Genomic DNA, 47,453 nt, shown 5'->3' on the forward strand with positions numbered 1-47,453 from the left:
TGCCCTATATCGAGGCGGCGAAGGAGCCCGGCGCGAAGGGCAAGGGCAAGGTCATCATGGCGACCGTCAAGGGCGACGTGCATGACATCGGCAAGAACATCGTCGGCGTGGTGCTGCAATGTAACGGTTTCGAGGTGGTCGACCTGGGCGTGATGGTGCCGTGGTCGAAGATCCTCGAATCGGCGAACGAGAACGACGCCGATATGATCGGGCTGTCGGGGTTGATCACGCCTTCGCTCGACGAGATGGTTACCGTCGCCGAGGAGATGAAGCGCGCCAAGATGACGATGCCGCTGCTGATCGGCGGGGCGACGACGTCGAAGGTGCACACCGCGCTGAGGATCGCGCCGGCCTATGACGGGCCGGTGGTGCACGTGCTCGACGCGAGCCGCGCGGTCGGGGTGGCGACGACGCTCGTCAGCGACACGATCCGCGACGATTACGTGCTCAAGGTCGCCGACGAGTATGAGGCGGTGCGCGTCGCGCGCGCGGGGCGGACGCAGAGCGATCTGATCCCGCTTCAGGTCGCACGCGACAATGGCTTTAAGGCGGATATGGCGCTCAAGCCGCCCGCGCCCAACCAGCCGGGCCGGCATGTCTTCGCCGACTGGGACCTGGCCGACCTGCGCGAGGTGATCGACTGGACGCCGTTCTTCCGCGCGTGGGAGCTCGCCGGGGTCTATCCCGGCATCCTCGCGGACAAGGTTGTCGGCGAAAGCGCGACCTCGCTGTTCGCCGACGCCAACGCGATGCTCGACAAGGTCGTCGCGGAAAAATGGCTGACCGCGCGCGCGGTGGTCGGGCTGTGGCCGTGCGCACGCTACGAGGACGATGTCGTCGTCGCGCCCGAGGGCGACTGGACCGCCGACCAGCTGCGCTCCTTCGACTTGCTCAATCTGCCCGACGACGAGAGCCATGTCCGCTTGCCGTTCCTGCGCCAGCAGATCGCCAAGCGCGAGGGCCGCGCCAACATGTGCCTGGCCGACTTCATCGATCCCGCGGGCGACTGGATCGGCGGGTTCGCGGTCAGCATCCACGGCATCGAGCCGCACCTCGCGCGGTTCAAGGCGGCGATCGACGATTATTCGGACATCCTGCTCAAGGCGCTCGCCGACCGCTTCGCCGAAGCGCTCGCCGAGCGGCTCCACCAGCATGTTCGCACCACGCTGTGGGGCTATGCCGAGGGCGAGCAGCTGACCAACGAGGCGCTGATCAAGGAGCAATATCGCGGCATCCGGCCCGCGCCGGGCTATCCCGCGTGCCCCGACCACAGCCTCAAGCCGACCCTGTTCAAGCTGCTCGACGCGCACAAGGCGACCGGGATTTCGCTAACCGAAAGCTATGCCATGCTGCCGACCGCGGCGGTCAGTGGCTTCTATTTCGGGCACCCGCAGGCCGAATATTTCGGCGTCGCGCGTGTCGGGATGGACCAGGCCGAGGACTACGCCGCGCGGCGCGGGGCTGACATGGACACCGTCAAGCGCTGGTTGCGTCCCAACCTCGACTGAGACCGATCAGGAGTCGGTGTAGGCGCCCTTGTACCACGCGCCGCCGGCGTCGCTGCACCATTCGGTCGTCACACCCTTCAAGGTGCAATAGACGCGGATGCAGGACTGACCGCCGACATACCAGCAGGTTGCCGAGACCTTTTCACCTGGCTGGGCAAAGCCGCCGGTTTGCCAGCCGTTGCCGTCATTGACGCGTTCGACGACGTTGTTGCCGTCGGTCAGATAGATACGGAGGTGAATATTGCCGCCCGCGTCGAGATAGCTCGTGGCGGCGGTCTGAGCGATGAAGTCCATGCGTCCCTCCCGGTGCGAATGCTCGAATGCGGGACTCGGATTGGCATAGCGCGACGCAACCCGGAAACCTGTTTTACCACCAATCTGAACAGATCACGACTCGGCGACCTGTGCCCATCTGGGGCATCGGGGCGGCGTCTTCATCGGTTCGGCGATGATCTGCGCGTCGTTTTCCGATGTTAACCGTCATTCCAGCTTATCGGACCGGCCGCGTGCACGGATAGCCGCCGGCAAAGGAGTCTACCCATGCGCCGTGCCCTGATCGCCTAGCTCGCTCTCGCCCCAACGCCGCTCGCCGCACAATCGGCCTCCGCACCCTTCACCGTGCAGGAAACCGGCCAAGGCTACGCCAATCTCGACGACGCGGTGCAGTCGATCCGCATGGGCACCGCGACGATCCTGATCGCGCCGGGCGTGTATAGGCAATGTACCGTTCAGGCGGGCGGAAACATCACGTTCAAGGCGGTTCAGCCGGGCACCGCGATCTTCGACGGCGAGGCGTGCGAGGGCAAGGCGGTGTTCGTGCTGCGCGGGTTGAGTTCGGTGGTGGACGGCATCGTGTTCCGCAACATCCGCGTGCCCGACGGCAACGGCGCGGGCATCCGCACCGAAATGGGCAACCTGACCGTGCGCAATTCGATGTTCCTCGACAGCCAGGAAGGTATCCTCGGCGGCCAGCCGACGGGGCAGAAGATCGTGATCGAGCGCTCGACCTTCGCCGGGCTCGGCACGTGCGACGACGCGACCGATTGCGCGCATTCGATCTACCTCGCCAATCAGGGATCGGTGACGATCACGCGATCGCGCTTCGAGCGCGGGCGCGGCGGGCATTACGTCAAGTTGCGCGTGCCCAACCTCTCGATCACCGACAACAGCTTCGACGACAGCGCGGGGCGCAAGACCAATTACATGATCGACTTGAGCGAGGGCGGCACCGGGCTGATCGCGCGGAACACCTTCGCCGACGGGCCGAACAAGGAGAATTGGACCGGCTTCATCGTCGTCGCGGCGGAGGGGCGGACCTATTCGTCGGCGGGGCTGAAGGTCGTCGGCAACGTCGCGACTCTGCCGCCCAATTTCGGGCACAGCCCGGCGTTCGTTGCCAATGTCGGCAGCGATCGTATCGATATCGGCGCAAATAAACTGGCGCCGGGCATCCGCGCGTTCGAGCAGCGCTGAAGTTATTCAAGCATTTTGGTTTCAATTTGACTTGACGATTTACCGACGGCGGATCAGCCTTTTCCTCGTCATTGCTTTCAGCAAAGGGGGACGCGGTCATGTCACGACTGTCGAACGGTATCGCGTTGGGGGTGGCCGGCACGGCCCTGGCGTTGAGTCTGGCCGTACCGGGCCATGGCCAGACGATTCCGACCGATGCGCAGCCGATCTGCGCGGTATCGGCGCCCGCCTTCGCCGCGATGTTCGAAAGCGGGACGCCGACGCTCAACGGCGTGGTCAAGCCCGCCGACAGCCAGGTCAATCTGTCGCCCAATTGCGGGTTCTTCAACTGGACCGAACAGATGTATCTGTGGCTGACGTCGCCCGCGCCGAGCCGCTATGGCGGCGGCGGGCGGATCATGTTCTCGCCGACCTTCTACACCGTCAGTCCGCCGTTCGTGGAGAACGGGCAGACACGGCGCAAATTCATCCAGAACAATCCGCGGCTGCCGATCAATATGTTCCTGCGCGCAACCGAGCTCGGGCCGCACATGTTGCCGGCGACGATCACCAAGACCGGCCAGCTGGTCGAGGTCGCGCGGCCCGATCCGCGCAAGCCGGTCGCGCCGGTGGTGCGGGCGAGCAATGGCGCTTTGGTCCGGCTGACCGACGCCAAGCGCACGTCGTCGGGCGAAGTGCAATTGTTCTCCGCGGGCAAGCCAATCGTGGCGCGCAAACTGACCCTGCCGATGATCAAGCGGCCGATGGTCAAGATGCCGGCAGGGCCGATGATGGCGGTCGTCCCGCGCGCGGAGGTCGCCAACGCGATCCAGGCGCGCAAGATCGTGATCAATGGTTTGCCGATCCTGATCGACAGCAACAGCAACGTGATCGACGTCGAATCGGGCCAGGCCGGCGGTGGTGGCGTGCTGCTGTCGCAGAACGGCTCGCTGATCTATTACATTACCGCGGTCAACGACGTGTTCGCCTATTCGCGCACGATGCGCGGGGCGGCGGTGATCCCCGACAATACGTCGCTGACCATGCCGCTGACCGCGGCGGATGCAAACGCGATCGTCGCCTTCGCGGCGGCGCACGGCCGCACGATCGTCGATCCCGAAGCGCTGGCGATCGAGACCAAGAGCAGCTGGGTCGAGGCAAGCGCGGTGCCGAATCCGCAGGACTACGTCACCGTCCGCGCGACGATCCCGACCTTCACCAAATCGACCGACCCGGTCACGCATGTCGAAACGTGGACGCCGAGCGGGCAAAAGACCGTGACGCTGGCGATGGCCGCGATCCACGTCGTCGGCAGCACGCTGGGGCATGGCGAGATGGTGTGGGGATCGTTCGAGCATTTCGGCAATTCGCCGAATGCCGCCTATACGTATAATTCGACCTCGGGCCCCAATCCCAAGACCGTCCCGCAATCGACCGCCGGCACCTGGCTGTTCGCGCCGAGCAACTCGGCCGGGCCGTTCAATGCCGAAACGGCATCGTGGAACGACGTGACCGGCGCGATCACCGGCGAGCCCGCGGTGCTGCCGATGGCGGTGATGCGGATGCATCCGTGGGGATCAGTCGGCACCAACGCGTCGATGAACACCCAGGTGATCTCCAGCACCGCCAGCATCATGGGGATGTTGTTGGCCGGCGACGTGCGGCGCAATTATTTCCAGATCGGCACGACCTGGACGATCGGCGGCGCCGCACCCAACGGATCGAACGAGGTGGGCACCAATTTGCTCGCCAATTCGACGCTGGAGACGTTCATGCAGGCCAATGCGTCGGGATCGAACCCCGGCACCAACTGCTTCGATTGCCACCAGACCAACAAGACCACGGTGAGCCATTCGTATAACATGCTGAAGCCGTTGTTTTAGGGCCTAATTCACCCTCTCCTTTGGGGGAGGGCCTTTGGCATCTCGATCACGGGCGGTTCGACAATTGAAAGCGGTTCTCGTCGGGGTCGCTGCCGTCGCACAAATGCAGGTCGCCGAATATCTTGACCGGACCCATTCGCGCGCCGCGTGAGACCAGGTCGGCGCGCGCCGCGGCGACGTCGTCGGCGTGGAACACGATCTTGTGCGGGCCTTCGTACTCAGGGCCGACCGTGACGTGCGTGCCCGCGGCGTGGATCGCGATGTTGCAGCCGCCCGCCGATAGATCGGCCCAGCCGTCATCTTCCTCGACCACCGCCAGCCCGAACATGTCGCGGTAGAAATCGCGCATCGCCGCGAAATTGTGCGTGAAGATGATGACGCGGCGCATCTGGTAGCTCATGGGCATGTGCTCCTGGGCCCGCCGTCGAGATCGAGGCAGCGGCCGTCGACATCGCCCGGCGCCAGCGCGAAGCCGAGCAGCGCGGCGAGGCTGGGCATGATGTCGACGGTCTCGACCGACAGCGGTTGCTCGAAACCCTTCATGCCGCGCCGCCAGAACAGGATCGGCACGCGGCGGTCGTAATCCCAGATGCTGCCATGCGTGGCGACCGCGCCGGTGGCGCTGATCCGCGGCGTGATCGAGGTTATGTAGGGTTTGAGGAATACCAGCAGGTCGCCCGAGCGCTGGGGGTCGAACGACGCGCGCGCGCGCTGGAGCAGGCTCCACGTCTCGGGCGGGCCGGACGGGAGTGGCGCGGCGGCAACGTCGTCGCGGGTGAATACCGCCTCGACCTGCGGATGCGCGCGGTAGCGGCGGGCGGTTTCGGCCAGAGCTCTGGCGCGCTCGCTGGGGGTCAGTGCGGCGTCGATCCAGATGTCGCCGTTGACCCCGCCGTAGAGCAATTGCCCCTTCAGCCCGAGCGACGCCGCGATCGCAGGCCCCAGATTCTTCGGCAACAGCTCGGTGGCGACGCGGTCGGCACTCGGCACGCCGCGTTCGCGCTCGCGCTCGGGGATGTCATTGCCGCCATGATCGGCGGTCAGCGCGACTACGTAATCGACCCCGGTCCGGTCGAGCATCGCGAAGAACTGGCCCAACGTGCGGTCTAGATTGGCCAGCTGGATGCACATTTCCGATCCCTCGGTGCCGTAAGCATGCCCAACATAGTCGGTCGCCGACGCGCCGATCGTCAGCACGTCGGTCGACGGCCCGCGGCCGAGCTTCAAATCACGGACCATATCGGTCGCGAGACCGAAGATCGCGGTGTCGAACGCGGGTGAGGCTTTCCACAGATCCACTTTCTTCGCGAGTCGCGCGAAGCGGCCGTTACCGACGGTGCGCCCATTGGCGAGGATCGGACGGTCGACGCCCGCGCACCAGGCTGGCTCGGCAAACGCCGAGCCAGGTCTGGCGATGGCGGCGGTGACGGCTGCGTTGGCGTGGTTGACCGAGGCGGGCACCGCGCGGTCGGTGTAGGAGATGAACCCCTTGCCGTCGCGCCAGAACCAGAGCTGGTCGATCTTGTGCCCGCCCATCAGGATCGCCGCGCGGTCTTTGCCCGCGACCGACACGGTGCGGACGCGCGAATCGGCCGCTTTCATCCGCTCGCCCAGCGTCGGAACGCGCAGATGCATGTCGGAGGCAATGTAATCGTCGTACGTCCCTTTGCTCTCGTCCTCCATGCAATAGACTTCGCCGGGGCGGACCCCGCGCAAATCGAACCAGTCGTTGGCGATGATCCCGGTTCGCGCGGGGCGGTCGCCGGTCATGATCGTCGAATGGCCGGGGCACGTCTCGGTCGCGGCATGCCCCTGATAGCCCGCGGGGAAGACCGCACCGTTCAGCAGCCGCGCGAACCCGCCGGTGAAGCGGTTGCGATACTGCGCGAACAGATCGGCGGAGAATTGATCGACCGAGATCACCACGATCAGCCTGGGCGCCGGTGGCTTGGCGGCTGCAACCGGGGCGGGCGTGTCGCGCGCGGCGCCGGGGCTGGCGAGCAAAAACAAAGCGGCGGGAAGCAATCGGGCGAGGCGCATGGGAACTCCGTAGGCGCGGGAGCCGCGCGCCGCTATGGCGCTGTCGGGGTCGTGGTGACAAGGTAGAGCGATGCGCGCGTTCGGTTTCATGATTGTGACGATGATGCTCGTGCTCGTCGGCTGGACGGCACCCGCACGCGCGGACGCGCCGGGCGATGCCGGTCCGCATCTGCGGATCGCGCTGGTGGCGGAAAGCGACACGCCCAAAGCGGGGAGCGAGGTCGCCGTGGCGATCGACACCAAACCGCAGCCCGGATGGCACGGATACTGGATCAATCCGGGCGACGCCGGCTTTCCGGCGAAACTCGACTGGATGCTGCCGAGCGGCGTGACTGCGGGCGCGCCGGCCTATCCAGCGCCGCAGCGGCTGTTGATCGCCGGGCTGATGAATTACGTGTTCGAACAACCCTATGCTCCGATCGTGATGCTGAAGATTCCCGCCGGGCTGGCGGCCGGGACTCGGCTGCCGATCAAGCTGCACATGAGCTATCTGGTTTGCACCAGCACGTTGTGCGTGCCCGAAACTGGCGATTTCGCGATCACGCTGACGGTCGGCGACGGGACGATCGATTCGGCGCAGCGCGCGCTGTTCGACGGGTGGCGCCGGGCGTTGCCGCAGGCGCTGGGATCGGATGCGACGTACCAGGTGACGGGCGGCACGCTGCACATCGCGGTGCCGTATCCGGCGTCCGCCAACGGCGAGGGAGCGTATTTCTTCCCGACCACCCCCAATGCCATCGACTATGCCGCACCGCAGAGCGTGGCGCGAGACGGCGACTCCTTGATCGTCACGACCAAGGGCAAAAGCGGCGGACCGATCGACGGCGTGCTCAGCGTCGATGGCCGAGCGCTCGCCGTCCGCGCATTGCCTGGCAAGGTTGCCACGCCGACGGCTTCTCCAAGCGGCGGCTGGCTCGCGATCCTGTTCGCATTCGCCGGTGCGGTGGTCGGCGGGCTGATCCTTAACGTCATGCCGTGCGTGTTCCCGATCCTCAGCCTCAAGGCGCTGAGCCTTGCGAAGGCCGGGGGCGACGAAAGCGGCGCGCGGGCGGAGGTATTGGCCTATACCGGCGGCGCGGTCGCGGTGTGCCTCGCGCTGGGCGGCGCGATCCTGGCGTTACGCGCCGGCGGCAGCGCGGTCGGCTGGGCGTTCCAGTTGCAGGATCCGCGCGTCGTCGTGCTTTTGTTGCTGCTGACGGTCGGGATCGCGCTCAATTTCGCCGGATTGTTCGAATTGCCGGTGCCGCGCTTTGCCCAGAAAAGCGGCGCGGGCGGGGCATTCGCGACCGGCGCGCTGGCCGCGTTCGTCGCGACGCCGTGCACCGGGCCGTTCATGGGCGCGGCTTTGGGCGCGGCGCTGGTGCTGCCATGGCCGGCGGCGCTGGCGGTGTTTGCCGGGCTCGGGCTGGGGCTGGCGCTGCCGTTCCTGCTGCTTGGTTTCGTGCCCGCATTGCGGCGCAGACTGCCCAAGCCGGGGGCGTGGATGGACACGCTGCGGCGCATCCTGTCGATCCCGATGTGGCTGACGGCGGTGGCGCTGGCGTGGGTGTTGGGCCGGCAGGCCGGGGTCAACGGCATGGCGCTGGCGCTGCTTGCCGCGCTTGGTTTCGCGATCGTGCTGTGGGCGATGGGGCGCAAGCAGGCGCGCGGGCTGGGCGCCGGCGCCCCGGCGCTGATCATGCTCGCGGCGATCGCGGCCGCGGGCGTCTGGCTGATGCGCCCCGTGCCGCATGTGGCGGTGAGCGATCAGGCCTTCAGTGAAACGAAGCTCGCCGCATTGCGCGGGGCTGGCCGCCCGGTCTTCGCCTATTTCACCGCCGACTGGTGCGTGACGTGCAAGGTCAACGAGCGCGTGGCGATCGACACCGACGCGGTGCAGGCGGCTTTCCGCAAGAAGCGCGTCGCCGTGCTGGTCGGGGACTGGACCAATGGCGACCCGGTGCTCGGCCGCTTTATCGAGGCGCATAATCGCGCCGGCGTGCCGCTCTATCTCTATTATCCCGCGGGCGGCGGCGAGCCGCGCGTGTTGCCCCAGGTGCTGACCCCGTCGATGCTGGAGGAATTATGATCGCGAAGCTCGTTGCCGCCACCGCTGCGTTCCTGTTGCTCGGCGCCGCCGCGCCGCAGGCAACGAGGTTTCCGGCGCCGCCACGCGCCGCGCTGCCGGTGCCGCCCGTTCCGGCCGCGTGGACGATGCCGCACGCGCCGTTCCGCATCACCGGCAACATCTATTATGTCGGGACCGAGGGACTCTCCGCCTATCTGATCGCGACGCCCAAGGGGCTGATCCTGCTCGACGCGACGATGGAGGCGAACGTCCCCGGGATCGAGGCGAACATCCGGTCGCTGGGGTTCAAGCTCAGCGACGTCAAGATTCTGCTCAACAGTCATGCGCATTTCGACCACGCCGGCGGTCTGGCGATGATGAAGCGCGACACCGGCGCGACGCTCGCGGCGATGCGCGGCGACGTCTGGGCGCTCGAGAATGGCCGGCACGACAGCGACCAGAATTATCGCGCCACCTTCGCGCCGGTGAAGGTCGATCGCGTGCTCAAGAGCGGCGACACCGTATCGCTCGGCGGCGTGACGCTGACCGCGATCGCGACGCCCGGTCACACCAAGGGCTGCACGACCTGGCTGATGACCACCAGGACCGAATGGGGCATGAAACGCGTGATCTTTCCGGGCAGCCTGACCGTCGCGGGCAGCAAGTTGGTCGGCAACCGGCAATATCCGGGGATCGCCGCCGATTTCCGTCGGAGCTTCGACCGGATGGCGGTGCTCAAAGCGGACATCGTGCTACCCGCGCACCCCGAACTGGCCGGGGTGACCACGCGCAAGGGGGCCGAGCTCCTGCAGCCGGGACTGCTGGCGAAGCTGGTGGTCGGCGCGCGGGGGGCATTCGAGCAACAGTGGCTCAAGGAAAGTGCGATCGCGCGCTAATCCGCGTCATACCGTTCACCCTTGTGCATTGCAGCAATCCATAGCAGCATGGAACCGCCGCGGCGTGCGGCGCTTTTGGGGGCTGGATGGGAACAGGGCCGGCATTCGACGAGATCATGGGGGACGGCGGAGCGGCGACCGCTCGCGCCGAATTTTCGGCGCTCGGGGCGTGGCTCGACACCACCGATGCCGCCGAGCTTCGCCGCCGCCAGCAATCGGCCGAAGCGACCTTTCGCCAGCTCGGCATAACCTTCGCGGTGTATGGCGACGAAGACGCCAGCGAGCGGATCATCCCGTTCGATATCGTCCCGCGCGTGTTCCTGGCCGACGAATGGAAACGGCTGTCCGAAGGGCTGATCCAGCGCGTCCAGGCGATCAACCTGTTCCTCGACGATATCTATGGCGAGCGGAAGATCCTGAAGGAGGGCATCCTTCCCGACGATTTGATCTTCGGCAATCCGCAGTTCCGCCCCGAAATCGCGGGGATGCGCCCGCCGCACGGCATCTGGGCGCATATTTGCGGGATCGACCTGGTGCGCACGGGGCCGGACGATTTCTTCGTGCTGGAGGACAATGCGCGCACGCCCTCGGGCGTCAGCTATATGCTCGAAAATCGCGAGGCGATGCTGCGGCTGTGTCCCGAACTGTTCCGCCAGTTCCGCGTCGCGGCTGTGGACTCATATCCCGACCGGCTGCTTGCGACGATGAAGTCGGTGGCCCCGCCGGGCACCGGGAGCAACCCGGTGTGCGTCGTGCTGACCCCGGGGCATTTCAATTCTGCCTATTACGAGCACAGCTTCCTCGCAGACTCGATGGGGATCGAGCTGGTCGAGGCGGCGGACCTTATCGTCGACGACGACATCGTGTGGATGCGGACGATCGCGGGACGCGTGAAGGTCGACGTGATCTATCGCCGGATCGACGACGATTATCTTGACCCGCTCGTTTTCCGGCCGGACTCGGCCCTCGGCGTGCGCGGGCTGATCGCGGCCTATGCCGCGGGCAACGTCGCGATCATCAACGCGCCGGGCAACGGCATCGCCGACGACAAGGCGATCTACAGCTATATGCCGGAGATCGTGCGCTATTATACCGGTGCCGAGGCGAAATTGCCCAACGTCCAGACCTTCCGTTGCCGCGAGCCGGAGGCGTTGCAATATACGCTCGATAACCTCGAAGAGCTGGTCGTGAAGCTGGTCGACGGGTCGGGAGGGTACGGTATGCTGGTCGGGCCGACCGCGTCGAAGGACGAGATCGAAAAATTCCGCGCCGCGCTGATCGCCGAGCCGCACCGCTACATCGCGCAGCCGACGCTGGCGCTGTCGACCGTGCCGACGTTGGTCGAGCAGGGGCTCGCCCCGCGCCACGTCGATTTCCGCCCGTTCGTGCTGACCGGATCTAAGGGCATCCAGGTCGTCCCAGGCGGCCTCACCCGCGTCGCTTTGCGCGAGGGATCGTTGGTGGTGAATTCGTCGCAGGGTGGCGGGACCAAGGACAGCTTCGTGTTGATGGATAATGGTCCCCGGCAGCGTCAGTCGCAGGTACCGAACGCATGACCTCCAAATACGCTTCCCCGGCGAAGGCCGGGGCCCAGTTGCGAGCCGCTCGATACTGGGCCCCGGCCTTCGCCGGGGAAGCGTTGATATTTGGAGCATCGGCCTGATGCTCTCGCGCACCGCCTCGTCGCTCTACTGGCTCGGCCGCTATGTCGAGCGCGCCGATTTCATCGCGCGGTTGGTCGAGGCGACCGTGCGGCTCGACGTGCTGTCGCCGCGGCCCGCGGGCGATATCGCCTGGGGCAGCGCGCTGACCGTGATCGAGGCGGCCGATGCGTTCAAGGCGAGCGGGGCGACGATCGGCCAGCAAGCCGTGGCGCGCTTCCTGACGATCGACACGAGCCATCCGGGATCGATCGTCCGCTGCCTCGACATGGCGCGGACCAACGCGCGAGCGGTCCGCACCGCGCTGACTCGCGATGCGTGGACCGGGATCAACCGCGCGTGGCTGGTGTTCGACGGGCGCTCATCGCCCGGCGGCGCGACCGCGACGATGAATTTGATCGAGGCGGTCAAGGCCGAGACGCGCGGGTTCGAGGGCGCGATCCACCATATGCTCAAGAACCAGGCGACGTGGTTCATCCGGCTGGGCCAGGCGGTCGAGCGCGGCGACAACACCGCGCGGTTGCTCGACGTCAAATATCACATTCTGCTGCCCAAGGGCGAACGCGTGGGCGGGGTGGTCGACCGCGATCAGTGGACGACGATCCTTCAGACCGTTTCCGCGGTGACCGCATATCGCTGGCTGTATAACGACGGGCTCAAGCCGGCGAACGTCATCGACTTGCTGATCGCGCGCCACGAATTGCCGCGCAGCCTCGCCGCGTCGGCCGAAGAAGCGGTCGAATTGCTCTCGCAACTCGCCAAGCGCACCGGGCACCACGGCGAGGCCGACCGTATGGCGCGCGCGCGGCACACGCGGATCGCCAAGACGCGATCGGCCGACATCATCGTCAGCGGGCTGCATCAATATCTGGAAAGCTTCCTCGAAGAGAATGCGCGACTGCACTTCGCAATCGGGCGGCAGTTCAAGTTTGCATGAGGATCGCGGTCGATCACACGCTGACCGTCGCCTTTCCCTCTCTCCAGTCACGCGCCACGCTGGCGCTCCGCGTCACGCCCGACGATCATCACGACCAGACGGTGTCGGGGTGGCGGATCGGTCCCGATTGCGACGCGCGGCTGCGCAACGGCCGCGACGGATACGGCAACGTGCTGACGATGGTCTATGCCGAGGGGCCGATCGACGGAATCGAATTCCACGTCACCGGGGAGGTGTTCACGGGGCCGTCGAGCGGCATCCTGAGCCCCGCGCACCCGGAGCCGTTGCCGCCATCCTTGTTCCTGCGTCCCGGCGATGCGACGGCTTCCGATCTGGTCGCGCTGGTGGTCGACGCTGGAGAGGGTGCCGCGGACGCGATCGAGCGGCTGCATCATGTCAACGTCGCGCTCCATCGCCGCGCCGACGATGCTGGCCGTGATGCATTGACGACGAGCTTCGTCGCGGCGGCGCGGCGGCTGGCGTATCCGGCGCGGTGCGTGTCGGGGTATTTGGTTGCGGAAGGCGGCTCGCGGCCGCACGTCTGGGCGGAGGCGCATGTCGCGGGTATCGGATGGGTCGGGTTCGACCCGCTGCTCGGCCTGTCGGCGGGCGAGGACCACGCTCGCGTCGCGAGCGCGCTTGACCTGGCCGGCGTCGCGATGATCGTCGGTATCTAGGCCAGCTCGCCCGACAGCGCGAGCGCTTGCTCGACCGGGTGAACCGGCGGCGAGTAGGTTGCGTTCTCGTCCTGCAGCACCGTCCAGCCGTTCGGCCCCAGCACTTCGAGCGGGCGATAGCGCGTCTTGTAGGCCATCCGCGCCGACCCCTTCACCCAATAGCCGAGATAGACGTAGGACAGCCCGGCGGCACGCGCGCGCAGGATATGGTCCATGATGATGAAATTGCCGAGGCCTGGGCGATCCTCGTCGTCCGCGAGGAAGAAGCTGTAGATCATGCTCAGCCCGTCGGCCTGCTGGTCGGTCAGGCACGCGCCGACCAGCCGCCCGCGCTCGCCGTGCAGGCTGGGCTCGCGATATTCGACGACCACCGAATTGACCGGCGACTGTTCGACCATGTCGGCATAATCGCTATCGTCCATCAGCGTCATCCCGCCCGCAGGATGGCGTGCCGACAGATAGCGGCGGAGCAATTGGAACTGCTCATCGGTTGCCCAGGCGTTGCACGCGTTGACCTCCAAGTCGGCGTGACGGCGCAGCACCTTGCGCTGGCTGGCATTTGGCTTGAAATCGGGTGTCACGACGCGGACCGACACGCACGCCGAACAGCCGGCGCAGCTGGGGCGGTACGCCACCGACTGGCTGCGGCGAAAACCGATCCGGCCCAGCGCGTCATTGAGCTCGCTGGCATGCGCACCGTTGAGCTCGGTGAACACCTTGCGCTCCTGCCGCCCCGGCAAATAGGGGCAGGGCGACGGCGAGGTCACGAAAAAGCGCGGAAAACGGAAAGGCGCAGTCACCGCCGGTTTGTCCCCTAAACGTGCCGGCAAGCCCGGCTGTCGGACGCACCATGAATCAAGCCGCGCATGATGAAAAGCGGCTTTACCATCAAAGAGAGTTAATGGTGGGGGAAGGAGGCGACGAAGCGCGTCGCGGGCAGACAATGACTCACGCGAATCGGGTGCGCAAGGGCACTCGCCGCACGCCCGATTCGTTTTGTCGCAAGCTTCGGTTCAGCCTCGCCAGGATAGCAAGCGGGCGAAGGAGAGTTTCGATGCGTTTGATCACCCTTTGCGCTTTGATCGCGGTTGCCGCCACGCCAGCCTTGGCGCGGCGCGCGAAACCGGCGATGCCGTTGCCGCCGCGCGGCATGGATTACGTCGAAACCGTCTGTACCGGGGGGATCGATGGGCGGTACGAACAGGTCCGCGTGCTGGCCAATGGTCAGGTGCTGAAGATGACGATGCGATCGAACGGCGTCTGGTACGCAACGGCGACACGGCGCGAGGTGGCGAAGATCATGCGCGAGCTCGATCTCGCGCGGTTCGAGCGGCGCGTGGTGCTGCCTGAAAAGCCGTACATCATGGATGGGATCGATTGCTCGCTGACACGCGGCAGCAACGGCCGCACCTATACGCTGACGCTGATGCAGCAGAGCCGATTGAAGCCGCAATATCGCGACCTTGCCAGGGCGCTCGACGATATCAATGAGTTGGGCCGCCGCGCGACCGGGCCGATCCTGCGGTCGGCCTCGCAATAAAGTCAGCCGTCATGCTGAAACGAGTTCAGGGTGACGGTATTTGGTTGGTTGTTATGCCAACTCGACAGGGCTGACCTCGTAATCGGCCGCCTTCAGCGCGGCGACCAGCCGATCGAGATGGTCGCGGTCGCGCGCTTCGCATTCGATCTCGGTGATCAGTCCCTTGGCGGGGAGCGAAGTGAATACGCGCTGGTGGTAGACTTCGATGATGTTGACGCGCTGTTCGTGGAAGATGCGCGCGACGTTGAACAGCGCGCCCGGCTGATCCTGGAGCTGGATGCGCAGCCGCGCGAGGCGGCCCGAGCGCGCGAGGTCGCGCAGCAGCACATTGGCGAGCAACCGTGTATCGATATTGCCCCCGCATAGCACGACGCCGACGGTCTTGCCCTTGAACCGCTCGGGATGCTCGAGCAGCGCTGCGAGGCCCGCCGCGCCAGCCCCTTCAACCACCGACTTCTCGATCTGAAGGAGCAACGCGACCGCATGCTCCAGACTGCGCTCGCTGACCAGGACGATGTCGTCGACCAGCGCTGCGACCATGGCGGAGGTGATCCCGCCCGGCTCCTTGACCGCGATACCCTCGGCCAGCGTGTCGCCGGCGCACGGATATTGCGTGCCCTTGATGCGGTTGTGCATCGACGGGAACAGTTCGGCCTCGACCCCGATCACTTCGATCGGATGGTCCGCGGCTTTGGCGACGACCGCCATTCCGCTGATCAGCCCGCCCCCGCCGATCGGGGTGACGAAGGTGTCGATCGCCGGCACGTCCTCCAGCATCTCGATCGCCACCGTGCCGGCGCCGGCGACGATGCGCGGGTCGTCGAACGGATGGACGAACGTGTAGCCGCGCTCCGCCTCGAGTTCGCGGGCATGCGCGTAGGCGGCGTCGAACGTGTCGCCGAACAGGATGACGGTCGCGCCATGGCCTTCGGTCTGGACGACCTTCACCGTCGGGGTGTTGGTCGGCATGACGATCGTCGCCGGGATGCCGAGGCGGTGGGCATTATAGGCGAGGCCCTGCGCGTGATTGCCCGCGGATGCCGCGATCACACCCTTGGCGCGCGCCGCGTCGTCGAGCTGCAGCAGCGTGTTGAGCGCGCCGCGTTCCTTGTAGGCGGCGGTGAACTGCAGGTTCTCGAACTTGAGATAGACGGTCGCGCCGGTCAGCTCGCTCAGCGTGCGGCTGATCAGCGTCGGCGTGCGAACGATCGCGTCGCGGATGCGGTCGTGTGCGGCGCGGACGTCGTCGATCGTGACGGGGATGGGGGGGAGGGCGGTCATGCCGCGCGACTAGACCATCTGGCGGATCGGGGGAACACCGCTTATGCGCCGGAAATGGCAAGAGTGGCTTTCATCGGACTGGGCGTGATGGGCGCGCCGATCGCGCGGCATCTGGCGGGCGCGGGGCACGAGGTCACGGTCTATAACCGCACGGCGGACAAGGCGGCGGCGTGGGTCGCCGCGCATGGTGGCCGAAGCGCCGCGACGCCCGCCGAGGCGGCGCGAGACCAGGACGCGGTGCTGACGTGCGTCGGCAATGACGAGGACCTCGCGGCGGTGACGCTTGGCGATGACGGCGCGTTCGGCGCGATGCACGAGGGCGCGGTGTTCATCGACCATACCACCGTCTCCGCCGACATCGCCCGGCGGCTGGCGGACGAGGCCGACCGACGTGGCGTGCACGCGTTGGATGCACCGGTGTCGGGCGGACAGGCAGGCGCGGAGAACGGTAAGCTGTCGATCATGTGCGGCGGGTCGGGCAAAGCGATGACACTCGCCGAGCCGTTGATGCACGCTTATGCCGCGCGGACCGTCCATATCGGTGGACCCGGTTCCGGCCAGACAACCAAGATGGTTAATCAGATCGCTATTGCCGGGGTGTTGCAAGGCGTCAGCGAGGCGCTCCGCTTCGCCCAAGCCAGCGAACTCGATCTCGACAAGGTGCTCGAAGCGATCTCCGGCGGCGCGGCGCAAAGCTGGCAGCTGGTCAATCGCTGGCCGACCATGGCGAAGGACGAATTCGACTTCGGCTTCGCGATCGACTGGATGCGCAAGGATCTGGGCCTCGCGCTCGACGAAGCCGGGCGTAATGGCGCGCTGTTGCCGATGACCGCGCTGATCGATCAATTCTACGCCGAAGTGCAGAAGATGGGAGGCGCGCGGCAGGACACCAGCGCGCTCGTGAGGAGATTGCCGAAGTGATTGGATCGTTCCGCAAGCTGGTCGCCGCCGCGATCGCGCTGTCGATGGTCGCGACCCCGGCGCTGGCCGACGGGGTGGTCGACAACGTCAACGGCATGACGATGGACGCCCAAGGACAAGTGATCCACTTTACCGGTCTGGTCATCGGCCGTGACGGCAAGGTCGTGCGGCTGCTGCAATCGGGCGACAAGCGGCCCGATCGCCCCGACTGGCTGTCCAATCAGAAGGGGCGGACGTTGCTGCCCGGGTTTGTCGACGCACACGGCCACGTGATCGACCTGGGTTTCCGCGCGCTCGAACTCGATTTGTCGGACACCAAATCTCTCGACGAGGCCAAGGCGAAGATTGCCGCGTACGTCGCCGCCAATCCCGACAAGAAATGGATCGTCGGCGGCGGCTGGAACCAGGAAAAATGGAAGCTCGGCCGCTTCCCGACCGCCTCCGACCTCGATGCGGTAGTCGCTGACCGCCCGGTCTGGCTCGGCCGCGCCGACGGGCATGCCGCCTGGGCCAACAGCGCTGCGATCAAGGCGGCGGGCGTCACCGCCAAGACCGCGACGCCGGCCGGCGGGCGGATCGAGAAGATCGGGATCGAACCCACCGGCGTGTTCGTCGATGCGGCGATGGGACTGATCGAGAAAGCGGTGCCGCAACCGCTCCCCAAGGACCGCGATTTCGCGCTGCAAAAGGCGCAGGAAATCCTGCTCGCGTTCGGCATCACCGCGACGTCCGACATGGGCACGTCGATGGACGATTGGCTGGCGATGCGCCGGATGGGCGACCGCGGCGCGTTGCTGGTGCGGATCATGAGCTATGGCCTGGGCGTCGAGACCGCGATCCGCGTTGGCGGGAGCGGGCCGACGCCGTGGTTGTACGGCGACAAGCTGCGGATGGGCGGGGTCAAGCTCTACGCCGACGGCGCGCTCGGTTCGCGCGGGGCGTGGTTGCTCAAGCCGTACAGCGACGCGCCGGGCCAGTCGGGTGCGGGGTTTCTGTCCGACACCTTGCTGCAGAATTACATGAGCCGCGCATCGATGGACGGCTGGCAGGTCGCGGTCCATGCGATCGGCGACAAGGCCAACCGTCAGGTGCTCGATGCGATCGAAGCAATGGAGGGGACCTACAAGGGCGACCGCCGCTGGCGGATCGAACACGCACAGATCGTCGATCCCGCCGATCTGCCGCGCTTCGCCAGCCTGAAGGTTATCGCGTCGATGCAGCCGACGCATGCGACATCCGACCGTACGATGGCGGAGGCGCGGCTGGGGCCGGATCGGCTGACCGGCGCCTATGCCTGGGCGACGATGCTGCGCAACGGCGTGAGCCTGGCCTTCGGCAGCGACTATCCGGTCGAAAGCCCCGACCCTTGGGCCGGCTGGGCCGCGGCGTTCACGCGTCAGGATGCGAACGGCGAGCCGTTCGGCGGCTGGCGTCCCGAGGAAAAGGTGACGCGCGAACAGGCGTGGTGGGCGTTCACCGCAGGCGGGGCCTATGCCGGGTTCGCCGAGGATAAGTTCGGTCGCTTGGCGGTGGGGCAGGCGGCGGATTTCATCATCGTCGACCGCGACCCGTTCCTGTCCAGCCCGACCGACCTGCGCGCGACCAAGGTCGAGGAAACGTGGATCGGCGGGGCGAAGGTTTACGTGCGGAAGCCGTAGACAAAGAAAAGGGCCGCGGCGTTTTGCAACGCCGCGGCCCGTCCCCCTTGAACTGTTTCGCTGTTACGCGACCTTCGCTTCGACCACTTCGTCGGGCTCGCGCAGTACATAACCACGGCCCCAAACGGTCTCGATGTAATTCTCGCCGTCGGTCGCCAGACTGAGCTTCTTGCGCAGCTTGCAGATGAAGACGTCGATGATCTTGAGTTCGGGCTCGTCCATCCCGCCGTAAAGGTGGTTGAGGAACATTTCCTTGGTGAGCGTGGTGCCCTTGCGGAGCGAGAGCAGCTCCAGCATTGCATATTCCTTGCCGGTCAGGTGGACGCGCGCGCCGTCGACTTCGACGGTCTTGGCGTCGAGATTGACCGCCAGCTTGCCGGTCTTGATGACCGACTGCGAATGGCCCTTCGAACGGCGGACGACGGCGTGGATACGCGCGGTCAGCTCTTCGCGGTGGAACGGCTTGGTGACGTAATCGTCGGCACCGAAGCCGAAGCTGCGGACCTTCGAATCCATCTCCGAAATGCCCGACAGGATCAGCACCGGCGTCTGGACGCGGGCGACGCGGAGCTTCTTGAGCACGTCGTAACCATGCATGTCCGGCAGGTTGAGGTCGAGCAGGATGATGTCGTAATCATACAGCTTGCCGAGATCCAAACCCTCTTCGCCCAGATCGGTCGAATAGACGTTGAAACCTTCGGTGGTGAGCATGAGCTCGATGGCCTTGGCCGTCGTCGGCTCGTCCTCGATCAGCAGCACGCGCATGCGGCAATTCCCCCGTCTTTCGCTTGGCGCCGCCCCTGTTGGCGACGCGCTGCGACACGTTCCATTAACCTAAGCACATCTGAAGGACAAAGGTTAATTCTTCGCTAACCGGCCTGACTCCACGAGTCGCGGGGAATTACGTAATTGACGGACTCGTTTCGGGTATTGAGTCAATTGGCGGAGTCGATGTTTTCGCCGAGCGTTTCGCGCAGGTAGAGCGTTCGGGTCAGCGCGAAGATCGCCACCAGTAGCGGGGCGGCGAAGACCAGCCCGGCGAGACCGAAAATGTACCCGATCCCGACCATCGCGAACAAGGTGATCGCGGGCGGGATCGCGATCACCTTATTCTGAATGATGGGGGTGACGACCATGTCCTGCGCCAGCCGGACGATCGCGTAGGTCGCGATCGCACCGATCAGCGGGCCTGTCCCGGCATTCGCTGCGAGCCCCAGTGCGGGCAGCATCGCGACGGTCGGACCGATATAGGGAATGAACTCGCTCAGCCCCGCGAGCAGCCCCAGCGCCACGGCGGAGGGCACGCCCGACAGCCACAGCCCGATCCCGATCGACACGCCCATTAGCACCATCAGGATGATCTGCGAGCGCAGCCACAGCCGCAGGTTGCGCCCGAGATCGTCGAACGCGTCGCCGAACGCCTCGCGATTGGCCTTCGGGATGAGTAGCAGCAGACCGTCTCGATAGCGCCGCGGCTCGATCGCGAAGAACATCGCGCCGACGATCAGCAGGATGACGTTGAGCACCAGATCGGCGCCGCCGCGCGCCACGCCGCTCAAGTCCTGCGCCGCTTGTGCGCCGGCATACGCCGCTTCGACTGCCTGAACGATCTTCGCGCCGACCGCCGACTGCGACATCCATGCTGCTAGCCGCGCGAGCAGCGCCGGCGTCTCGACGATCAGCGCGTTGATCTGCGCCCCAAACTGGACCGTCAGCAGCCAGATCAGGAACCCGACCAGCGCCAGCGTCGCCAGCATGGCGATGCCGATGGCGTAGCGCCGCGGCACGCGCAGATGGCGGTGCAGGCGGTCGGCGACGGCGTGGATCGTGATTGCGCCGAGGATCGACCCGAACGCGAGGATGAGAAGGGTGCCAACGCGATACAGCGCGATCGTCAGCGCGCCGATCAGGATGACCAGGATGACGCGGCGGATGAAGCGCGCATCGTCGGCGTCGGGGGCGAGGCGCTTCATGCGCGCGCCGCGCACAACTGACGGAAGCGTTCCGCGAGAAATTCGATCAGCAATTCGACACGCACCGGGCGCAGCGCGCTGGGCGGCGTGACGAGATGGAGCGCAGTCGGCTGGATCGTCCAGTCGGCGAGCAGCACCTCGAGCCGCCCCGCGGCGATCTCCGCATCGACGATGAAATCGGGCAGCCGCGCAATGCCGAGCCCGGCGCGCAGCAGCGGCAGCATCGCGTCGCCACTGTCGGTGGTGAATCGTCCGTTGGGCCGCACCGATACCTCCTCGCCTGCCGCGTTGCGGAACACCCACGCGCTGTTGGGCACATTGGCATAAGCGAACACGTCACGCTCGGCGAGGTCGGCCGGGTGGCGCGGGCGGCCATGCGCGACGACGTAGCCTGGCGAAGCGATGACGTGGCTGGCGATCGGCGCGAGGCGGCGGGCGCGGAGCGAACTGTCGGGCAGATCGGCGATACGCAGCGCGATATCGATCCCCGCCGCGACGATATCGACGCGCGCGTCGGACAGCCGCAAGTCGATCTGCACCGCCGGGTGCGCCGCCATGAACTCGGCGATCGCGGGCGCGACGTGGCTGAGCCCGAAGGTCATCGGCGCGGCGACGCGGATCAGCCCGGCAGGCGCGCTGGCGGCGTCGTGCGCGGTCTCCTCGGCGGCGTGGCCCTCGGCGAGGATGCGCTGGGCGTGCTCGGACAAGGTGTGCCCGGCCTCGGTCAGCGTCAGCCGGCGCGAGGTGCGGTGGAACAGCGAGGTGCCGAGCGACGCTTCGAGCCGGGTGATCGCCTTCGATATCGTCGCCTTCGACACGCCGAGCGACTCGGCCGCGCCGCTGAACGAGCGGTGCTCGGCGACGGTGGCGAAGATCGCCCAGGCTTCGAAATCGGGGAGTTTCACCTTGCCTCCATCGTCACCCTGAACTCGTTTCAGGGTCCATGCGAGCCGATAGCCGCAAGTAATCCGCTTGAGGCACGCGGTTCGCCTGGATGCTGAAACAAGTTCAGCATGACGTCAATGCGAGAAACAATCCGTTTCAATCGTTTCCATTTACGCGCGGCGGGCGATCCCTATCTTGGCGGCAACAACGGAGGTTTTCCATGACCGACACCAATACGATGACCAAGATCGAACGCCGCCCCTTTGCCAGCCTCGGCCATGCCGACCACGGCTGGCTCGACGCGCGGCACCATTTCAGCTTCGCCGATTATTACGACCCGCAGCGCATGAGCTGGGGCGCGATCCGCGTATGGAACGACGACAAGATCGCGCCCAATTCGGGTTTCCCGGCGCATCCGCACAAGGACATGGAGATCATCACCTATGTCCGCACCGGCGCGATCACGCATCAGGACTCGATGGGCAACAAGGGCCGCACCGCGGCCGGCGACGTCCAGGTGATGAGCGCGGGCACCGGCGTGCGCCATGCCGAATTCAATCTCGAGGCAGAACCGACCACGCTGTTCCAGATCTGGATCGAGCCGACGCGGACCGGCGGCGCGCCGAGCTGGGGTGCGAAGCCTTTCCCCAAGGGCGACCGCTCGGGCAAGTTCGTGACACTCGCCAGCGGGTTCGCCGAGGATGCCGACGCACTCCCGATCCGCGCCGACGCGCGCGTCATGGCGGCGACCGTCGCGGCGGGCGAGACGCTAACCCACACGGTCGGCGAGGGGCGTCATGCCTATCTCGTCTCCGCGACCGGCGCGATCGAGATCGACGGCCAGCGCTTCGACGCGCGTGATGGCGCGGCGTTGTCGGGCGGCCAGACCGTGACGATCACGGCGCTCGAAGACGCCGAAATCGTTCTGGTCGACGCCGACTGATTCCCCCCTGGGCGGGCGCGAGCCTCCTCCCATCGCACCTGCCCAACCCCCTCCCGTCCGCGGGAGGGGGATCCCCCAAGGAGTATGTGAAATGCCCAAGGTCCTCGTTCTCTATTATTCCTCTTACGGCCATATCGAGCAGATGGCCGACGCGATCGCCGAAGGCGCGCGGTCGGCCGGCGCCGAGGTCGATATCCGCCGCGTCCCCGAAACCGCCCCGCAGGCGGTGGTCGAGGCGGCGCATTTCAAGACCGACGCCGCGCATCCCCTGATCGAGGGGCCCGACGCGCTCAAAAACTATAACGCGATCATCGTCGGTTCGCCCACGCGTTTCGGTCGTATGTCGAGCCAGATGGCGTCGTTCTGGGATACCGCCGGCGGCCTCTGGATGAGCGGCGCGCTGCACGGGAAGGTCGGCGGTGCCTTCACCTCGTCGGCGACGCAGCATGGCGGCAACGAGACGACCCTGTTCTCGATCATCACCAACCTGCTGCACTTCGGCCTGACGATCGTCGGGCTCGACTACGGGCATCAGGGCCAGATGGGTCATGATGAGGTCGTCGGCGGCGCCCCATATGGCGCGACCACGATCGCGGGCGGCGATGGCAGCCGCCAGCCGAGCGAGACCGACCTGGCGGGTGCGCGCTATCAGGGCCGCCGCATCGCCGAGGTCGCGGCGAAGCTGGCCGCCTAAGGTGCGGTCGGGGTGACGGGGGTCGGACCGGCCTTCGTCGCCTCGACCAGCGAATCCCCGCCCAGCACGCGGTACAGCGTCACCAGATTGCTCGCACGGGTCAGTTGCGTCGTCACCAAAGTGCGCTCGGCCGAATAGAGCGAGCGTTGCGCGTCGAGGCTTTGCAGGAAGCTGTCGATCCCGCCGCGATAGCGCTTGTCGGACAGCTGGTAATTATCCGCTGCCGCCGCGCGCAGGTCGCGAGTCGCGTTCAATTGATCGGTAATCGTGCCGCGCCGCGCCAGTGCATCGGCGACTTCGCGAAACGCGGTCTGGATCGCCTTTTCGTAGGTAGCGACCGCGGCGTCGCGTTGCGCCTTGCTGACATCGATGCCGGCGCGGCCAGCACCGGCGCGGAAGATCGGGTAGCTTGCCGCACCCCCCGCTTGCCAATTGAATGCGCCGCCAGTGAACAGCGCGCCGAGCGCGTTGCTTGCGATCCCGATCAGCCCGGTCAGCGAGATGCGCGGGAACAACGCCGCGCGCGCCGCGCCGATTTCGGCGTTGGCGGCGCGCAATTGATATTCGGCATCGACCACGTCGGGGCGGCGCAGCAGGATCGAGGAATCGAGCCCGGCTGGCAATTCGGCCAGCGTTGCCGCCGCCTCGTCGATCGACGCGGGCAGCAACGCCGGATCGACCGGCGCGCCGACCAGCAATTGCAGCGCATTGACGTCTTGCGCCAGCAAGGTCGTCTGTTGTGCGAGGTCGGCCTTGGCGGTGTCGAGCACGAGTTCGGCCTGGCGCAGATCGGTGCGCGGCGCGATGCCGCCGTCGAGGCGTTTTCTGGTGAGATCGACGCTCTTGGCCGCGCTGGTCGCGGTGTCCTGCGCGATCTTGAGCAGACTCTTGTCCGAACCGTAGCTCAGCCAGGCATCGGCGATATCGCCGATCATGGTCAGACGGACGGTGCGTGCCGCCGCTTCGGTCGCGAAATAGCGGTCCTGCGCCGCGCTGGTGAGCGACCGGACGCGCCCGAACAGGTCGAGCTCGAACGAGGTGATGCCGAGCGTGGCGTCGAAGCTGGTGCGCGTGCCGCCGCCGGTCGATCCGGTGCTGCCCCCGGTCGTGCTGCTGCTGCTGCTGCTGCTGCTGCTGCCGCCGCCACGCGCCGTCACGCCGCCATTGGCGTCGATTTCGGGGAGCAGCTCGGCACGCTGGACGCGATATTGGCCGCGCGCGATCGCAATGTTCGCCGCCGCAATGCGGAGGTCGCGATTGTTGGTCAGCGCTTGCGCGATGATCGTCTGGAGCCGCGCGTCGCGAAAGATGTCCTGATACCGCACCGCGGGCAATGCGGCTTCACTCGACCGCAGATAGGCGTCGCCAACCGGCCAGCTTGGCGGGACGGGCGCTTCGGGACGAATATAATTGGGCGCGAGCGAGCAGGCGGTGAGCGATGAGGCGACTAACAATGTCACGAACCTCTCCGTAACTCCGGCCTTGTGCCGGGGTCCACCTAGCTCCAGACGGCATCGTCCGCTGAAGCGCGGATGTCGGGACAAGCCTGGCATGACGGTCGGGTAGAGGGTCATGCCGAAGCCTCCGGCGCGGGGTGCTCGTGATGCAGCCGCTTTAGCGCATCGCGCGTCGTGCGGCGGACCAGGACGAAGAACAGCGGAATGTAGAACACAGCGAGCAACGTCGCGGTCAGCATCCCGCCGATCACCGCAGTGCCGATCGCGATCCGACTGTTCGCGCCCGCGCCGGTCGAGATCGCGAGCGGCAGCACGCCGAAGATGAACGCGAAGCTGGTCATCAGGATCGGACGAAGCCGGATGCGCGCCGCCTCCAGCGCGGCATCGATCACGCGCTTGCCCTGTTTCTCGGCCTGTTCGGCGAACTCGATCATCAGGATCGCGTTCTTGGCGGCGAGGCCCATCGTCGTCAGCAAGCCGATCTGAAGATAGACGTCGTTCTGCAACCCGCGCAGCGTCACCGCGAAGACCGCGCCGACCAGCCCGAGCGGGATCACCAGCAGCACCGCGACGGGGATCGTCCAGCTCTCGTACAGCGCGGCGAGGCACAGGAACACGACGAGCAGCGACAGGCCGTACAGGATCGGCGCCTGGCCCGATGCCAGCCGCTCTTGGAACGACGCACCCGACAGTGCGACCGACACCCCGGGAATTTGCGCGGCGAGGCTCTCCATTTTCTGGAGCGCCTCGCCCGAGCTCTTACCTTCGGCCGGTTGGCCGGAAATGCCGTAAGATGCGATGCCGTTGAAACGCCCGAGCGACGTCGGCGCGTTCGACCAACCGGTGGTGGCGAACGCGGAGAATGGCGCCATCTGCCCGCTCGATCCACGGACATACCATTTGCCGATATCCTCGGGCGCGGCGCGGTACGGCGCGTCGCCCTGGACATAGACGCGCTTTACCCGGCCGCGATCGTTGAAGTCGTTGACGTAGCGGCCGCCCCAGGCGGTCGATAGCGTGGCGTTGACATCGCTCTGGGTGAGCCCGAGCACCGACAACTTCTGCGGATCGATGTTGACCCTCAGCGTCGGCTGGTCGGGCAGGTCGGCCAGGCGGACCGCGTTGAGGTCAGGGTCGGCCTTCGCGGCAGCGAGCAATTTGTCGCGCGCCTCGCGGAACTGGTCGCGCGTCAGCCCGCCGGTATTCTCCAGCTGGATGTCGAAGCCCGCCGCCTGACCCAGCCCGCGCACGGCGGCCGGCACGGTGGCGAAGAACTCGACGTCGCGCAGCCCACCCAGCGCGCGGGTCGCCCGGCGGGTGATCGCGTCGGCACTATTCTCGCTCCCTTTGCGGTCGTTCCAGTCGGCCAGCGCGACGAAGCCGCGGCCGGCATTCTGGCCGCCGCCGCCGCCGCCGCCCGCGCCCGCGACGGTCAGCATGGCGGACACGTTCTTGCCCTCGGTCTTGGTGAAATAATCCTCGATCTGTTGTTGCGCAGCGCGCGTGCGGTTGATCGTTGCGCCGCCGGGGAGGTTGAACTGGATCTGGGCGAAGCCCTGGTCCTCGGTCGGCAGGAAGCCGGTCGGCAGCCGGACGAACAGCAATACAAGGATGACGACGATCGCGGCATAGATGCCGAGGAACAGCCATTTACGGTCGACCACGCGCGCGACCGTGCCGGTGTACCAGTTGACCATCCGCTCGAAATTACGGTTGAATCCCTCGCGTGCGCGCAGCGTCTTGCGATAGACCCAGGTGTCGTGGTTCTCGTCCTCCTTGCGCTTGAGCAAGGTCGCGGTCAGCGCGGGGGTCAGGATCAGCGCGACGATCACCGACAGCACCATTGCCGACACGATCGTCAGCGAGAATTGGCGGTAGATAACCCCTGTCGATCCGCCGAAGAACGCCATCGGCAGGAACACCGCCGACAGGACGAGCGCGATCGCGACCAACGCGACCTGGATTTCGCCCATCGACTGGATTGTCGCGTCGCGCGGACTCATGCCCGGGTTTTCGTGCATCACGCGCTCGACATTCTCGACCACGACGATCGCGTCGTCCACCAGCAGGCCGATCGCGAGCACCAGTCCGAACAGCGTCAGCGTGTTGATCGAGAAACCCGCCACCGCGAACACGCCGAACGTGCCGAGCAACACCACCGGCACCGCGATCGTCGGGATCAGCGTCGCGCGCCAGCTCTGCAGGAACACGAACATGACGATAACGACCAGGATGATCGCCTCGAACAATGTCTTCACCACATCGTTGATCGACAGTTTGATGAAGGTCGTCGAATCGTTGGGAAAGTCATAGGCGTAGCCGGTCGGGAAGCTCTTCGACGCGGTCTCGATCTGCTTCTTGACCAGCTCCGCCGTGCTCAGCGCGTCGGCGCCCGGAGCCAGGCTGACCGCGATGCCGGCGCCCGGGTGTCCGTTGACGCGGCTCGTGGCGGCATAGCTTTCCGCGCCCAATTCGATCCGCGCCACGTCGGCCAGCCGTACCGACGATCCGTCGGGCTGGCTCTTGAGCACGATGTTGGCGAATTGTGCCGGAGTCGACAGCCGCGATTGCGCGGTAACGGTGGCGTCGAGATACTGGTCGGGCCCGCTCGGCACCGCGCCGATCTCGCCGGCGGCGACCTCGGCGTTCTGCGCGGTGATCGCGGTGACCACGTCGCCCGGCATCAGCCCGACCGCGGCGAGCTTGTCGGGGTTCAACCAGATCCGCATCGCATATTGCGATCCGAACACGTTGATGTCGCCGACCCCCTTCAGCCGCCCGATCGAATCCTGCAGATTAGTAACCAGGTAGTCCGACACGTCGATATTGGTGCTGCGATCAGTCGTGTCGTAAATCGCCGCGATCAGCAGGAAATCGGGGTTGGCCTTTGTGACCGTCAGCCCTTGTTGCTGGACCTGCTGCGGCAAGCGGCTGAGCGCTTGCTGCACCTTGTTCTGGACCTGGACCTGCGCGATGTCGGGGTCGACGCCCTTATCGAACGTGACACCGATCGTTACCTGGCCACGCGACGAGGAGTTGGTGCTGAAATAGAGCAACCCGTCGATGCCGGTCAGCTGTTGCTCGATCACCTGCGCGACGCTGGTTTCGAGTGTTTCGGCGGACGCGCCGGGATAGCTCGCGCGAATGTTGATGTTGGGCGGGGCGATGTCGGGGAATTGCTCGACCGGCAGCGTGAAGATGCTGCCGGCGCCGATCAGCATGATGATGATCGCGATCACCCACGCGAAGATCGGGCGGTCGATGAATATCTTGGACATGGCCGGTCAGCCCGCCTTGCCGCTGCTGGCCCCGGCTTGATCCCTTTTTGGCGGCCCGATACGCTGGGGCGATCCGGCCGCGACGGGCTTGACTGGCTGGCCCGGCTTCACCTTGCCGACGCCCTCGGTGATGACCTTGTCGCCGGGCTTGAGGCCCGCGGTGACCACCCAATTGGCCCCGACCGTGCGCGTCGTGGTGACCGGGCGCGCCACCGCCTTGTTGTCCGCGCCGACGACATAGACTTGCGGATTGCCCTTGGCGTCGCGAGTCACCGCGACTTGCGGAATCAGGAAGGCGTTGGGCTCGGTGACCTGCGCGAAGCTGGCGCGGACGAACATGCCGGGGAGCAACAATCCCTGCGGGTTGGCGAAGCGCGCGCGCAACGTCACCGTGCCGGTCGCGGTATCGACCATCGCTTCGGAAAATTCGACCGCGCCGGTAAGGCCGTAATCGCTGCCGTCCTCCAGCTTGAGCCTTACCGCCGCGCTGGCCGGGGTGGCGCCGCCATTGGCGAGCGCGCGCCGCAAGGTCAGCAGCTCGGCCGAGCTTTGCTGGATGTCGACGTACATCGGGTCGAGCGCCTGGATCGTCGTCATCGGATCGGTCTGGCTGGCGGTAACCAACGCGCCCTCGGTGAACAGCGATCGTCCGATCTTGCCGCCGATCGGCGCGGGGACCGTCGTGAACCTCAGGTTGATCCGCGCGGTGTCGAGCGCGGCACGGTTCTGGTCGACCGATGCGCCCGCCGCGCGCGCCGCGGCGGCGGCGTCGGTATAGTCCTGCGCGGCGACCGCCTGGTCCGCCGCAAGCGGCTTGTAGCGCGCGGCCTTGACCCGCGCCGCCTCCGCCGATGCCTGCGCGCTAGCGAGGTTGGCCGACGCCTGATTGGCGGCGGCTTGATACAGGCTCGGGTCGATCTGGTAGAGCGGCTGGCCCTTCTTGACGTACGAGCCCTCGGTGAAGAAGCGGCGGCGGATGATCCCCGATACTTGCGGGCGAACTTCTGATGTCTGGAAGGCGTTGGTTCGTCCAGCCAATTCGGAGATCAGCGGGACCGCGGTCGGCTCGACGACGACATAGCCGACCTCGGGCGTGCCCTTCGCGCCGCCCTTGCCACCCTTTGCCGCGTCGTCGCGCGCGCCGCAGCCGGTCAGGGCGAGCAGCGCCAGCGATAGCGCGGCGATCAGGGGGCGCGCCGAGAGCGATCGGCCGTCAAAGACAAGCATGATGGGCTAGTGGTTCCCTGACTGGTGCAAGTCAAACGGCGGTTTGTCGCAAGATTTGTCAGGAACGCAACGCACCGATCGTCATTTGGCTGCGATCAATATTCGCATTGGCGCCTCCTTGGCGCCCGACAGTTGTAGCGTGTAACGGCCCGCGGCCAGCGTGAAGTCGACGATCTTGCGGATGCCCGAGCACGGCGCGCCTTCGGTGTGCGCGGTGGAAACGAGGGCCTTGCCGTTACCGACGACGTCGATCCACGCCCCGGCGTCGAGCGCGATGCGATAAGTGCCGGCGGTGGTCACGTTGAACTGATAGACACCGCCGAACGTGCCGGGCTTTGGCGCGCGGTTGGGAGTGGGGGTAAATACGACCTTGGCGACCGGCTGGAGCATTAGCCCGGTGCCCTGCCCGATCGCTATCGGCCCCGTCGTAACCGCCGAGATGGTGTTCCACGCCTCGAGCCCGGCAGGCGGCGCCACTGCCACCGTGCAAACCGGCGCAGGTACAGCGGGGGAAGGCGCGGGCGCGGCGGATTGAAGTGCCAAAGCGAGCAGGACAGCGATCATCTGGATAAGCCTTTCGAGTCGATGGACATGCACTATCGATTGCGACGGTCATTGGCGACCGTGGCAATGCTGGCAATCGGGCGGCGTTTCACGCAAGATAGGCGGCATGATCCTCCACGATTTTCCAATGTCGTCGGCGAGCTTTCGGGTCCGCATCGTCCTGAACCTGAAAGGGCTGGCGTACGAAAAGCGCAGCTATGCGCTGCGCGCCGGCGAGCAGCGTGCGCCCGATTATCTGGCGCTCAACCCCGCCGGTCTCGTTCCCGCGCTGGAAGTCGACGGCCTGCATCTCGGCCAGAGTTTGGCGATCATCGACTATCTCGATGCCGTCCATCCCGAACCGCGCATGATCCCCGCCGATCCGATCGCGCGCGCGCGGGCAATGGAGATGGCACTGACGATCGCGTGCGATATCCACCCGATCAACAATCTGCGCGTGCTGCAATATCTTCAGCACGAACTGGGGCAGGACAAGCAGGCGGTCGACGGCTGGTACCGGCACTGGGTCGAAACGGGCTTCGCGACGCTGGAGACGCTGCTGCCAGACACGCCGTTCGCGGGCGGCGATGCGCCCAATATCGTCGATGCCTGCCTCGTCCCGCAAATCTACAATGCACGGCGCTTCAAGGTCGATTTGACCCCGTTCCCGCGCGTGACGGCGATGGCGGACCGCGCCGGCGCCTTGCCCGCGTTTGTGGCAGCCGCGCCGCCGCCGCTGTGATGGTGATCGACGCATTCTTATTACAGGCCCGGCGGTAGCGCAGGTCGTGGCGGCTTTTTCATAGGTTGGAGCGAATGCGACTCGCTTGTGTCACCGTACGATTTGTGAAAGATTGCTCCGACTCTTGAACGGGAGATAGTCATGCAGCTTGGTGAATATTTGAGCACGCAGCGTTTTACTCCCGTCCTGCCAGCTGTTGAAGACGCGGTATGCGGTGTCGACCTGATCGATATTCCCTGCCGCATCATCAACCACAACAAAGAACAGGTAGTTTTCAGCTATTTGGGTCAGCAATACCAGATGGCGGTATCCGATATCGTCGCGGCTTCGCGCCCGGCCGTCATTTCCGGCTTGCCTGGCGCGGCGGGACTGCCAGCCTTGCTGAAGGTGAGAGCGCAGGCCGAGATTTCGGTTTATGCGCCACTGACGGCGTTCATGCTGGCGGGCTGCAAACCGGCGATTTTCACCCTTCCGGACCGGACGGCGATTGGCGGCACACGTGAAATCTACAATGCCAAGGAGCGTGTCTGGCTTCTGGAGAACGGGATCTGCAGTGAGGACGAACTCGATCGTCGCAAGCTTCATGCGGAAAGCACGATGACCACCGGCGACTCGCCACCGGACGTCTCCGATACGACGTGCTGGGGAACGGCTTCCGATGATCCTAGCGGCGGGATACACATCGATGATTCGCACACCGACGATACGACCAGCACGCCCACGCTGGACGATCTTCACAACGACGACCCATATACCTAAATTTCTCACGTGAACGGACGTACCGTCGTCATCGTCTCATCGACGGACGATGTGCACGCGGTCGCGGTTGCGCGCGCACTGGAGGCGCGCGGCACTGCGCACCGAATTCTCGATTTTGCGGATTTTCCGGAACCGAATTCGATTTCCCACTCATGCGGCGGTGGCAGGCCTGGAGCGGTTCGCTTCGGCGATTTATCGCTCTCCGAAGCAAGCGAATATTCCGTTTGGTTTCGACGACCGCGCCAGCATGGCGTGTCCCCGACACTACATCACGACTATGCCGACTATGCTCGGCGGATGACTCGCCTGACGGCAATCAGCGGGTTGGCTGCGCACGCCCGGATCGTCGTTAACCGGACCGGCCCCAACGATCTCATCCATCATAAGCCGTACCAGCTGGAGCTTGCGCGGGTGTGCGGTCTCGCCATCCCAGAAACGTTGGTGACCAGCGCACCGGATAAGGCCAGAGCCTTTGTTGAGCGGATGGGCACGTGCATCATCAAATCGCCCGGAAGCTGGCGCTATCGGCTCATCGAAACCCGACCGCTGTCGTTGGCGAGCGATTTCGATTTCGATCTCGTCCGCTATTGCCCGGTGATGCTCCAATCTTTCGTGGATGGCGATCGGGAATTCAGGGTGACGATTATCGGGAACACCGTTTTCGCCGCCGCGATCGATCTCAGCCGCTCCGACTTCAAAACGGACTCGCGGTTGGGCGAGGGGCGATCGGTCACGGCGTCGGAATTGCCCGATCAAACCCAAAGGGCCCTGCTTCGCTTCCATGCAGCGAGCGGTCTCGAATATGGTGCTTACGACTTACGTTGCGATCGGAACGGTGTGCCACATTTCCTGGAGGTCAACCCGGATGGCCAGTATCTCTTTATCGAGATCGAAACCGGTTTGCCGATCAGCCACGCGGTCGCTGCGCGGCTCGCTGAAGGCGTCCGGCCGACTTATTAGAAATCGACCAACGGCGGGTTCGTGGTTCGCCCTAGAGCAATTCGCCACAATGTCTGGTTTTAGCATGCCGTATCCAGATCGAACGACGGAGACGTGGGCCAAGCGGGTCGCTGCCGTTGGTGACCCCTACGGGAATCGAACCCGTGTTTTCGCCGTGAGAGGGCGACGTCCTAACCGCTAGACGAAGGGGCCGTAGAGCGGGACGCGGCGCATTAGGGCGGCGGGTGCGGGGCGTCAAGGAAGTTGCGTCGGGCACGAAAATCGGGCCGATCTCGACTGATCGTTAACCATTTCTCGCGTACACGCGAAGGATGATTAGTCGGCTGAAAGCATTGAAGACTTTGATCGCGGCGGCGCTGTTCGCGCTGCCGTTGCCGGCATTCGCCCAAAGCGCGACCGAACTGTTCACTCCCGAAACCGTCGCGGCGAGCGGCGACATTCGCATCATCGGTGTCGATGGCGAGACGAGCTGGCTCGACGGCGGGTACGGCAAGACGCGGTTCGACACCGATTCCGCGAACCGCGGGTTTCGCATCGAGCCGCAGGCGGTCGAGGGCGACCTGATCTGGACGCCGCGCTTCACCTGGTCGCTCGGCGGGACGGTGGTCGCGACCGCGCAGCAGGGCCAGGACAATGCGGTCGACCTGTCGGAAGCGTTCCTGACCTACAAGCCGTTGCTCGGCGGCGGCACCAAGCTGGTGGCGCGCGCCGGGCTGTTCTGGCCGCCGGTCAGCCTGGAACATACCGGCCCCGAATGGCGCGTGCGCGACACGATCACGCCCTCGGCGATCAACTCCTGGATCGGTGACGAGGTAAAGGTCGGCGGGTTTGAGGCGCAAATGACGCGCTCGATCGGCGCCGGGCGGTTGAGCGCGACGCTGGCGATCTTCGGGCTCAACGACACGGCGGGTACGCTGATCGCGTTTCGCGGCTGGGCACTCCATGACCAGAAAGCGGTCGCGTTCGGGCTGCAGCCCTTGCCGCCGCTCAATCCGTTTTTCGCGATTTATACGCAGGCGGCCAAGACGCGCCCGGTGATCGAGCTCGACAATCGCCCCGGCTTCTACGGCAAGCTCGACTGGGCGCCGACCGCCTGGCTCGACTTGCAGGCGTTTCACTATGACAATCGCGGCAATCCCGAGGCGGTGACGCCGACCTTGCAATGGGGCTGGCGGACCAGGTTCGACAATATCGGCGCGGTGCTCAGCTTCGGCGACTGGCAAGTCAAGGCGCAGGGGATGGCCGGCCGCACGCTGATGGGCTTCCCCGAAAACGGCCGGCTGTGGGTCGATACATCGTTCCGCTCGGGCTACGTCATGACGACGCGTAATTTTGTGCGCGGCTCGGTGTCGCTCCGCGCCGAGGCGTTCGGGACGACCAGCATCGGGTCCGAACTCGGCCGCGACTGGTCCGAAAAAGGCTGGGCGCTGACCGCCGCCGGGCGCCGCGACATCGGCAAGAACCTGTCGGCGCTGGTTGAGGTGCTGCACATCGACAGCAGCAAGGAAGCGCGTTCCTATATCGGGGTCGCGCCGCAACAGGACCAGACATTGGTCCAGTTCGCGCTCCGGCTACACCTATGAAGGGATTGTTTACGCTGCTCGGCTAAGCTCGCCCGATATGCGTATCTTTGCCCCGCTGTCGTTCATCTTGCTGCTCGGCGCCGCGCCGCCACCGCCGGTTGCCGGGGTGACCGTTGCGGTACGCGGCCCGAACGGCCAGCTGATCGCCAACGCCGTCATCATCGTCCACTTGGTCGGCCGCGCCACGCCGCCGGCACGGCCGGGTACGGGCTATGCCGTGCGTCAACAGAATATCCAGTTCGCCCCGTTCCTTAGCGTCGTCCCGGTCAACGCCGACGTGTCGTTCCCCAATTTCGACCAGGTACGGCATCAGGTCTATTCGTTCTCCCCGGCCAAGCGCTTCGAGCTCAAGCTGTACGCCCGCGAACAGAACCGCACCGTGCGGTTCGACCGCGCCGGGCCGGTGTCGCTGGGGTGCAACATCCACGACCAGATGACCGCATTCATTTACGTCACCGATAGCGCCTACACCGCGCGCACCGACGCGTCGGGCAATGTCAGCCTGCCCGGCGTGCCGCAGGGCGCGGTGACGATCAGCGTCTGGCATCCCTATCTGCGCGCGCCTGGCAACCAAGTCTCGCGCCAGATCAACCTTGGCGGCGGCGCGCGCGAGAGCTTTACCGTGGCGCTGCGTCTGCCCCCATCGACGTCGTCTTCCTACTGATGACGCTCGCTCTTCGCCTTCCCCGGTTTCGCCGGCTCCGCACCCGCCTCGCGGTGCTGTACGCGGCGCTGTTCGCGGCGGCGATGCTCGGCATGTCGCTGACGCTGCTGGCGATCGCCGAACGCAGCGCCACCGATCAGGTTCAGCGGGAGCTGGCCGCCAGCGGCACCGTATTCGACCGGCTGTGGAACCAGCGCGCGGCGCAGCTCGGCGGTGCCGCCGGGTTGCTGGCGCGCGATTTCGGATTCCGCGCCGCGGTCGCGACCGGCGACAAGGCGACGATCGTCTCGGCGCTCGATAATCTCAAGCGCCGGATGGGGGTGCCGACAGCGTTCGTCGTCGGGATCGACGGCAGCGTCACCGGTCTTGCCCAGCCGAAGCTCGCCGGACAGGCGGCGGGGCTGTGGACTGCGCTCGACGGCGGACAGATGTCGGGCGTCGTCCAGTTGGGCGGCAGCGCGCGGCATGTCATCGCCGCACCGATCCTCGCGCCGCAGCTGACGGGCTGGGTGGTGTTCGCCACCGACCTCGACGCGAAGGAAATGCAGGGGCTGCAAAGCTTGTCGGCGATCCCGATCCAGGCTGCGGTGTTCCAGCGTCGCGCCGGCGGGGAATGGGTCGACCCGGCGGACCGCGAGGGCGGGGCGCTGTCGGGGTTCATCGATCGCGCAGCCAGCGATCGGTCGGCGTCCGACGTGACGACGCCGAACGGTACCGCGCTCGCGTTGGTCAAGCCGTTGCCGGTGATGGCCGGGTCGCCGCAAGCGGTGCTCCTGCTGCGCTATCCGCTCGACCAGGCGCTGGCCGGCTATCACCGGCTGCAATTCGCGATCCTGCTTGCCGGGTTGCTCGGGCTGCTGGCGACGATCTGGGCGACGATCCGCATGGCGCGGTCGATCACGCGGCCGATCACCCTGCTGGATGCCGCCGCCGCGCGGTTGGCGGCGGGCAACGAAGCGTCGGTGCCAGTCGAGGGCAATGACGAGTTGTCGCGGCTGGCCGAAAGCTTCAACCGCATGGCGACCGACATCGCCGAGCGCGAGCGGCGCATCACGCACCTGGCGTTCAACGACACGCTGACCGGGCTGCCCAACCGTGCGCATTTCCTCGAGCATGTCGAGCACGAGCTGAAGCTGGCCGAGCGCAACGACGAGCATGTCGCGGTGATGATCCTCGACCTCGACGATTTCAAATCGGTCAACGACACGCTGGGTCATCCGGTCGGCGACGAGGTGTTGCGCCGAGTCGCGACGCGGATCGACACCGACCTCGCGCAAAGTTTCGTCGCGCGGCTGGGCGGTGATGAGTTCGTCATCGTCACCCGCCAGCCGGCCGACGGCGAGCCCTTCGAACGTCTCGCCAAGCGCGCCGGGGACGCGGCGGCGGAGCGGATGAAGATCGACGGCCACGACGTGACCCAAGCCGCGAGCATTGGCATCGCCATTTCGCCCGCCGACGGCGCCGACGCACGCTCGCTGCTCAAGCATGCCGACCTCGCACTCTACCGCGCCAAGGAACTTGGCCGCGGCATGTTCTGCTTCTTCGAGGAAGCGCTCAACGAGCGCGCGCAGGAACGCCGCCGGATCGAAAGCGACTTGCGCACCGCGCTTCACGAAGGGCAGTTCGAGCTGCATTTCCAGCCGCTGTTCGACCTCGACGCCAACCGCGTCGGGTCGTTCGAGGCGCTGATCCGCTGGCACCATCCGACGCGCGGGATGATCGCGCCGATCGATTTCATCCCGGTCGCCGAGGATACCGGGCTGATCGTCGAGATCGGCGCATGGGTACTGCGCGAGGCATGCGCACAAGCCGCTGCGTGGCCGAGCCATGTCCGCATCGCGGTCAACGTGTCGTCGGTGCAGTTCCGCCGCCCTGGCTTGAGCGAGACGGTGATGCAGGCACTGGCGATGAGCGGGCTCGCGCCCGAACGGCTCGAGCTGGAGATCACCGAATCGATCTTCCTCGAAGGGCTCGATACGACCACGCGGCTGCTCCACGGGCTGCGCGCGATCGGGGTGCGTATCGCGCTCGACGATTTCGGCACCGGCTATTCCTCGCTCAGCTATCTGCAGAGCTTCCCGTTCGACAAGATCAAGATCGATCGTTCGTTTATCCAGGACTTGCTCACGCGCCCCGGCGCGGTGGCGATCGTCCGCGCGATCACCGACCTGGCGCGCGCGCTGGGGATGGAAACGACGGCCGAAGGCGTCGAGGAAAACGGCCAGCTCACCGAACTGCGCAAGCATGGCTGCTCGTCGGTGCAGGGCTATCTGTTCAGCCGGCCGATCGACGCCGCCGCGGTTCGCGATATGCTGGCAGAGGAGCCGCCGCGCAGCGCCGCCGCGGCGTGACTCGACGAACGGCGGAACCGTCGGAGGTTTTGCGCGTCTTTCCGTTTCTGTAGCGTAACCGTCGGGTGACCGGCGACGAGCTGCACCGGAAACAGGAAGGAAACATCATGCTTTGGACGATCGTCGTCATTCTGCTCGTGCTGTGGGCGCTGGGCTTTGCCATCCATATCGGCGGCGGGTTGATCCACCTGTTGCTGGTGATCGCGCTGGTCGTGGTCGTCGTTCGGCTGATTCAGGGTCGCCGCGTCGTCTAGGCAATAACATCTGCGGGTCGGCGGCATATCGCCGCTGACCCGCCTGATACGATTCCATTTGTGATCCCGGCCCCAAAGGGTGGATAAGGGCGCGTAACCGGCGCTCATTTTCCTTGGGGGTATTCGATGGCGGTGTGGATCGTACTCGGCGTTGTCGCCGTTCTGCTCATCTACCTGGTGATGATCTACAACGGGCTGGTCCGCATGCGCGCGCTGGTCCGCGAGGGGTTTAGCGGGATCACCGTCCAGCTCCGCCGCCGCGCCGATCTGGTCCCCAATCTGGTCGCGACGGTACAGGGCTATGCCACGCACGAGCGCGAGGTGCTCGATCAGGTCACCGCGCACCGCGCCGACGCGATCAACGCGCAAGGCGTCGATGCGACCGCCAAGGCCGACGCCCAGATGACCGGGCTGCTCGGCAAGGTAATCGCGGTCGCGGAGGCCTATCCCGACCTCAAGGCCAGTGCGAACTTCCAGCAGCTCCAGACCGAGCTCGCCGAGATCGAGGACGAATTGTCGAGCTCGCGGCGATACTACAACGCCACCGTCCGCGACCTCAACACCGGCATCCAGTCATTCCCCAACGTGCTGATCGCGGGGCCGATGGGGTTCAAGGAAGAGCCGTTCTACGCCGACGATCTGCCCTCGATATCGGTCGCGCCCAAGGTCAGTTTCGGCGCGGCTGGAGCGTAAGGCGTGCGCCTGCTCGCGCGTTTCCTCGCGGTCGCCTTGCTCGCGCTGCCGATAGGGGCGGCGGCGAGCTATCACGGTGGCGGACCGGCGCCGGTCCCGGAACCGGCCCCGGTCGCGGCGCCGGTGCTCGACGAGCGTATTCTGAGCTTCGTCAGCGATGTGAAGATCGCCAAGAGCGGCGATCTCGACGTGACCGAGACGATCACGCTCAATTCGACCGGCGACCAGATTCGCCACGGCATCAACCGCGATTTCCCGACGACCTACCGGACCAATTACGGCCAGACGACGAGCGTCGGGTTCACCGTCCTGTCGGTCGATCTGGACGGCAAGCCCGAACATTACGAGCTGATGAGCCAGAGCAACGGGGTGCGCGTGCGGATCGGTGAGGCCGAGACGTTGATCGACCCTGGGCAGCACATTTTCGTGATCCATTACCGCACGACGCGGCAGATCCATTTCGGCGACAAGACCGACGAACTCTACTGGAATGCCACCGGCAACGGCTGGATGTTCCCGATCGACATGGCGGAGGCACGGATCACGCTGCCCAGCCCGGCCGCGTTCGGCGAGCGCGCGGTCTACACCGGGCCGGATGGATCGACCGCGAAGGATGCCGAAGTGGTGTCCGAAGGCCCCGGGACGATCGTGTTCCGCACCACCGCGCCGCTCCCGGCCTATGGTGGCCTGACCGTCGCACCGGCTTTCCCGAAGGGCGTGGTCGACGCGCCGAGTGCCAGCACGAAGCTCAGCTGGTGGTTGCAGGATTGGGGCGCCGCGTTTGCCGGCATCCTGTCGCTGTTCGGGGTAGGTTGGTTCTATTTCCGCTCATGGCTGACCGTCGGGCGCGGCCCGCGCGCCGGGCCGGTGGTGCCGCTGTTCGCGCCGCCGAATGGGCTCAGCGCGGCGGCGGTGCGGTATATCTCGCGGATGGGGATGGACAACCGCGCCTTCACCGCGGCGATCGTCGAGCTCGGCGTGCGCAAGCAAGTGCGCATCACCAAGGAAGGCGACGGCTGGTTCTCGAAGGGCACGACGACGCTCGACCGTACCGCGCACGACGCCAATCTGCCCGCGCCCGAACAGGCGATGATCGACAGCTTGTTCGGCGGCGGCGATACCTTGGAGCTCAAGCAGGCCAACCACAGCACGCTGCAGGCCGCGCGGTCGGCGCTCGAAAGCGATCTCGAGGCGGCATATTGCGGGCCGTTGTTCCAGAAGCACGGCGACGTCGCGGGGCTCGGCCTGCTCGCCCTGCTGGTGGCGGTGGTGTTCGCGTCGTTGATCGCCATCGCGACGCGGGGCTCCGCGGCATCGTCGGTCGAACTGTCGATCCCGTTGCTCGCCGCGGGCAGCATGATCCTGGCCTGGTGGCTGCGCCGCGTCGCCCAGCGCAGCAAGGGCGCGGGGATGTGGTTCGCGTGGATCGGCGTGGTGATTCTGATCGGCCTCAGCCTGATGTTCGCGTTCGCCGCGGTCACCAACGCGCTGGCCGCGGGCAAGTTCGCGGTGCTGTTGCCGCTGCTGGTGTTGCCGGTCGCGCTGACCGCGTTCCGCTGGATGTACGCGCCGACGGTCGAGGGGCGGCAAGTGATGGACCGGATCGCCGGGTTCAAACAATATCTCGGCATTACCGAGGAAAACCGGCTGGAAGTGCTCCACCCGCCCGAAAAGACCCCCGAATTGTTCGAGAAATATCTGCCGTACGCGATCGCGCTCGACGTCGAGAACCATTGGGCGAACCGCTTCGCCGGGGTGCTCGCGGCGGCAGCGGCGGCGGGGACGACCGCGGGCACGATGGGGTGGTATGTCGGCAGCGGCAACATCTGGGACGACCCCAGCGGGTTCGCCGGCAGCGTCGGGTCGTCGCTCAACAGCGCGGTGTCGTCGGCCGCGACATCGCCGAGCAGCAGCAGCGGATCTGGCGGCGGCGGATTCTCGGGCGGCGGCGGCGGGGGTGGCGGCGGATCGGGGTGGTAGGGTAGCGGGGCGGTTGGCGGGGCGGGCGCGAGCGAAGCCCGCGCTGTTACGTCGGACGGGTCGAGCGGCTGGGCCGCTCGCCCGCCGGCCGGCCGCGCCGCGAGTCTTTGGATAGCGTCCGCTAACCAAAGCCGCGGCTTGGCTTCCCACATTTCCCGCAGAACGCGCAAGAATCGCATAGCCGCGCGCACGATCATGTCCGCCGCCGCGATTTGCGCGCTGCCGGTTCGACCGGGTCGGGCCACACCACCGGCCCCAGCCGCGCCTCCGCCTCGGCGCATTGCTGACGATAAATTTCCGCGCGCGCGATCCGCTCGCGATGCGCCGGCACCATGTTGCGCCGCTCCGCCCACAACACGCGCAGCGCCCCCAGCAGCAGCCGGTCGTCATTCTTCTTGCGCCACCCGACGACCGTGCCGCGCCACATGATCGGAATCTGGTCGGGGTCGGCGAGCCGATCGAGCACGCGAGCGTGCGCGGCGGTCGCGCCATGCTCGATCGCCCGGTCCCACGCGTACGCGAAGCCGCTATGCTCGCCCGCGCGCCGCCGCAGCTGATAGGCCGATCGCGGCGTCATCCCCACCGACCGCGCCGCCATCGCCACCACCGCGCACCGCGCCAGCGCGGCAACGAACGCGCGCTGCACCTCCGCGGACCAGCCGCCGGTGATGTGGCGCGTTTGCGGAACAGGGGTGAAGGTGAGCAGGTCGCGCGGCGGCGGGGGCGGCAGGTCGTCGTGGCGGGACATAACGGGAACATACTATGGGGTGGAGGTTGTAGGAAAGGGTGATCTGCGCACAAATGCGTTCGTTTGATAACGGCCAAGATTGCCAAAAAGCGACCGTTCGGTCGGCAGATCGCGAACGTCCGCTTATGGTGGCAAGGGGGCTGTCAGCTTTCGGCGGACTGAACTTGGAAAGCCGCCGCCTTTCGAGGTAGTGGAAGGACATGCCCGACACGCGTTTCGTAAAACTCAATCACGACTGGAACGCCGAGCCTAACGACCCGGGGGAGCAGATTAGCTTTGCGTCCGGTGTAGTTGAACTCGCCTTCAACCTGAACCCTTGGGCTTATGAGGCCGATGAGGGCGCGCGCGCTTTGCTATATTTTAGTGGAGCGGTGAAATGGCGGCTTGGCTCAACTAACGACGAGGGTTGGTATCGAGGGCAATGTCGATACGGCAAAGCCGCACCCGAGTGGGGTGAGTTTTATGAGATTGGCGGTAGCGATCCACTACGCGATCAGCCCAACGATTGGCATGAAGTAGGCCCACTGAGGGCAGATGCGCGCCACTTTCTTTTCTACCTCAGGGATAACACGTTCGAATGCATAGCTGCGGATTGGTCGCTCCGCCGTTAGTCGTCCATCCCGCCTTGGACGTCCGCTTTGAGGGCTGGTATGACAAACGAGCAGCGACCGACCTTGGGTCGTTAGCGGTCGCTCTTCGAACGCCCTACGCAGCGACGTTTCATATTGGGCGGTCGCCCGGGCAAGCGCCGCCTGACGCACCCTAATGAAGCGCCGAAGGATCAAAGCGATCACCACGAACGACACAACCATCGGAGCGATAAACGCGACGGCGTCGGGTCTATCTCGCCAGAACGCGTAGTAGCCAGCCATCAAAGTGAATGTGGCAGCTCCAAACCAAAAGATCGCAATGTAAAATGACATGGCTGCCCACGAGCGGTGTGGCTCAGGCCGACCGGTTTGTCGGTTAATGGTGTAGCGAAGTAGCGGCAGCACTGCGCTCCAATACCATTCGAATTGAACGTCCGCTATTGGGTCGATAGCGGACGTTCGCCGGCGGACTGATAATGCCCCTTAGGTCGAAAACCGCGTCCAATGCGCGCTCACCGCGCATGCATGAAAGCTTCTCTAAACTGAACCAGATCGCCAACCGCGACATCGGATACCGCCCAGAAATCGAGATCGCCCTGACGCCAATGGATCAAGTTGTATCCATCCCCGGCGGTCGCGACCGGTTCGACAAGGGTGCCCACTGGCCACACGAAAAGGTTGATCGTGTGGAGCCGGCGGCGATAGACGACCGCCGCGACCGTTCGCCCACCGACATAATCGAGCCGCCCACCGACCAGCGGAAAACCTTGCGGTGTGAGGTCGGGGGTCGGTGGCGAGAAATCGATCTTGCCGTTGAACCACGGTTTGACGACATGCCGGTCGGACGTCGGGATATCGACCAGGTGATCGGCGAGCAGCGAGCGGACATGGCTCGCGACGAGCTGTTGTTCGAGCCCGGTAGCGGCAGGCTGCGCGGTCGTCAGCATCAGCGCGAGGCTGGCGGCGATCGCCGCGCCGGCGCCCCCGCTCGCCCAGCCAAGCCGCGCGGGCCACGGATTTGCGCGTGCCGGTGGGGGGAGTGCGGCCTCGATCCGGTCACGCAACGCGGCGGGCGCGGTGTATCGAAACGCGTCGTCGCTGAGAGTGCCGCGCATCGCGCGCAATTGCTCGAACGCTGCGGCGCAACCCGCGCAGCCGCGCAAGTGCGCCTCGACCGCCGCGGCGTTGGCGGCGTCGAGCTCGTCGTCGAGCAGCGCATGGAGCATCATTTCCTTGTCGGCGCACGCGGTCATGCCTGGCGCTCCTCTCTCGCTTGGTCGCGGACCGGCAGCAGCAGCTTCGCCAGCATCTCGCGCGCCCGCGCCAGCCGCGACATCACCGTGCCGATCGGCACCGCGGTCAGCGCGGCGATCTCCCGGTACGATAGTTCCTCGATCTCGCGCAGCACCAGCGTCTCGCGGAACGGTTCGGGCAAATCGGCGATCACGCCGCGCACCGTATCGACCTCGCGCATCCGCGCCAGCGCGGCCTCCGGCGTGTCGGTAGCGTCGTCGGCGACATTGGCTACCGCCGCCGCCTGTGTTTCGGACAAGGCGACTTCGGACAGCATGACCCGCTCGCGCCGGACCTGTTCGCCAATCCGGTCGCGCCAGCAATTGCGCACGATCGCGAACAGCCATGCCTTGGGCGCCCCGTCGCGGTGGGTGTCGAACGCCTTGAACGCGCGCAGGAACGCTTCCTGCACGATGTCCTCGGCGACGATGGCGTCGCCGCTCAAATAGCGCGCGAAATTATACGCGGCGTCGAGGTGCGGCAGCATCGTCTCACGAAACCGCGCGCGTGAATCGGGCACGACGTCACGCCCACCCACCAGTCGAGGACGAAAGCCGCCGATCATCCGCTCCCTAGTCTCCGTCAGCGCGCCGCGACGACGATCTTGCCCGTCATCATCGGATGGAGCGAGCAGAAATAGGCGAACGCGCCTGCTTTGGTGAAGGTGAAGCTGAACGACTGGCCGGTGTCGAGCACCTTCGAGCGGAAGCTCTTGTCGGTCGCGACGACGGTGTGCGGGATGTCGTCGTCATTGGTCCAGGTTACCGTCTGGCCGACCTTCACCGTCAGCGCCTTGGGACCGAAGGTGAAGTTGGAGATATGGACCTTCGCCGGCGCGGGCGCAGGGGCGGGCGCCGAAATGGCGATCGTGGCGGGAACGGCGAGCGCGGCGATGCCGGCGGCGAACAAGATGCGGTTCACGGATAATCCTTCAGGCGAGAGTGGAATCGACCAAGGCGATCGGGTGTGCGCCGCGCACGAACGCGACATCGGTGATCCCCAGCACCGCGCGTAGCTGGCCGGGCGGGACGAGCTGGGGGCCGGGAGAAGGGGCGCTCCCGGGCGCGGGCTGGGGAAAGGCGGTCGATCGGGCGGTGTGAAAGGTCATCCGCCCTTCAACCTTTTGCGCGATCTGGTGGATATGACCGTTGAGGATCGTCACCGATCCGAAGCGGCGGAGCAGCGCCAGCGCCGCTTGCGCATCGCCGGTGCCCCAACCCCACTCCGCATAGACGGTCCATAACGGGATGTGCGCGAACACGACGATCGGCGTCGAGGTCGCGTGGCCCGCCAGGTCGCGCCTAAGCCAGGCGAGCTGATCCGCGCCGAGATTGCCCATCCCGCCGGGCTTGAGGTCGGCCACGTTGACCAGCCCGATGAAATGCACGCCGCCGTGATCGAAACTGAACCAGCCAGCGCCCTTGCTGTCCTTGCCGTAGCGCGACAGGAACGTCTTGCCGCCGCCTTCATCGACCATGTCGTGCTCGCCGGGGACGAAGAACGTCGGGATGCCGGTTTCCTTGAGGATCTGGTCGGCATCGTCGAATTCGTCGTCGCGCGACAGCTGCGTGATGTCGCCGGTGTGGATGATGAAATCGGGCTTGACCGTCAGCGCCCTCACCTTGGCGATCGCCTCGCGATAGGTTGCGCGCGCGTCGGGATTGGCGGGCTTAGCGAAGCCAATATGGCTGTCGCTCAGTTGGACGAACGTGAACGCGGCGGGTGACGAAGCGGGCGCCGCCGCCGCGGAATCGATGATCGCGCTCGATGCGATCCCGCCGTTGAGCGCCCACAGCGCGCCGGTGCCCGCCCATGCCATGCATTTCAGCGCGTCGCGCCGACCGGCCACAAAATCGTCTTCGTGCATTGCTGGCTCCAGGATGGTCCTGAAGCCAAGACTGGGGCGCGGCCAAATTTATTCCCCGAGGCGGACATGATCCAAAAGTTTGGCGATTACGTTTTACAAACCCGTCTAGAGAAACAGGGCTATTATCAGCACGACGCCGGCGCCTGCGATCGCTCTAGACACGACTGTATACCAGAACCGCTTAGGGTATTCGGCCCGTGTCACGTGGTCTTCCCAGTGGAGTAGCCGACCCCGCGCTATGCAAACCCAAGTTACAATAGTGACCACAGCCGCAGCGAAACCGGCAAATAGAAGGTGGTGGGGCATCACTTCGGCCCTGACTCTACCGACTTAGGCTTCACGATCTTGCGCATCCGCTCGTCAAAGCGGGCATCGTGGTCATTGATCATGGCAGTAGCCTCGCACGCGTCGTCAATGTCCGCTATTGGGTCGTAAGCTGCCATTGTTGGAATATCGCAGGAACAGCAACTATGGCGGCCGACCTGGTCAAAAGCCGACAGGCGGCTACCAGCTAAAATTAGCGGGTTAGCCGCGTCCTTCCGCCGCAGCGAAGCCGCGGACCTCGCTCAGGATGCGGCCGAACGGCGTCCGTCGCTGACCATTTCATCCTAAGCATCGTCCGCGACCGATGCTATTGCGGCGGCGAAGGGGGCGCCGATGATGGGCTGGGTGAACGTCGCTGCGCTCGTCATGGCGGTCGCGCCATTGCCGCCGGCGGGCGCGCGCACGGCGGTGGAGCTCGATGCGCTGGCGACGCTCCGGTATCGATCGGCGCAGACCGAGACCGTGGCGGCGCGGGTCGCCGATGCGCAACTGGTGGCGATGCGCGCGCGGATCGATGCGGGCGACAAGCAGCTCGTCCAGACCCGCAACCAGCTCGCCACGCTCCGCGCCGGGGCGCGTACCGACAAGGCCAGGATCGCCACGCTGGAAAAGCAGGCGGAAGCGATGGTCGCCGATCTCGCCGCGCTGAAGACCGGGTTCACCGACGAGTTGGCCAAACGCGACGCGCAATATGCCCGCGATATCGCCATCCTGCAGACCGCGGGCGAGCAATTGCTCGCGACGCCCGAGGGCGCACGCGCGCTGGCGCTCTACAACGAAGGCGGGCCGGGCGCGTTCGAGGCGGCCGATGCCGTGCTCGCGCAGATCGAGGCGGCGCGCGACAAGGCGCGCGAGGAGATGGCGAAGAAACAGCTCGGCGACGATCGCCGTGCGCGCGCGCAATTGGCGCTCGACGCGCGCGACAAGGGGCTGACGACGACCGCCATCGTGATCGCACGGTGGGAGGCGGTGGTCGCCGCCGATCCCGGCACGCAATGGGACTGGATCCAGCTCGTTCGCCTCTATCGGGGCGAGGCGCGGATGGATGACGCGCGCCGCGCCGCCGATCGTGCGCTGGCGACCGCGACCGATCCGCGCGGCAAGTCGGTGGCGTTGACCGAACTGGGCACCATTGCGGTCGCGCGCAACGATCTGGCCGGCGCGAAGACCGCGTTCGCGCAGGCGCTCGAAATCGACACAGTGGCGATGGAGAAGGACGCCACCGCCGATACGGTGCGCGACACGCTGGTGACGGTCGTCAAGCTCGGCAATGTGCTGTTGGCGCAGGGCGATCCGGCCGGGGCGCAACGCTATTTCGACATGGTTCTCGCGCAGCAGCGCGCGTTGCTGGCGCTCGATCCGACGTCAGCGAGCCTGCGGCACGACGTGATGGTCGCGCTGTTCATGGCCGGCGATGTCCGCATGGCGCGCGAGGATTTGAAGGGCGCGGCGGCGGTCTATGCCGAGGGGATGACGCTGGCGCAGGCGCTCGCCGCCGAGAGCCCGACATCGGTCCCCGCGCTCGACGACGAAGCGCGCGGGCTGATCAAGCTCGGCGATTTGCTGCTCGTCGCGGGCAAGCCCGACAAGGCGCTCGCCACCTTCGACGGCGCGCTGACCGTGCGGCGCGCGCTGCTGACGATCGACCCGGAGTCGGCGTCGGCGCGCGACGCGCTGGCGACCGCGCTGCAACGCGTCGGCGACGGCCGGCTGGCGACCGGCGACACGACCGGTGCGCGGACCGTTTACGAAGAGGATTTGGCGCTCGCCCGCGCGCTGGCTGCTGCGAGTCTGGGTTCCGCGAACGCGCAACGCGGCCTGATGGTCGTGCTGTGGAAACTCGCCGCGATGGGCGCGCCCGGCCATGACTGGGCCGCGGTGCTGGCCCAGCTCAACACGATGAAGGCGGCCGGGCTGCTTGCCGCGAGCGACCAGCCGCTGTTCGCCGAAGCAACCGCCCGCGCCGAAGGAAAACCCTGGCCATGACCGCGATCGTCCTGCTCTCGCTCCCCGAAGACCGCGACCGCGTCGGCAAGGTGCTTAGCGCCTTGGTCGGCGAGCGGCTTGACGTCGTCTGGCGATCGGTCGCGCCCGACGACCCGCATTGGGCGGCGGCGATCGCCGAGGCGCGCGAGGCGCGCTGCGTGCTGTTCTGCTGGAGCGACGCGACGCGCAGCGAAGCGGCGGCGCCGTTCCGCCGGCTTGCGGCCGAGGCGCTGGCGGCGGAAACCGCGGTCGGGATCGAGCTCGATCGCGGCGCGGTGCCGCCCGATCTTGCGGCGATGACGCTCTACAGCCTGGCGGGCTGGCGCGCGCATCGCCACGGCCTGTGGCGCGCGTTCGCGGGGCGGATTTTCTACAACGACATCGTCTCCGCGGCGAAGTTCAAGGCGGCCGGCAAGGACCCGCCGTCGCCCGCCGCGCCGGCCAAGCTGCTCGCGCGTCAGGCGTGGGTCGCCGCGGTCGGGATCGGCGCGATCGTCGGGATGCTCGCGCTACCCAAGGCGGTCTACAACACGATCCCCTGGCCGCGCTGGAACGAAGAGCGCGCCTGGGCGGCGATCCCGAAGGGGTCGTGCCCCGGCCTCGCCGCGTTCATTCGCGACTGGCCGGACGGAAGGCACGGCGGCGAGGCGAAGGACCTCTACGCCGCGCGGACGAAGAAAGCGCCCGCGTGGACACCGGTCGAGCGGATCGCGCCATTCTTCGTGTCGGCCGCCCATGCGGCGCCGTCCGCCACCGAAGCGGGCGCGCGCGCGGTGGCACTCGGTCGCGCCGATGCCGAGGCGCGCAAGGCATGTCAGGGCTATGTCGAGGCGGCAGGATCGCGGCTCAAGGGTGTCGGCGTTTCGCCCGGCGACGTGACGTGCAACGCGGTCGGCGGCGGGACGGTATGCTCGGTCGCCGGCAACGCCAGCTGCCGGCTGGAGGAGCTGGTCGACAGCGGCGCGGAAAGCTGCCCGATTCCCGGACGAAATTAGGCCGCGTCCTTGCGCCGCTCCTTGAGTTCGTCGTTGAGCATCTCCGCCAGCAGGAACGCCAGTTCCAGCGACTGGCCCGCGTTCAACCGCGGGTCGCAATGCGTGTGGTACCGGTCGCCCAGACTCTGCTCGGTCACGTCGACCGCGCCGCCGGTGCATTCGG

Annotated in this window: 43 protein-coding genes and 1 tRNA gene; 25 read left to right on the forward strand and 19 right to left on the reverse strand. The window is 66.2% G+C overall.

All coding sequences use genetic code 11. From position 1 onward, the window contains the following. Positions 1 to 1,508: vitamin B12 dependent-methionine synthase activation domain-containing protein (locus tag JWM94_RS15430; protein ID WP_299429017.1), on the forward strand; the 1,508-nt coding region annotated here is incomplete at its 5' end. A 6-nt stretch (positions 1,509 to 1,514) separates the two neighbouring features. Here JWM94_RS15430 and JWM94_RS15435 read toward each other — a convergent pair. Continuing rightward, positions 1,515 to 1,802, reverse strand: a complete 288-nt coding sequence (locus tag JWM94_RS15435; protein ID WP_299429019.1) for a hypothetical protein — start codon at positions 1,800 to 1,802, stop codon at positions 1,515 to 1,517. 324 nt (positions 1,803 to 2,126) lie between these two features. Here JWM94_RS15435 and JWM94_RS15440 point away from each other — a divergent pair, with 324 nt between their 5' ends. Beyond that, the gene (locus tag JWM94_RS15440; protein ID WP_299429021.1) at positions 2,127 to 2,981 is read left to right on the forward strand and encodes a right-handed parallel beta-helix repeat-containing protein; all 855 of its coding nucleotides are present in this window, start codon (positions 2,127 to 2,129) and stop codon (positions 2,979 to 2,981) included. A gap of 98 nt (positions 2,982 to 3,079) precedes the next feature. Beyond that, a complete protein-coding gene (locus JWM94_RS15445; protein ID WP_299429023.1) occupies positions 3,080 to 4,843 on the forward strand; it encodes a hypothetical protein in 1,764 nt (587 codons plus the stop codon). Between the two features lie 46 nt (positions 4,844 to 4,889). Here JWM94_RS15445 and JWM94_RS15450 read toward each other — a convergent pair whose 3' ends face one another. Both JWM94_RS15450 and JWM94_RS15455 read right to left on the reverse strand, forming a co-directional pair. Beyond that, the gene (locus tag JWM94_RS15450; RefSeq protein ID WP_299429025.1) at positions 4,890 to 5,243 is read right to left on the reverse strand and encodes a VOC family protein; all 354 of its coding nucleotides are present in this window, start codon (positions 5,241 to 5,243) and stop codon (positions 4,890 to 4,892) included. Continuing rightward, a complete protein-coding gene (locus JWM94_RS15455) occupies positions 5,240 to 6,883 on the reverse strand; it encodes an alkaline phosphatase family protein (RefSeq protein ID WP_299429026.1) in 1,644 nt (547 codons plus the stop codon). Before JWM94_RS15455 ends, JWM94_RS15450 begins: the two co-directional genes overlap by 4 nt. A gap of 70 nt (positions 6,884 to 6,953) precedes the next feature. Here JWM94_RS15455 and JWM94_RS15460 point away from each other — a divergent pair, with 70 nt between their 5' ends. The 5 genes from JWM94_RS15460 to JWM94_RS15480 all read left to right on the forward strand — a co-directional run bounded on the left by JWM94_RS15460 (position 6,954) and on the right by JWM94_RS15480 (position 13,101). Continuing rightward, positions 6,954 to 8,951 carry a thioredoxin family protein gene (locus JWM94_RS15460; RefSeq protein WP_299429028.1) on the forward strand — a complete coding sequence of 666 codons (1,998 nt, stop codon included), beginning with the start codon at positions 6,954 to 6,956 and terminating at the stop codon, positions 8,949 to 8,951. Continuing rightward, positions 8,948 to 9,826: a subclass B3 metallo-beta-lactamase gene (bla, locus tag JWM94_RS15465; RefSeq protein ID WP_299429030.1), complete on the forward strand. Its 879-nt coding sequence runs from the start codon at positions 8,948 to 8,950 to the stop codon at positions 9,824 to 9,826. The genes JWM94_RS15460 and bla overlap by 4 nt, the downstream gene beginning before the upstream one ends. A gap of 86 nt (positions 9,827 to 9,912) precedes the next feature. Next, the gene (locus JWM94_RS15470) at positions 9,913 to 11,382 is read left to right on the forward strand and encodes a circularly permuted type 2 ATP-grasp protein (protein ID WP_299429032.1); all 1,470 of its coding nucleotides are present in this window, start codon (positions 9,913 to 9,915) and stop codon (positions 11,380 to 11,382) included. A 106-nt stretch (positions 11,383 to 11,488) separates the two neighbouring features. Further along, positions 11,489 to 12,424, forward strand: a complete 936-nt coding sequence (locus JWM94_RS15475; protein ID WP_299429034.1) for an alpha-E domain-containing protein — start codon at positions 11,489 to 11,491, stop codon at positions 12,422 to 12,424. Then, positions 12,421 to 13,101: a transglutaminase family protein gene (locus tag JWM94_RS15480; RefSeq protein ID WP_299429036.1), complete on the forward strand. Its 681-nt coding sequence runs from the start codon at positions 12,421 to 12,423 to the stop codon at positions 13,099 to 13,101. Before JWM94_RS15475 ends, JWM94_RS15480 begins: the two co-directional genes overlap by 4 nt. Here the strand turns inward: JWM94_RS15480 and JWM94_RS15485 are convergent. Beyond that, positions 13,098 to 13,901, reverse strand: coding sequence for an arginyltransferase (locus JWM94_RS15485; protein WP_299429038.1), 804 nt, complete (start codon positions 13,899 to 13,901; stop codon positions 13,098 to 13,100). The genes JWM94_RS15480 and JWM94_RS15485 overlap by 4 nt on opposite strands. 254 nt (positions 13,902 to 14,155) lie before the next feature. Here JWM94_RS15485 and JWM94_RS15490 point away from each other — a divergent pair, with 254 nt between their 5' ends. Further along, the gene (locus JWM94_RS15490) at positions 14,156 to 14,641 is read left to right on the forward strand and encodes a hypothetical protein (RefSeq protein WP_299429040.1); all 486 of its coding nucleotides are present in this window, start codon (positions 14,156 to 14,158) and stop codon (positions 14,639 to 14,641) included. Between the two features lie 51 nt (positions 14,642 to 14,692). Here the strand turns inward: JWM94_RS15490 and JWM94_RS15495 are convergent, their stop codons facing one another. After that, on the reverse strand, positions 14,693 to 15,922 hold the full coding sequence (locus tag JWM94_RS15495) for a threonine ammonia-lyase (protein WP_299429042.1): 1,230 nt from the start codon (positions 15,920 to 15,922) through the stop codon (positions 14,693 to 14,695). 54 nt (positions 15,923 to 15,976) lie between these two features. Between JWM94_RS15495 and JWM94_RS15500 the strand changes: the two genes are divergently transcribed. Together JWM94_RS15500 and JWM94_RS15505 are read left to right on the forward strand one after the other, a co-directional pair. Beyond that, positions 15,977 to 16,843 carry an NAD(P)-dependent oxidoreductase gene (locus tag JWM94_RS15500; RefSeq protein WP_299429044.1) on the forward strand — a complete coding sequence of 289 codons (867 nt, stop codon included), beginning with the start codon at positions 15,977 to 15,979 and terminating at the stop codon, positions 16,841 to 16,843. Between the two features lie 44 nt (positions 16,844 to 16,887). Continuing rightward, the gene (locus JWM94_RS15505) at positions 16,888 to 18,501 is read left to right on the forward strand and encodes an amidohydrolase family protein (RefSeq protein WP_299429098.1); all 1,614 of its coding nucleotides are present in this window, start codon (positions 16,888 to 16,890) and stop codon (positions 18,499 to 18,501) included. A gap of 63 nt (positions 18,502 to 18,564) precedes the next feature. Here JWM94_RS15505 and ctrA read toward each other — a convergent pair whose 3' ends face one another. The 3 genes from ctrA to JWM94_RS15520 all read right to left on the reverse strand — a co-directional run bounded on the left by ctrA (position 18,565) and on the right by JWM94_RS15520 (position 21,379). Further along, the gene (gene ctrA / locus JWM94_RS15510; RefSeq protein WP_299429046.1) at positions 18,565 to 19,266 is read right to left on the reverse strand and encodes a response regulator transcription factor CtrA; all 702 of its coding nucleotides are present in this window, start codon (positions 19,264 to 19,266) and stop codon (positions 18,565 to 18,567) included. 170 nt (positions 19,267 to 19,436) lie between these two features. Beyond that, on the reverse strand, positions 19,437 to 20,474 hold the full coding sequence (locus JWM94_RS15515) for an AI-2E family transporter (protein ID WP_299429048.1): 1,038 nt from the start codon (positions 20,472 to 20,474) through the stop codon (positions 19,437 to 19,439). Further along, positions 20,471 to 21,379, reverse strand: coding sequence for a LysR family transcriptional regulator (locus JWM94_RS15520; protein ID WP_299429050.1), 909 nt, complete (start codon positions 21,377 to 21,379; stop codon positions 20,471 to 20,473). Before JWM94_RS15520 ends, JWM94_RS15515 begins: the two co-directional genes overlap by 4 nt. Positions 21,380 to 21,579: 200 nt before the next feature. On the opposite strand from JWM94_RS15520, the gene JWM94_RS15525 reads away from it, so the two are divergent. Together JWM94_RS15525 and wrbA are read left to right on the forward strand one after the other, a co-directional pair. Beyond that, on the forward strand, positions 21,580 to 22,302 hold the full coding sequence (locus JWM94_RS15525; protein WP_299429052.1) for a pirin family protein: 723 nt from the start codon (positions 21,580 to 21,582) through the stop codon (positions 22,300 to 22,302). 91 nt (positions 22,303 to 22,393) lie between these two features. Next, a complete protein-coding gene (wrbA, locus tag JWM94_RS15530) occupies positions 22,394 to 22,996 on the forward strand; it encodes an NAD(P)H:quinone oxidoreductase (protein ID WP_299429054.1) in 603 nt (200 codons plus the stop codon). On the opposite strand, the gene JWM94_RS15535 is transcribed toward wrbA, so the two are convergent. The 4 genes from JWM94_RS15535 to JWM94_RS15550 form a co-directional block, all read right to left on the reverse strand. Continuing rightward, positions 22,993 to 24,456 (reverse strand): efflux transporter outer membrane subunit, encoded by a 1,464-nt coding sequence (locus tag JWM94_RS15535; protein ID WP_299429056.1) that lies wholly within the window; start codon positions 24,454 to 24,456, stop codon positions 22,993 to 22,995. The two genes, wrbA and JWM94_RS15535, sit on opposite strands and share 4 nt — an antisense overlap. A gap of 110 nt (positions 24,457 to 24,566) precedes the next feature. Then, a complete protein-coding gene (locus JWM94_RS15540) occupies positions 24,567 to 27,731 on the reverse strand; it encodes an efflux RND transporter permease subunit (protein ID WP_299429058.1) in 3,165 nt (1,054 codons plus the stop codon). Positions 27,732 to 27,737: 6 nt separating this feature from the next. Then, on the reverse strand, positions 27,738 to 28,958 hold the full coding sequence (locus JWM94_RS15545; protein WP_299429060.1) for an efflux RND transporter periplasmic adaptor subunit: 1,221 nt from the start codon (positions 28,956 to 28,958) through the stop codon (positions 27,738 to 27,740). 81 nt (positions 28,959 to 29,039) lie between these two features. Beyond that, positions 29,040 to 29,522, reverse strand: a complete 483-nt coding sequence (locus tag JWM94_RS15550; protein ID WP_299429062.1) for a hypothetical protein — start codon at positions 29,520 to 29,522, stop codon at positions 29,040 to 29,042. 106 nt (positions 29,523 to 29,628) lie between these two features. Here JWM94_RS15550 and maiA point away from each other — a divergent pair, with 106 nt between their 5' ends. From maiA to JWM94_RS15565, 3 genes are all read left to right on the forward strand, one after another. Next, on the forward strand, positions 29,629 to 30,243 hold the full coding sequence (gene maiA, locus JWM94_RS15555) for a maleylacetoacetate isomerase (protein WP_299429064.1): 615 nt from the start codon (positions 29,629 to 29,631) through the stop codon (positions 30,241 to 30,243). A gap of 141 nt (positions 30,244 to 30,384) precedes the next feature. Continuing rightward, complete coding sequence (locus JWM94_RS15560) at positions 30,385 to 31,002, forward strand: hypothetical protein (protein WP_299429066.1); 618 nt, start codon at positions 30,385 to 30,387, stop codon at positions 31,000 to 31,002. Positions 31,003 to 31,011: 9 nt separating this feature from the next. Next, positions 31,012 to 31,962 (forward strand): hypothetical protein, encoded by a 951-nt coding sequence (locus tag JWM94_RS15565; protein WP_299429068.1) that lies wholly within the window; start codon positions 31,012 to 31,014, stop codon positions 31,960 to 31,962. Between the two features lie 117 nt (positions 31,963 to 32,079). Here the strand turns inward: JWM94_RS15565 and JWM94_RS15570 are convergent. After that, positions 32,080 to 32,154: transfer RNA gene (locus tag JWM94_RS15570), tRNA-Glu, on the reverse strand. A gap of 140 nt (positions 32,155 to 32,294) precedes the next feature. On the opposite strand from JWM94_RS15570, the gene JWM94_RS15575 reads away from it, so the two are divergent. The 6 genes from JWM94_RS15575 (at position 32,295) to JWM94_RS15600 (ending at position 39,487) form a co-directional block, all read left to right on the forward strand. Next, positions 32,295 to 33,545 (forward strand): hypothetical protein, encoded by a 1,251-nt coding sequence (locus JWM94_RS15575; RefSeq protein WP_299429070.1) that lies wholly within the window; start codon positions 32,295 to 32,297, stop codon positions 33,543 to 33,545. A 37-nt stretch (positions 33,546 to 33,582) separates the two neighbouring features. Continuing rightward, positions 33,583 to 34,209: a carboxypeptidase regulatory-like domain-containing protein gene (locus tag JWM94_RS15580; RefSeq protein ID WP_299429072.1), complete on the forward strand. Its 627-nt coding sequence runs from the start codon at positions 33,583 to 33,585 to the stop codon at positions 34,207 to 34,209. Continuing rightward, entirely contained in the window at positions 34,209 to 36,560 is a 2,352-nt protein-coding gene (locus JWM94_RS15585) for an EAL domain-containing protein (protein ID WP_299429074.1), read from the forward strand. Before JWM94_RS15580 ends, JWM94_RS15585 begins: the two co-directional genes overlap by 1 nt. Before the next feature lie 107 nt (positions 36,561 to 36,667). Further along, complete coding sequence (locus JWM94_RS15590; protein ID WP_299429076.1) at positions 36,668 to 36,814, forward strand: lmo0937 family membrane protein; 147 nt, start codon at positions 36,668 to 36,670, stop codon at positions 36,812 to 36,814. Positions 36,815 to 36,940: 126 nt separating this feature from the next. Next, positions 36,941 to 37,507, forward strand: a complete 567-nt coding sequence (locus tag JWM94_RS15595; protein WP_299429078.1) for a LemA family protein — start codon at positions 36,941 to 36,943, stop codon at positions 37,505 to 37,507. Between the two features lie 3 nt (positions 37,508 to 37,510). Beyond that, on the forward strand, positions 37,511 to 39,487 hold the full coding sequence (locus JWM94_RS15600) for a DUF2207 domain-containing protein (RefSeq protein WP_299429080.1): 1,977 nt from the start codon (positions 37,511 to 37,513) through the stop codon (positions 39,485 to 39,487). 193 nt (positions 39,488 to 39,680) lie between these two features. On the opposite strand, the gene JWM94_RS15605 is transcribed toward JWM94_RS15600, so the two are convergent. Next, complete coding sequence (locus JWM94_RS15605) at positions 39,681 to 40,235, reverse strand: hypothetical protein (protein ID WP_299429082.1); 555 nt, start codon at positions 40,233 to 40,235, stop codon at positions 39,681 to 39,683. Positions 40,236 to 40,435: 200 nt separating this feature from the next. Here JWM94_RS15605 and JWM94_RS15610 point away from each other — a divergent pair, with 200 nt between their 5' ends. Further along, complete coding sequence (locus JWM94_RS15610; RefSeq protein WP_299429084.1) at positions 40,436 to 40,846, forward strand: hypothetical protein; 411 nt, start codon at positions 40,436 to 40,438, stop codon at positions 40,844 to 40,846. Positions 40,847 to 41,337: 491 nt separating this feature from the next. Here the strand turns inward: JWM94_RS15610 and JWM94_RS15615 are convergent, their stop codons facing one another. The 4 genes from JWM94_RS15615 to JWM94_RS15630 all read right to left on the reverse strand — a co-directional run bounded on the left by JWM94_RS15615 (position 41,338) and on the right by JWM94_RS15630 (position 43,985). After that, positions 41,338 to 42,078: an anti-sigma factor gene (locus tag JWM94_RS15615; RefSeq protein WP_299429086.1), complete on the reverse strand. Its 741-nt coding sequence runs from the start codon at positions 42,076 to 42,078 to the stop codon at positions 41,338 to 41,340. After that, positions 42,075 to 42,638: a sigma-70 family RNA polymerase sigma factor gene (locus JWM94_RS15620; protein ID WP_299429088.1), complete on the reverse strand. Its 564-nt coding sequence runs from the start codon at positions 42,636 to 42,638 to the stop codon at positions 42,075 to 42,077. The genes JWM94_RS15615 and JWM94_RS15620 overlap by 4 nt, the downstream gene beginning before the upstream one ends. 62 nt (positions 42,639 to 42,700) lie before the next feature. Beyond that, positions 42,701 to 43,039 (reverse strand): cupredoxin family copper-binding protein, encoded by a 339-nt coding sequence (locus JWM94_RS15625; protein WP_299429090.1) that lies wholly within the window; start codon positions 43,037 to 43,039, stop codon positions 42,701 to 42,703. Positions 43,040 to 43,049: 10 nt separating this feature from the next. After that, positions 43,050 to 43,985, reverse strand: a complete 936-nt coding sequence (locus JWM94_RS15630; RefSeq protein WP_299429092.1) for a metallophosphoesterase — start codon at positions 43,983 to 43,985, stop codon at positions 43,050 to 43,052. Positions 43,986 to 44,642: 657 nt separating this feature from the next. On the opposite strand from JWM94_RS15630, the gene JWM94_RS15635 reads away from it, so the two are divergent. Next, positions 44,643 to 46,295, forward strand: coding sequence for a hypothetical protein (locus JWM94_RS15635; protein WP_299429094.1), 1,653 nt, complete (start codon positions 44,643 to 44,645; stop codon positions 46,293 to 46,295). After that, positions 46,292 to 47,290: a hypothetical protein gene (locus JWM94_RS15640; RefSeq protein WP_299429096.1), complete on the forward strand. Its 999-nt coding sequence runs from the start codon at positions 46,292 to 46,294 to the stop codon at positions 47,288 to 47,290. Before JWM94_RS15635 ends, JWM94_RS15640 begins: the two co-directional genes overlap by 4 nt. On the opposite strand, the gene JWM94_RS15645 is transcribed toward JWM94_RS15640, so the two are convergent. Continuing rightward, the coding region (locus JWM94_RS15645; RefSeq protein WP_299429100.1) for a 3-deoxy-7-phosphoheptulonate synthase at positions 47,287 to 47,453 on the reverse strand (167 nt) is incomplete at its 5' end. The two genes, JWM94_RS15640 and JWM94_RS15645, sit on opposite strands and share 4 nt — an antisense overlap.

The sequence above is a fragment of the Sphingomonas bacterium genome, assembly GCF_028289855.1.
In the GTDB taxonomy this organism is placed as follows: Bacteria; Pseudomonadota; Alphaproteobacteria; order Sphingomonadales; family Sphingomonadaceae; genus Sphingomonas.

Excerpts from the sequence above, each read along its gene's own strand:
- JWM94_RS15435 (WP_299429019.1), bottom strand. The coding sequence starts at position 1,802 with ATGGACTTCATCGCTCAGACCGCCGCCACGAGCTATCTCGACGCGGGC.
- JWM94_RS15445 (WP_299429023.1), top strand. The coding sequence starts at position 3,080 with ATGTCACGACTGTCGAACGGTATCGCGTTGGGGGTGGCCGGCACGGCC.
- JWM94_RS15450 (WP_299429025.1), bottom strand. The coding sequence starts at position 5,243 with ATGAGCTACCAGATGCGCCGCGTCATCATCTTCACGCACAATTTCGCG.
- JWM94_RS15455 (WP_299429026.1), bottom strand. The coding sequence starts at position 6,883 with ATGCGCCTCGCCCGATTGCTTCCCGCCGCTTTGTTTTTGCTCGCCAGC.
- JWM94_RS15460 (WP_299429028.1), top strand. The coding sequence starts at position 6,954 with ATGCGCGCGTTCGGTTTCATGATTGTGACGATGATGCTCGTGCTCGTC.
- bla (WP_299429030.1), top strand. The coding sequence starts at position 8,948 with ATGATCGCGAAGCTCGTTGCCGCCACCGCTGCGTTCCTGTTGCTCGGC.
- JWM94_RS15470 (WP_299429032.1), top strand. The coding sequence starts at position 9,913 with ATGGGAACAGGGCCGGCATTCGACGAGATCATGGGGGACGGCGGAGCG.
- JWM94_RS15475 (WP_299429034.1), top strand. The coding sequence starts at position 11,489 with ATGCTCTCGCGCACCGCCTCGTCGCTCTACTGGCTCGGCCGCTATGTC.
- JWM94_RS15480 (WP_299429036.1), top strand. The coding sequence starts at position 12,421 with ATGAGGATCGCGGTCGATCACACGCTGACCGTCGCCTTTCCCTCTCTC.
- JWM94_RS15490 (WP_299429040.1), top strand. The coding sequence starts at position 14,156 with ATGCGTTTGATCACCCTTTGCGCTTTGATCGCGGTTGCCGCCACGCCA.
- JWM94_RS15495 (WP_299429042.1), bottom strand. The coding sequence starts at position 15,922 with ATGACCGCCCTCCCCCCCATCCCCGTCACGATCGACGACGTCCGCGCC.
- JWM94_RS15500 (WP_299429044.1), top strand. The coding sequence starts at position 15,977 with ATGGCAAGAGTGGCTTTCATCGGACTGGGCGTGATGGGCGCGCCGATC.
- JWM94_RS15505 (WP_299429098.1), top strand. The coding sequence starts at position 16,888 with ATGGTCGCGACCCCGGCGCTGGCCGACGGGGTGGTCGACAACGTCAAC.
- ctrA (WP_299429046.1), bottom strand. The coding sequence starts at position 19,266 with ATGCGCGTGCTGCTGATCGAGGACGAGCCGACGACGGCCAAGGCCATC.
- JWM94_RS15515 (WP_299429048.1), bottom strand. The coding sequence starts at position 20,474 with ATGAAGCGCCTCGCCCCCGACGCCGACGATGCGCGCTTCATCCGCCGC.
- JWM94_RS15525 (WP_299429052.1), top strand. The coding sequence starts at position 21,580 with ATGACCGACACCAATACGATGACCAAGATCGAACGCCGCCCCTTTGCC.
- wrbA (WP_299429054.1), top strand. The coding sequence starts at position 22,394 with ATGCCCAAGGTCCTCGTTCTCTATTATTCCTCTTACGGCCATATCGAG.
- JWM94_RS15540 (WP_299429058.1), bottom strand. The coding sequence starts at position 27,731 with ATGTCCAAGATATTCATCGACCGCCCGATCTTCGCGTGGGTGATCGCG.
- JWM94_RS15545 (WP_299429060.1), bottom strand. The coding sequence starts at position 28,958 with ATGCTTGTCTTTGACGGCCGATCGCTCTCGGCGCGCCCCCTGATCGCC.
- JWM94_RS15550 (WP_299429062.1), bottom strand. The coding sequence starts at position 29,522 with ATGATCGCTGTCCTGCTCGCTTTGGCACTTCAATCCGCCGCGCCCGCG.
- maiA (WP_299429064.1), top strand. The coding sequence starts at position 29,629 with ATGATCCTCCACGATTTTCCAATGTCGTCGGCGAGCTTTCGGGTCCGC.
- JWM94_RS15560 (WP_299429066.1), top strand. The coding sequence starts at position 30,385 with ATGCAGCTTGGTGAATATTTGAGCACGCAGCGTTTTACTCCCGTCCTG.
- JWM94_RS15580 (WP_299429072.1), top strand. The coding sequence starts at position 33,583 with ATGCGTATCTTTGCCCCGCTGTCGTTCATCTTGCTGCTCGGCGCCGCG.
- JWM94_RS15585 (WP_299429074.1), top strand. The coding sequence starts at position 34,209 with ATGACGCTCGCTCTTCGCCTTCCCCGGTTTCGCCGGCTCCGCACCCGC.
- JWM94_RS15590 (WP_299429076.1), top strand. The coding sequence starts at position 36,668 with ATGCTTTGGACGATCGTCGTCATTCTGCTCGTGCTGTGGGCGCTGGGC.
- JWM94_RS15595 (WP_299429078.1), top strand. The coding sequence starts at position 36,941 with ATGGCGGTGTGGATCGTACTCGGCGTTGTCGCCGTTCTGCTCATCTAC.
- JWM94_RS15605 (WP_299429082.1), bottom strand. The coding sequence starts at position 40,235 with ATGTCCCGCCACGACGACCTGCCGCCCCCGCCGCCGCGCGACCTGCTC.
- JWM94_RS15610 (WP_299429084.1), top strand. The coding sequence starts at position 40,436 with ATGCCCGACACGCGTTTCGTAAAACTCAATCACGACTGGAACGCCGAG.
- JWM94_RS15615 (WP_299429086.1), bottom strand. The coding sequence starts at position 42,078 with ATGACCGCGTGCGCCGACAAGGAAATGATGCTCCATGCGCTGCTCGAC.
- JWM94_RS15630 (WP_299429092.1), bottom strand. The coding sequence starts at position 43,985 with ATGCACGAAGACGATTTTGTGGCCGGTCGGCGCGACGCGCTGAAATGC.
- JWM94_RS15635 (WP_299429094.1), top strand. The coding sequence starts at position 44,643 with ATGATGGGCTGGGTGAACGTCGCTGCGCTCGTCATGGCGGTCGCGCCA.
- JWM94_RS15640 (WP_299429096.1), top strand. The coding sequence starts at position 46,292 with ATGACCGCGATCGTCCTGCTCTCGCTCCCCGAAGACCGCGACCGCGTC.